The sequence below is a fragment of the Ruminococcus sp. RTP21484sp1_RTP21281st1_A8_RTP21281_210402 genome (assembly GCF_040914025.1).
In the GTDB taxonomy this organism is placed as follows: Bacteria; Bacillota; Clostridia; order Lachnospirales; family Lachnospiraceae; genus Blautia_A; species Blautia_A faecis.
This window is the reverse complement of the sequence record NZ_JBCPGE010000025.1, coordinates 4,850-62,520: the sequence shown is the minus strand read 5'-3', so window position 1 is coordinate 62,520 and position 57,671 is coordinate 4,850. Positions and strand designations below refer to the sequence as shown.

The window sequence follows — 57,671 nt, the reverse complement described above, 5'->3', positions numbered from 1 at the left end:
CGGAGCTGCTGTTACTTTGCCATCTTCTACAGTGTAGCCAGCTGCCTCAAGGTAGCCAAGAGCTGCCTGTGTAGCTGCTGCAAATTTCTCATCATCAGACATGTCATCTGTGTAAAGCGGATTTCCGTCAACATCTACAGAGTAAGCTGCCTTATAATCTGCATCAGATTTCTGAGGAGCTGCCCAGGATGTATTGGAGATCGGGTAGTTGATTACGGAAGCAGCATCGCCATAGTAGGAATCGATTGCTACGTCACGATATACAGCAAATACAGTTGCAATTGCTTTTCTTAAATCCTTGGATGCATCAGAGCTTCCATCATCACCAACTTTTACAGTGTTAGCGTTGATACCGATGTATCCATATCCAAGGTTGTCTGTTGCGTTAACCATGATCTTGTCGCCATCAAGCTCGCCGTTGCTGTTGATGCTCTTGATCTGGTCAAATGCAGATTTGCTTCCGGATGGATCGGAAAGGTCGATTGTACCCTGCTCAACACCGGCAATCTTATCTGCGTCGGAAGTCTCTCTCCACTGAAGGTACTTGATCTTAGGAGCACCTTTGTAGTAGTTCTCGTTTGCTTCCAGATATACGGTCTTGTTCTCATATTTCACAAATTTGTAAGGACCTGCACCAAGTGGCTGGTTTGCTTTGTCACGTACTGCGGAAAGGTCGCCTCTTGTGAAACCGAACTGATTGTTGTCATAGTCATAAAGAGAAGCATCACCATAGTAATGCATTGGCTCAACGATTACGCCAAGATTGTAGATTGTAGTAGCAGAGAATCCGTCTGTTGTGATCTCAACTTCGTAATCGCCAAGTTTCTTGATTCCTTCGATGTTAGCAACTTCCTCGCCCTCACCTGCAGCAGTTTTCTGCTCTACCAGGTATTCCTGTGCAATTGTTGTAGCATCTTCATTGAAATATTCCTCATCGCCGTATGCAGTTGCAAGAGCTACATAATCTGTACCATACTGGTCAGCGATCTCATTAATGATTGTATCCTGGTCTTTGCCGTCTACGCTGTAGCCGTCTTCGGTAGCGTAGAGCATTGCGAAGAATTCGTCACCGCTTGCAACACCGTAAGCGTCTGCGTAATCTTCCCATGCAGTCTGTGCCCAGTCATACTCAGAGGTAAGAAGCGGAACGATCAGGTCAGATTTCACCTTCTCTGCTACTTCGTCTGGCATGTCAGCTAATACATTTGCAACATCCTCATCTGTGATAGAGTCTGCTGCTGTGGAATTCAGACGGTAGTTCTTCATACCTTTGATGTTGGTGGAATACAGAGTTGCATTTCCATCATAATCAGTATCTGAATATACATATAATGTGAAAATAAGGTCATCTGCGGTAAGCGGCTCACCATCAGAGAATTTTACATCATCGCGAAGTTTGATGTCATAAACAGTCTCATCCTCGCCCTGTGTAACTGTAATATCAGAAAGTCCTGTGTAAGTATACTCTGTTCCGTTATACTCAGTAGTCTCTCCCTCAATACCATTGTAGATAACAGCACCTGCGCGGTCGTTATCAAACAGATATGCTCCTACGATATCGGAGATCTGCTGATCCGGAACTGCTTCTGCGAACATTCCACAGAATTTCTCGGAGAAGTTGGTCTGTCCAACAACCAGCGGTGTATCGGAAGAACCTCCCTCAGTCTCTTCTGCTGCATCAGCTGTGTCTTCTGCAGCGTCTGCATCCTCAGCAAAAACAGGAACACTCACTGTTGTTGCTGTCATGACGCCTGATAATAACAGGGCCATTAACTTCTTCTTGCTCATATCATATCCTCCTTTTTGAGATATTTTATTGTAACTATTCACAGGGTATGTTTCGAACATACTCCTGAGGCCAGCTACTACAGACAACCTGAAAATTTGTTGTCTTATACCTCTCTATTTTACCATGTTTTATTACATGTGCAATAGCTATATGGCGAAATATGTCTGGAATTTTGTCCATAATTGTCAAAAACTGAAAGATTTTTACTCAAAATTTGTAAATTTCGCTTTAATCTGCCAGTTTTGCGCAGTACTAACACTTCCCAGTGCTAAAATCATCACAGCGGCTGCCTCGAATAATAGTTCCCTTGTAAAAATAAGATTTTCGAAATCTTTTAACAAAAAAATCAGGTTTGCCACGCTTGTAAAAAGTCCCAGTACCGTGATGGCAATGCTGCACCTTACCGGACGCCGCACCCCTTTTTCATACTGTGCACAGGTCATATGCCCTATATGCTTTTCCGGGATTACCACCTGTGAGTGAGCTTTTCCCTCCTGCTGTCTGCAAAAAAGAAATAAGGAAGTACCTCCCATGATTCCATAGGAAACAGGGAATACTACCACCATATAGGGAAGTAATATCCAGAAGATCCTGCTTCCTTCATTGTTCAGCATCAGGCTGGCAAAATAGATCACAAGGGCGGCTGCCATAAGAACTGTATTGTTAAGGGCATGTCTTTTCAGCTCCTTCACTGACAGGCTGCTGCCATACCATTTTCCGGTATATTCAAATTTTTCCCCTCTCTGGCGGTAATCATTCCCATATTTTTTCACAATTCTTCCTCAACTTTCCTGTGAGTTCCCAATCTATTACCTGAAAGTGCTTTTCCTTCTCACAGTCTTTGCCTGATGACTCAACCCAGCTTCTTATCCAACTCATCCACAATCTTCTGAATGCAGCCATCTGTAAATGGAACTGTAAGTCCCACCTGTTTCAGCATGGACGGATAGAAATCACTTGCAGAAAGCCGGCAAAGCTTCATATAATCAGCCCACGCAGCGTCATGATCTTTCTCCATGCGGATCTTAAACTGGAATGCACAAAGCTGTGCAAGTACATAATCAATATAGTAGAAAGGCATCTCAAAAATGTGGTGCTGTCTCTGCCAGTAGCCGCCTTCTTCCATAAACCTGCAGCCAGTGGAATCCATATATGGGCGGTACTCCTGCTCCAGCCTGTTCCATGCATCACGTCGCTCCTTAGGTGTAAGCTCCGGATTGCCGTATACAATGTGCTGGAATTCATCCACCATTGTTCCATAAGGAATAAAGTCGATGGCATCCTCAAGATGCATCTTGCGGTAATCATCGCCTCTTTCCCCGAAGAAAAGCTCGATCCATGGTTCCGCAAAGAATTCCATGGACATGGAATGGATTTCTGCTGTCTCCATGGTCAGATACCTGGAGTGATCGGCGATCGGATCCTTGCAGGATACATAACTCTGAAATGCATGTCCACACTCATGTGTGATTACATCCACGTCACCACTGGTTCCGTTAAAGTTTGCAAAAATAAACGGTACACCATAATCCGGAAGCTCCGTCATGTAACCACCGGTAGCCTTATTCTTACGTCCGAATACATCAAAAAGCTCATTCTCCATCATCATGTTGAAGAAATCCCTTGTCTCATCAGACATCTCCGTGTACATTTTGCGGCCGCTCTCAAGAATCTCCTCAGGAGTACCGATCGGCGCCGGATCTCCCTGTGGGAAATAAACACCCATATCATAATAACGAAGTGCATCTACCCCAAGGCGTGCCTGACGGTTCTTGTGCATTCTGGAAGCTAACGGTACAAATACAGTCTTAATCTGCTCGCGAAGCTTCTGTACATCTTCCTTGGTATAAGAATTACGGTTCATGCGGAAGTAGCCCATATCAATGTAATTCTCAAAGCCCAGCATCTGTGCCTGTCTGGTACGGTTCTTCACCATCAGATCGTAGATTTCATCAAGCTCAGCCTGGTTCTCCTCAAAGAAGCCTGAAAAAGCATCCCATGCTTTCTTACGGGTATTCCGATCCTGGGAGCGCATATACTTGCGCATAAGGGAAAGGTTCAGTTCTTCTCCTTCCCACATGATCTTGGCAGAAGCGATCAGCTTGCTGTAACGGGAAGCAAGGGCATTCTCCTCCTGCATCAGCGGAATCAGACTGTCATCGAAAGATTTCATCTCCAGTTCCATGGACTTAAATGCAACCGGTCCGATTTTCTCTTCCATATACTGACGATATGGGGTGGCAAAAAGTACTTTCTTGTACTCATTTGTCACTGCGTTCAGTTCCGGGAGCTTCTCATCATAATAGCTCTTCTCGCCGTCATAAAACTCATTTGTCACATCTCCATCCCTGCGGATATGGGCGATGGTGTAAAGAGTTCTCACGTGATCCATCAGCTTGTTAAATTCCTGATGAATCTCGAACTGCTCTTCTCCGCTCTTCGCAGAAGATGCGCGCTGGATAATCTCTTGTGCCTGTGCGATCACAGCCGGAAAATCCACACGAGTGTAAGGCATTTCTGAAAATTTCATCTCGTTCCTCCTTTATAGACACAAATGGGCGGACAAACTTCCTAAAGCTTATCTTCAGAATGCTGTCCGTCCATTGTCGCGTATTATTTACTATATCATAATCACATCTAAATTAAAAGGCTTAAATTTATAAAAAATGTTAATAAAAGAACATTATGACGTTGAAAGTGTGTTTTGCCAAATCTTCAGATTTTATTCAGCTACGCCTTCTTCTCCTTCTTCTACGATTTCCAGATCATCAAGCGTGTCATCTTCTTTGGATTCCTCTTCATCATACTCTTCTGGTGTATATGGAGTTTCTGTCACGTTTGCCTTTTCCAGAAGAAGCTCTGTTACCTTGCTCTCATAAAGGGCATTTACAAGCGTTTCCCGTGTATAAAGAGTCTCAAAATCAGCAGGACTCTCGCCATAGTAGTCAGCATACTCATTCACATAATTCACGTATTCATCTTCTGTTACCTCAATATTATTGGCTTCGGCATATGCACTGATGAAGAGGCGGCGGTTTACAAGATTTTTGGCTTCTTCTGCAATATCATCCTCTGTAACCCCGAACATATCCAGTACATCATTTACATCTCCGTCTTCCTCTACAAACATGGAATAACCGGAGAGTGCCTCTTCCCTGCATGCCTCAAACAGGTCGTCCGGATATTCTCCCGTAAACTCTGTACGTGCCAGGCAGGCAGAAATCAGATCTTCTGTCTCATCATAAGTACTCTGTTCCTCATAGGACTGCTCCAGATATTCTTTTACAGAAGCCTCATATTCTTCCTTCGTGTCATACCCGGTATAATTCTTCACATAATCCTCATCATATTCCGGAGTATTGGAAGCTGTAACATCTGTTATCTCCACTGAAAAGTCAACGGTTTTTCCCTGCCAGTCTTCCTGCCAGGTATCATCTCCGTACGTGATGCTGAAATCCAGTTTATCTCCAGTGGAAACACCTGTCAGCTTCTGGTCAAATTCTGCACCAAATTCTTCCTGTCCCAAGGTGATAAAAGTCTCTTCCGGCTCAGCAGCTTCCTCACCCTCCACAGTGGCAGTAAGATTCATATATACAATATTTCCGTCCTCGGAAGGTGCATTGGTAGACTGCTCATCGCTGGCATCTGCCAGCTCTTCCTGGATCTCATCCTGTACCATATCGTCTGTGATCTCATAGGTATACCTGGTAACCTCTACACCATCATAATCTCCAAGAGTCACATAATCAGAAGCATTCTGAACCAGATATTCAGAAGGAGTAATGGGATCAAGAGCTGCTTCTTCCTCTGCATCATCTGCATCGATCACTTCATTATTCTCTACATCCTGTGAAAATTCAGGATCCAGTTCTTCTCCATCTTCATCCGGATCAGCAGCTGTCAGATCATCCTCTGCTGTGCTCTCCTGGGTAGTATTGTCCGTGTTTTTCTGCTGAGAAGCATTATCTCCACAGCCTGCAAGTACTGTCATAGCTGCCAGCGCAGCAAGAACATATCTTTTTTTCATATTTTTATTCCTTTCTGATAACTGTATAGCTAAGAGCCAGCTATCCTTTCTATATGTTTCACATGTTATTTAAAAATAATATAACATTTTCGAAATATTTTGTAAACTTTCTTTTCCTATGGACACTTATTTTTCACAAATCGTATTGCCGTCTGAAGAATAAAAAATCCTCTGCATGCTGCACCATACAGCATAAGCAGAGGATTCTGAAATTTCAATATTCTATCAAACCAATCCCTGTTATCTTTCCTCTCGGAAGTAGGAAAGTCCCAGACTTTCCGGAGGCTGATTTTCTTTTTTCTTTCGGAAGCTTACTACAACCAGAACGATAATGGTAACCACATAAGGAACCATCTGGATCAGGTCTGTGACATAGCTTGCAACCTTGATTCCAAGAATACTTGGAAGGAACTGATACAGCCAGTAGAGCATACCGAAAAGATACGCGCCCCAGATACAGTTCAGAGGTTTCCATGTGGTAAATATAACCAGTGCAACTGCCAGCCAGCCAAGAGCCTCGATCTGTCCCGTTGTCGCCCAGATGCCCTGATTATAATCCAGAACGTAATATAATCCGCCGATTCCGGAAAGACCGGCACCAATACAGGTTGCCAGATATTTATATTTGGTTACATTGATTCCGGCTGCGTCTGCAGTTCCCGGATTTTCACCTACAGCCCGAAGATTCAAACCTACTCTTGTTTTGTTCAGCACGTAATGCAGCACAACAGCAATGATGATTGCCGCATATACCAGAAAACCATAGGCAAAAACAGTTTTACTTACAATTCCCAGCTTACTGGACAGGAGTGGAATCTTCTTTGAAAAAGAAGCGTATGCCAGCGGTGCTGCAGTGTAGCTTGCACCATTTAAAATAAATACACCAAAGAAATTAGCAACGCCCATACCGAATGTGGTAAGTGCAAGACCGGTTACATTCTGGTTTGCACGAAGGGTAATGGTAAGGAAGCTGAAAATCAGCCCTCCCAGCATGGAGGCTGCAATTGCTGCCACAAGCGCCAGGATCACACATATCCAACCCTTTGGATCTGCTGAATTTTTCTCGTAAAAATAGGAGCTGGCGAAGCCAGCAAAGCCGCCAAGATACATAATTCCCGGAACACCAAGATTCAGGTTTCCGGATTTCTCAGTGGTAATCTCACCCATGGAACCAAACATGATAATTGTTCCAAATGGAATTGCCCTGATGATCCACGCAATCAGATTACTCATTTAGTGCACCTCCTTTTTGGAACCACGGAAAATCATTTTATAGTTGATGAAGAATTCACTTCCAAGGATAAAGAACAGAATCACGCCTTCAATAATACTTGCTGCATAATCGTTCAGGCTGTATGCAGAAGCAATCTCTGCTGCACCTTTGGAAAGGAAGATCAGCAGGAAGGAGATCAGAGCCATATAAAACGTATTAAACTTTGCAAGCCATGCTACAATAATGGCGGTAAATCCGTTTCCACCTGCAGATGTGGTGGAAATGGTCTGGTCTCTTCCTGCTACGATCAGGAAACCAACCAGACCGCAGATAGCACCGGAAATGATCATGGTACGGATGGTTACCCATTTAACATTAATTCCGGCATATCTTGCTGTGTTCTCAGATTCTCCTACTACGGTAATCTCATAGCCCTGTTTAGAATATTTCAGATAGAAGAACATTACAAACATGAGAATCATTACAATGAGAATGTTAATATTATATCTCTGTCCCATAAACTGCGGGAACCATCCAACCTGTGTAGACATGTTCAGCTTACCAAGGCTGGAAGCCTTTCCTCGAAGGATATTGGTCATGCATGCAACAATACTGGTTGCCACATAATTCATCATAAGGGTAAAAAGTGTCTCATTTGTATTCCAGTACGCCTTGAATACTGCCGGAATAAAGCCCCAGAGACCTCCGGCAATCACGCTGGTAAGGAACATCACCAGAAAAAGCACCGGGGTAGGAAGGCTGGCACCACATTTTACCATAACCATAGCTGTGGCAAGGCCTCCCATCAGCACCTGTCCCTCTGCGCCAATGTTCCAGAAGCGCATTTTAAACGCAGGAGCAAGGGCAATACCAATGCAGAGAAGGGTTACCAGATCTCGCATTGCCCAGGAAAAACGGATGCTTGTCATAAAAGTACCATTTAACATAACACCATATACAGATAATGGATTCAGGCCTGTTACACTATAAATAAAAATCGCGTCTACTACAAGCGCCAGAATAATGGCAGCCGCACGAACCCATACCTTGTACCCGAAGCTACTTCTGTCACGCTTAATAATTCGGATCAAGGGTTCTTTAGTTTTTGTGTCACTCATTTATTTTCCCTCCTTCCGAAGATTTGTCATAAGAAGTCCAACTTCTTCTTTCGTAGTCGTTCTGGCATCCAGAATACCATTCTCTTTACCGCCGCAAAGTACCAGAATACGGTCACACAGATCAATGAGAACGTCCAGATCCTCACCTACATAGACTACGGCAACCCCCTCTTTCTTCTCTTCATCCAGAAGATTATAGATGGTATAAGAGGTATTGATATCAAGGCCTCGCACTGCATAGGCAGTCATCAGTACAGTAGGTGCTTCTGCAATCTCACGGCCTACCAGAACCTTCTGTACATTTCCTCCGGAAAGGCGGGATACCGGAGTATTCAGGCTTGGAGTCACAACTTCAAGCTCTTCCTTAACCTTCTCTGCCATTTTCTTCGGGGTACGCATATCTGTAAGCGGGGATGCACCCTTTCCATAGCTTTTCAGAAGCATATTTCCGGTCATACCCATAGAACCTACAAGGCCCATTCCCAGACGGTCTTCCGGCACAAATGCAAGGTGAACACCTGCATCACGGATTTTCTTCGGTGTTTTTCCAACCAACTGAAGGGGCTGATTTTCTTTTCCTCTTTCGTAAAACTCAATACTGCTGCCCTGGCCTGTAATCTGAAGTCCTGCAATGGCTTCCAGAAGCTCTTTCTGTCCATTTCCGGAAATTCCGGCAATTCCCAGGATTTCACCTCCATAAACGTCAAAGCTTACATCATCCAGCACCTTAATGTCCTCCCGGTTATAGACGGTCAGATGGGAAACAGAAAGTCGTTTCACCGGATTTACAGGTGCGGAACGGGCAATATTCAGTTCCACCTTCTTGCCTACCATCATCTCTGTGAGAGAATTTTCAGTGGCCTCGCAGGTATCTACGGTACCTATGTACTCTCCTTTTCTCAGAATGGCAACGCGGTCGGAAATCTCCAGAACCTCGTGAAGCTTATGGGTAATAATGATAACGGATTTATTATCTGCCTTCATATTTCGGATAACCTCAAACAGACGGGCTGTCTCCTGAGGTGTCAGTACTGCTGTCGGCTCATCCAGGATCAGAATGTTTGCACCTCTGTAAAGAACCTTTACAATTTCCAGAGTCTGTTTCTGGGATACGCTCATCTCGTAAACCTTCTGATTCAGGTCCAGATCAAAGTGGTACCTGTCACAGATAGCCTGTGCTTTTTTACGAACCTCTTTCAGATCAAATTTCTGTTTTTTATCAAGACCAAGCGCAATATTCTCAGTGGCACTGAATACGTCGATCAGTTTAAAGTGCTGGTGAATCATACCGATTCCCAGATCGTAGGCATCTTTTGGAGAGCGGATTTCCACTTTCCTACCGTCTATCATGATCTCGCCGGAATCTGGAAAATAAATACCGGAGATCATATTCATAAGAGTGGTCTTGCCACTTCCATTTTCTCCCAGAAGGGAGAGAATCTCACCTTTTTTTACGTCAAGGTTGACATTTTTGTTGGCAACAACTTTTCCAAATGTTTTGGTAACATTTTTTAATTGAATGGCATATTCCAAAGTGTTGTGCCTCCCTTCCCGTTTTATAATCAAGGCAAAACAAGCTCTTCTGGTTTTGCCTATCTTTGAAGCGTTCGCCAAAATCCCACATCCGCGTGGATTTTAACTTTCCCGCTTACGAAACAAAAGGGAAGCCTTTTTACAGCTCCCCTTTTGGATTTCATGTAATTCGATAACTGTTCAGGTTTCTTCCCAGCTACCTGCTCCGCGATGCACAGAAATCATGCTTCGCAGGATTTCGCATTACTGCTTATTCAACAGCGTCTGCGTCCTCTGTGATTCCATCAATACGAAGTGTAAAGTATGGAGCGCTTCTGAATGTGGACTCTGCAAAGTGTCCATCCTCGATAGCCTCAACAGTCTCGCCCTGATATACAACAGTTGCAGGATCAGTTGTGTAATCCATGAAGGAAAGGTCAACCGGTGCAGAAGTAACTTCCTCGCCGCCTACAGTAAATGTAGAGGTATCAAACACCTGAAGAGAACCGTCTTTCAGTTTACCCTCGATGTCAGCAACGTAATCTGCAGTTCCTTCTGCACAGGACTCACCAAGTTCTGTGATTCCTACTGCATCGTCATTATATCCTGCGGACCAGTCCTGCTCAAGGTCACCACCGCCCATTACGGTTGCAATTGCATGTTTGTAGTATACTGCCCAGTTATTGGTAGCAGAGGTAAGTGCTGCTGTAGGAGCAGTCTCAAGCATATCAATATTGTAGCCTACAGAGTAGCAGATCTTGCCATCATCGTGAAGCTTCTGTGTAGCTGCAGGAGCACCTGTAGAGTCTGCATGCTGTCCAATGATCACACAGCCGTTTGCAATAAGTGCCTCAGCTGCTGCACCCTCTTTGTCAATATCAAACCAGGAGTTTGTGTACTTAACTTCCATTACAACGTTCGGAACAACGCTCTTAATACCAAGGTAGAATGCGGTATAACCGGAAACAACCTCAGCATAGCTGAATGCTCCAACATAACCAACCTTTACATTGCCGTCTGCATCAAAGCTGTCTGGCTGTGTCTCTGTAGTAAGAGTACCATCCTCAAGAATCTCTTTCAGCTTCAGACCAGCTACAACACCGGATACATAGCGGGATTCATAGATGTTGGTGAATGCATTCTTGAAATTCTCGCATCCGCTGATTGCTGCAAAATCACCTGTCATGGAAACGAATGTTACATCCGGGTATTCCTGAGCAGCCTGTACCAGATAAGTCTGATGTCCATAGCTGTTACCGATTACCAGGGAGCATCCCTGTCCAACAAGGTCGATTGCTGCATCGTAGCAGCTGGAGTCTTCCGGAACTTTGTATTTCCAGATGATCTGGCTGTCGTCAAGGCCCAGCTCTTTAGCTGCTTCCTTAACACCGGCGATATGAGCTGCAGAATATCCTTCTGTCTCATCACCTACAAGAATAACTCCCATCTTGAAGTTCGGATCAGCTTCAACGCTGTCCTCGTCAGCGGCATAAACAACAGAAGCGAAGGCGGTCATTGTAAGCACCATCACTGCTGCAAGAAGAAGGCTGACTACTTTTTTACACATTTTTTTCATTTTACTTCCTCCTTGATATTTTTATTTGCCTGAGACTTTCCCCCTCTATGTAAGAAAAATCTTAAACGTTACAGTTATTTTATTTTTTTTCTAATTAAATGTCAACCATTTATATATAATTCAAAAAATATTTTTGAACAAATGATAATTTTTTTGTAAAAATATTTTTACGCGTTCTTCATAATCTTACTTTATCATTTTTCTTATTAGCCACGCGGAAAGCTCTTGGCGTTACCCCATATCTTTCCTTGAATACACGGTGAAAATAACTGTTGTTCTCATATCCCACTGCTGCAATGATATCGCTGATGGGAAGGTCTGTATCACACATCAGTTCCACAGCTTTACTAAGACGTTTCCGCTGAAGCAGCTCCTTAAAATTAAAGCATGTTGTTTTTTTTATCATTTTGCTTAATACATGCATGGGAAGGTGAAGCATGTCGCATAGCTCAGTCAAGGTGGCCGTACGGTATTTCTGCTCAATATAATCCAGAGTCGTCATGGATATCATGTTCTCGTACTGATTTGGAAGGCGCATTTCCACATACTGTACAGAGTCCATAAGATAAAGAAAAATAAGTCCCATGGTAGTCTGATTGATTTTATTCTGGTTGCCCCTTCCTGTTACAAGGGAATAAATAATATTTTCCAGAAGATTCTGGATCTGCAGCACCTCAGATACCTTAAAATGAAGATATTCTCCCTGCTGGTTATCCCGGCGCAGTACATTCACCAGAAAATCTGCCAGAACATTATTATTTCCTGCCATTGAATATGCCACATCAAAAAACTCCGGCAATACCATAAAATTTATGGCAATGTCACTCCTGCCAGCTGCAAGAATCTCATGATGGGTAAACTGATTCAGAAAAAGCAGTTCCCCTTTTCGCACAATAACCTGTTTGCCATCTATAATATTCGTAAGAGTTCCCTCGCATACGTAGAGTACTTCCACATAATTATGGCGGTGAAGGGGAAAATGAACAAACCTGGTATGGGTGCGGATTGCGATCAGCTTTCCTTCCTCCAGCATCTTATTGCTGTCAATGGTAAAATCGCTTCCAGACGTGTAAAGATCCCTGTCCACTTCTGCTTCTCCGTTCAGGATCCTTCTCTCTTCTTCTGTAATTTCACGAAGCTGCTCCAAGAGTTCTCTCTGCACTGCACATACCTCCTGCTGCATGATTTCTGTTTTTCTAATTATATACACAAAAAGAAGTTAGTGTCAAAACCTCTTTTCACACTAACTTCTTCCGCTATTTTTAATCTCTATTTTTTCTTTTTCAGGACCCTTGTTGCCAGCGGCTGCATAATCTCATCCGCCGCGCCGTAGATCACTTCATATTCTGCTGGAACCGGAACTGCCTTGGTTTCTCTTGCATAGTTCTGGATAAACAGATATTCATTTTCCTGATTTTCACGTAAGGTGACAGAAACCTCTGCCGGTACGAATCCCAGCGGTGCCTGAATGCCAGCTTCCTTTGATGCCTTTCCGTAGAAATCACTGTAGAAAGCCTGTTCCATATCTGCGCCAACGTAATATACGTGACCTTTTCCATATGCTTTATGTGTCACTACAGGAGCTCCCGCATAGAAGTCATCGCCATAGCGCATAAGCACTTCTGCATCAGAAACCTTTACCAGCTCACAAAGGTTCTTGCAAGTGTAGGTGCCGCTGATTCCCAGATGATTGCCCGGTTCTGAAATTCCATGGTTCTCTTCCCAGTCATAAAGAGCATCGATCTCCGTAGTACGAAGACCGGCTGCCTCCATAAGCCCGTATGGTGTTCCTCCAAGGAAGCACTTGTCTGTACCATCCACAAGGCCGGTCCAGTAAGTGATCACCAGGGTTCCGCCATTTTCTGCATATGCTCTTAATTTTTCTTCGTAACCATCTTTGAACATATAAGCCATTGGCGCTGCCACGATCTTATAGCTGGAAAGCTCATGCTCCATAGAGATCACATCCACATTCAGTCCCTGTTCCCGCAGGGCGCGGTACTGCTTCTGTACCGCTTCTGTGTAGAACATGTTCTCATTCCGCGGTCCCTGTGCATCCTGGATTGCCCAATTATTTTCTCTGTCATAAAGGACTGCTGCCGGAGACTTCATCTGGCTGCCGCAGACTTCCTTCAGTGCCTCCAGAGCCTCTCCAACCTCTGTCACTTCTTTAAACACGCGGGTATCCTCTCCGCCATAGTGGTCGATCACTGCGCCGTGGAATTTTTCAGAAGCCCCCTGGCTCTGATGCAGCTGGAAGTATAAAACGCTGTCGGAGCCGTGAGCTACTGCCTGAAGAGAGGCAGCCAGCATCATTCCCGGCTTTTTCAGCTTATTGATGGGCTTCCAGTTTGTGGCAGATGGGCAGGACTCCATGAGAAGAAATGGCTGATTCTTAATGCTCCTCATCAGATCATGCTGCATACCTGCATCAATGGCAGTGAAAAATTCCTCTTTCTTATGCCAGCTTGGATAGTTGTCCCAGGATACCACATCCAGAACATCGCGGAACTTCTTGTAATCAAGACCGTTGTAATCATACATCAGATTGGCTGTTACCGGCAGTTCAGAACCACCTTCACGGATTGCAGCAACCTCTCCTTTGATGAAATCAATGGTGCGGTCTGTAACGAACCGATTCCAGTCAAGCTTCAAGGCATGAAGCTCGTTCTCCCCCTTTGGGGAAGGGGCTTCAATCTGATCGAAGCTATTGTAAATATGGCTCCAGAATGTGGTGCACCAGCTGGAATTCAGCTTCTCAATGGTTCCATATTTTTCTTTCAGCCATTCCCGGAATTTCTGCTGGCAAAGAGGGCAATAGCATTCTCCGCCAAACTCATTGGAAATGTGCCACAGAATCACACCAGGATGACTGCCCAGTCTCTGGGAAAGCAGCTTGTCCATATCGTGAACTTTCTGACGATATACCGGAGATGTATAGCAATGATTATGTCTGCCTCCGAAAAATCTTCTGGTGCGGTCCGGATCCATGCGAAGGACCTCCGGATACTTATCGGCCATCCACTTTGGCCTTGCGCCTGACGGTGTTGCCAGGATCGTGGAAATTCCCTCTTTATATAAGTTGTCAATAATCTCTTCCAGCCAGCCCAAATTGTATTTTCCTTCTTCCGGTTCCAGTACTGCCCAGGAAAAGATTCCTACAGATACTGTATTAATATGGGCTTTTTTGAAATATTCAATGTCTTTTTTCAGAATGTCCGGGCGGTCAAGCCACTGCTCCGGATTGTAATCACCACCATGCAGCATACGGCCATATTCTATTTTTTTTGCCATCTCAATCTCCTTTTTGTTGCCATGATAAGAGTATTTTTGTTACTGGCCACGGAGTGAGCAGTAACGTATTTTTTCTCAGATTCCCTTAAATACAAATGAAAACTCCATAGGCTTACTTGTATCCAGCAGATATTCTTCCTGGGTTCTTGCTCCCCAGCTGTCGTCTCCGGCAATTCCCATCTGGCCTTTTGCCACGCGCACTACTGTATAATGAATCTGGGGCAGCTCATATGGATGCATTGCATTTTCCATCTCATGAGGTGTGTATGGCAGGGCAGAGAACATCATCGGGCCATTTTCTTTATCCATCTCAAAAAGCATTCCTCTGCCTTTCCGGTCTGTGATCTTCGCCCATCTGACCTCTTCCTTGGCACCGCATTCCTGTGGAACCATATATCTTGCCACATTATCTTTTACCATATTGTCGTAGATTCCGAGCTTTGCACCTTTCTTACGGTCTGCATAGGTCTCAGATTCTCCAAGTCCATACCAGGATACATGGTCATAATCTGCATTAAACTTGAAAATCACACCAAATTCCGGCATATCGCCAAGCTCCTTCACCGGATCATAGGAAAGTGTGGTACGAACTCTTCCATCTCCGAAAACTTCATAAGCAAGTGTACACTCAGCTGCCGGAATAGTGGGAAGAAAATAGGTATAGGATACCTTTACGGAATGCTCTTTTTCCTCTACCTTTGGTGCATTTCCAGGTCCATATGCCGCTCCGCGGTAATCCTTATGGTTTACATACATGCTGGCAAGCTTCCACTGTCCGTAGCGCATTGCCATCAGATTTCCACAGTCATTGTCTGTTGGTGCACGCCAGAAATTAGGCTTCGGAATTGCCTCGATCATTTCTTTTCCTGCGTATTTATAGGAAGCAAGACCACCGTTCAATACGGAGAAAAGCACCTCAAATTCCGCTCCGCGCACGCCAATATTATGGGTACTGTGAATTACCTCCAGATGCTCTGTGCAAGGTTTCACAGCTGCTTCCACCTGGTAAACATACTGTCCAAAGGCAACCTCATGACCTGCTTTCGCCCATGGCATATCCTCTTTCAAATGGAAAGAAACAGTTACCGTGTACTCGCCGGCTTTTTCCTCCTTCTTAAATGGAAGAGCATATTCCACCTGGCTCAAAGGAGCCACTGCTGTATCCAGTACTTCTGTACGAATTACGTTTCCATCCTTCTGAAGGGTTACTCTGCATTCAAATGTGTCCGTATTTACAAACAGATTTTTGTTGATCACATTCACGGAATCAGCACTTACCTGTGCGGTAATATTCTGATAATTAAATTTCACTTCCTGCATCTTCGGAGACGCATCACGATTTCCGCCATATGCAATACCATTTCCACTGAAATTATAATCAGTAGGACGCTCGCCAAAATCTCCACCATATGCCTGGAACTCTTTTCCATAACGGTCTTTTTTGTAAATAGACTGATCGATATAATCCCAGATAAAGCCACCCTGATATTTCGGCTCTGTATCTGTCAGATCTGTATATTTATGCATGGCACCGCAGGAATTTCCCATGGCATGGGTATACTCACAACAGATAAAGGGCTTGGAAGCATCTTTTGCAAGAAACTCTTTAATTGCTTCCACAGATGGATACATCTGGCTTTCCATATCGCTGGTAGCGTTATATCTGCGGTCATGGCAGACACCTTCATAATGTACCAGACGGGTAGGATCTGCATTTCTAAAGAGCTGGGACATTTCAAAAATATCCTTACCACCGAAGGACTCATTTCCACAGGACCAGATCAGGATTGCCGGATGGTTCTTATCTCTCTGATACATGGAATTGGCGCGGTCTAACATCATAGACTGCCATTCCGGCTTATCATGGGGAACCACATAAGTATAGTCCTTCGTAAATTCCGCTGTATCCCAGGAGCCGTGACTTTCCAGGTTGGTCTCATCGATCATGTAAATTCCAAACTCATCACAAAGCTGGTAGATCAGAGAAGCATCCGGATAATGACAGGTGCGGATGGCATTGATGTTATTCTGCTTCATGATGGTCAGATCCTTGCGTAGCTCTGCTTCGGATACACATCTTCCTGTTATGGAACTGAATTCATGACGGTTCACACCTTTAAATACAATTCGTTTTCTATTTAAAGTCATAATTCCGTCTTTCATTTCAAATCGGCGGAAACCGACTTTCTGAGGGATCACTTCTTGAAGAATACCATTCTCATCGAAAACCTCCATGATCAAATCGTAGAGTTGAGGATCTTCTGCACTCCAGAGAATCGGATTCTCCACTGTCCAGCTAAATGTATCAGCAATACCTTTCTGAACGGTTCTGCCAGCAGCTTCAGTGGCTGCATCTTTTCCGTTCCGGTCACTTCCTGTACTTGCTGCATTTTCGCCTAAGCTCTTATTTTCCTCCAATATGGTCTGTCCATTTTTTGACAGAGCAATATGCACATTTCCCTTTCCCCAGGTGCTGGTCTTGACTTCAAACCGGGCTTTGTTAAGGCTCTCATCCGGGATTGCGCGGATCTGGAGATCATACACATGCACACCCGGTACTGTATAAAGATAAACCTCCCGGTAAATTCCGGAGAAGCGATAGAAATCCTGATCCTCGCACCAGCTGCTGGCTGTCCACTTGAACACCTGAGCTGCCAGCTTATTTTCCCCTTCTTTCACATAATCGGTGAGTTCAAATTCTGACGGGGTAAAAGAATCTTCACTATATCCTACAAACTGGCCATTCAGCCAGAGAGCGATTCCACTTTCTGCACCCTGGAAGGAAATAAAAAGACGTTTTCCTTTCATCTGTTCCGGCACTGTGAAATATTTCACATAGCTTGCCACAGGATTGAAATGCTCCGGAATCTTCCCTGGGTGAATATCCTCGTGTCCTTCCCATGGATACTGCACATTGGCATACTGAGGTGCATCGTAGCCCTCCATCTGGATATGGGCCGGCACACGGATGTCATCCCAGTCTTTGCAGGAATAATCTTCTCTCTCGAAGCCTTTTATGGTATTTCCGTAATTGCGGGCATAATGGAATTTCCAGATTCCATTTAAGCTGTGGCGGTAAGAAGTCTCACCTGTGGAAGCCTCTTCCACGTTTGCATAAGTGATATGATCGGAGTGCGCCTCCATTCTTCCGTCTTTAAAATACTCGGGATTCTTAACTAATGAATAATCAAATTCCTTCATATATAATCCTTTCTCGATACTGTTCACTGGTAACAACAGTAACCCTCTCTCTAAACGTTGCGGGCAATATTTTCCAGATGCCCTGTACTGGTTTTATTATAGTAATATAAACTTTCTATTTCCATGGAATTTTTACAGAACAATATATAAAAATCGTCCATAGATTGCGTATCCATGTTCAGAAAAAAGGGCGCCGCAAATAAATCGCAGCACCCTTAGATTTTCAAACTTATTTCACCGCACCGGTGATACCTTCTGCAAACTGCTTCTGCAGAACGAAGAATACAACCATGGTCGGAATGGAACAGAATAATACGCCGCACATCAGCATACCGTAATCGGTTACATAGCCTGTGATCAGGTTGGCGATCAGCATTGGCATTGTGATGGCTTTGTTATCTGTCATAATTACCTTCGGCCACAGGTATGCATTCCAGGCATTCATAAAGGTAATAACAGCGGCTGCCGCGTAGGTGGATTTCATGGTTGGAATAAACATCTGGAAAAAGATTCTCACTTCGCTTAAGCCGTCAATTCGTGCTGCTTCGATAATATCTACTGGAAAAGCTCTTGCATTCTGTCGGAACATCATGATCATAAATGGTGTGGAAATGATCGGAAGGATAAATCCGATGGATGTATTCAGAAGCTTCGCTTTTGAGAACATCTTAAACAACGGAACCATAGTAGCAACCTGAGGAACCATCATGGCAAGAAGGAGAATAGAAAACAATCTGTCTTTTCCTTTGTCATGATATACTTCGAATCCGTATCCGGCGATGGAACAGATCAGAAGGCAGATCACTGTAGTCAGGATTGCATAGAAGAAAGAGTTTCCAAGTGCTCTCCAAAGTGGCTGCTGGGATGTCAGGTTCTTAAAGTTCTCCATGAAATAGCTTCCCGGAATAATACGTCCGCGTGATACATCCGTGGAGGTATTTGTAGCTGCTGAAATCATCCAGTACAGCGGGAAAACGGAGAAAAATGATACAATGATCAGAAAAATGTATGTAGGAATCAATCTTCTCTGGATTGCAGATTTGTTTTTCTTAGTCACGAGTATCACCTACTTTCAAGTTGATAAATGCCAGAACTGCTACCATAATAAAGATAATAAAGGACATTGCTGCTGCATATCCGAAGTTCGGCACGTTGACAAAACAGGTATTGTAAACATAATGTGACATTGTGATGGTTGAGTTTGCAGGACCACCCTTTGTCAGGTTCATGGACTCATCAAACAGCTGTAAGGTACCGTTGATGGACATGATGAAGGTCATGATAATAGTCGGCTTCAGAAGCGGTACTGTGATCTTCCAGAAGGTTTTCCATCCGTTTGCACCATCGATCTTCGCTGCCTCATAAACAGAATATTCGATGTTCTGAAGTCCTGCCAGATAGAATACCATATTGTATCCGGTCCATCTCCAGATCAGGGCGATGATAATAACAATCTTCGCACTGGTGGAGTTTCCAAGGAAATTATATCCTGTGGAGAGAATTCCCAGTTTCATCAGAACACTGTTGACCAGACCGTCTGTTGCAAACATGGAACGGAAGATCAAGGAATAGGAAACCAGGGAAGTTGCACATGGAAGAAATACACATGTACGGAAAAAGCCTTTGAACTTCAGGTCTTTGTTGTTCAGAAGCTGTGCAAGCAGAATCGCAAGAATCAGCATGATCGGAACCTGAATGATCAGATACAGGAATGTGTTGCCAATGGACTGCTGGAACACTTTATCTGCAAGGATACGTTTGTAGTTACTGAAGATTGGATCTGCAAAACGCATATTTGCGCCGGCACCTGTCTGCAGGGAAATGATAAATGCCCGAATCATTGGATAAAAGCTCATGATGGCGATCATGATAGAAGCTGGTGCCAGGAATATCCATCCGGCAGCTTTCTGCTTCGTAGCCAGTGTCATACCTTTTTTCTTGGAATTCACAGGAACTCCTCCTTTCAAGCCTATATATACTGCAACTTTTCCATCTAACAGCTGTACCAGTGAGCAAAATATTTTTATGTAACTTCCTTTTGCTCAGCCGTACAACTGTTAGATAGGCGCCTGTATGGAGTAACAGGCATTTTCTTTGAACAGAAAACGGAGGACTACTTAGCAGTCCCCCGCCTCCTAATAATTAATTCCTATTTAATTTCAATTACTTGTCCCGGAAAGGATTACTCAGTCATCTTGAATGCCAGTGTATCCTGTGCTTCCTGAAGAGCGTCTTCCTTAGCTGTTCCGTTTACGATATTAACAACAGCTGTGTTTACGCACTCTCTTGCCTCATAGTGATATGGAGTCTTTGTGAACTCCGGAATATGAGAAGAGTACTCTACGATTGTTGAGAAAATCGGCTGTCCGCCAAAGAACTCGTTTGGCTCGTTGTAAACATCAGACTCACCAGCTGGCAGATAGCAGGAAATAGCACCTGTCTCAGAAAGGATTGCATCATAGAAGTCTGTGCTGGAGCCAAATGTGCTTGCAAGGAAGTCCTCAGCAAGCTCTACATTCTTGCAGTTAGAGGTAATATACCAGGAAGATCCACCGTTGTTTGCATAGTTTGTAGCTGTGTCAACACCGTCAACCTTAGGCATTGTGGTGATTCCCCATAAGCCTTTCTGATCTTCTGTGGACATCAGAGTAGCTGTGATCCAGTTACCATTTACAATACCAGCAGCCTCACCGCTTGTGATGGTTGCAATGTACTCATCCCAGTTGTTTACAAGTTTCACAACGTCGTTCTGAACCAGCTCTGTGTAAAGGTCGATACATTTCTCAGCTGTCTCATTGCCAACGATATAAGCTTCGCCGTCTTCGTTAACGAAGTTCGCACCACAGGACTGGATCATCATCATAAGGGTATCGCCGCCTGTTGCTTCGCTTGTAAGAAGGTATTTGCCGGTCTTCTCGTGAATATCTTTACCAATCTCTTCGAATTTGGACCATGTGATATCTGTAAGGTCATCCAGTGTATATCCTGCTTCTTCAAGGATATCGGTACGGTAGCAGGCGATAACAGCACCGTTATCAAACGGAACACCGTAATGTGTATCATCTACCATAGAATAGGACTGTTTCAGAGCTCCGAAATCATCCCAGTTAACATTCATATCTTTCAGGTCTGTGAAAGCATCTGGATAAGCTTTCAGGAATTTCTGATAGCTGTTATCCTGCATGAGAACGATATCCGGAAGTGTGCTGTAGTCACCAGCGTTAGCTGCTGTAGTAAGCTTGGTCTGGCAGTCATCAGAAGATGTCTCGATGATATCTACTGAAAAGCCTTCATGATCAGCTGCATACTGATCAGCTGCGATCTGCATGGACTTGATATTGAAGTTCTGGTCCCATGCCCATACGGTTAATGTGTTGTCGTTGTCCTCTGCAGATACAACTGTTGCTCCTGCTGCCATGGAAGCTACCATTGCACCTGTAAGTAATACGGTAAGTACTTTTTTCTTCATAGAAATATCCTCCCTTAAAATTGTTTCTCTGTATTTCTTATGAATGTATTATACCATCCGCATATAGGGTGATGTATGCAATACCGCTCATATAATGTGCATTTTCGACCATTATGCTTATTTTTTTCTTTTTCATGTTTCATTCATTTTTTCACAATTTTTCGTCATGTTTACGAAGCATGTGGTTTTTTTTCACTAATGTACACATGTATTATTTGATTTTCTGTACTTTTTCACAAATTTTATATGTATATTTTGTGAACTATTCACATTCTTTTATTTTATTTCTATGCAAAAAAGACTTTCTGAGGATACCTGGTTTTCAGGGTATGGAGCATCTCTTCCGTAAGGTCCAGAAGTAATTTGATCTTACGTCCGTCTTCCTTAATGATCATTGTGTAATAGGGAGTATCTTCTTCATAGGAAGTATAATCATACTTCTTTAAGTGCTCTGTTCCACCGTTCTTTTTGTATTTTGCCACTGAGCCATGCCAGTGAGGGTCTACCACCTCCAGCTGCCGGAGGTCCAGCTCATGGGCTGTCTTACGGTACTTGTTTCCATAAATCACATCTATGGTAAGCTGTTCATTTTCCATTATGTATTCATAATCCCGCTGGCAAAAGGTCCCGTAAATAAAATAAAGACCTGCCAGGCAAAAACCAGCCAGCATAAAGGCCTGGGATATGGTAATTCCCATAACAACAAACACTACGGCAAAAAATACCATGGTCTTTTTTAATACTCCGGAAAGCCTCTTTTTCTTTCTGGTCACCTGTTCTACTATTTTGTAATCGTACATTCTACCATCCCTTCTCTGAATGAATATCAAATTTCAAGAGCTGCTGTTCATAATTTTCCGGGCGTTTCCGCCACTCTGCCGGCGACATTCCCATCAGCTGGCGGAAGTTCCGGTTAAATGTGGAATTGGTTGTAAAGCCACATTTGTAGGCAATATCTGCGATAGACTCATCCGTCTTTTTCAGGATCTCACAGGCAGTCTGAATCCTTACTTTGTTAATATATTCCAGAGGGCTCATGTGCATATAGGAGGTAAACACCCTGCGAAAATGAGTCTCACTGATATGGCAGGCTTTTGCCAGATCACCAATTCGGATATCTTCCATATAACATTGTGAAATATAGTCCACAGCCCTGGAAATCATGTTAGTGATTTTTCCTTTTTCCTCAATATTTTCTTCTGCAGAGGAACGGTTCATTCTTGCCACTTCCGCAAGCAGTGCCAATAATACCCCATTTGCTTCTTCCAGGTAAAACTCATCACTGGCACGCATAATTTCCAGTATCTTGATTATTTTGTTGGAAAGGCTTTTATATTCTGATTCTTTCAGGCAAAGTGCTTTTGAATAAATACGCTGGATCATTTTTTCTGCCCTGAGGGGCGTTCCTGCTGCCACCTGCAGAAAGCCTTCCACATCGATAAACAGATATTCCCATTTGCTGATATTTCCCACATCGCTGGTGGTCGTATGGGGAAAGTTTGGTGGAATAATGGTAAATTCCCGCCCTGCAAAACGTATAGGCGCTTCTCCTAACACCAGCTCTCCTTCGCCACTGTAGCAGAAACCGATCTCCAGATAGTTGTGAAAGTGAAGGTAATCCACATCCCTTCCATAATTCTGCACCCACTTTTCACCAAGAAGTGCCAGAATGGGGATTCCATCCTGCATCTGGTAATAGCGGAATTCCATTTTCATTTTTCGTTTTTTCGCCATGTAGTCTCCTATAACAAAATTAAAAATATAGTTTTTTTATCATACCACACTTTCCTTGTAAAAAGGGAATTTTTCTGCTATTCTCTTTTTAGATAAACGCAAAAAAGGAGGATACTTATGTCCCAAACCCAGATTTTATTATATAATTTTAAAGATGAGGATCGTCTTCGCCAGATCCGTAGATATTTGAACCGGCACAGAATCTCTGTCCGCATGGTACAGCAGCCAGAGTACCTGGAAAGTCTCGGATTTCTCTTCGAGATTCCTGGTTTTTCTAAGAATCCGGTATTTAACCTTGGAAAAAATTTTCAGGAAGAAATGATGGTGCTGAAGGATTTTTCCAGTGAGCAGCTGGATGAATTTCTGGCTTTCTTTAAGGAAAATGGCCTGCTGCCAGTGAACTTAAAAGCTATGCTTACACCGGTTACGGTTCACTGGGATTCTTTGAAGCTGCATGATGAGCTTATGAAAGAACATACGGAGATGCATTCACACAAATAAGCCAAATCAAGATCTGCTTCCTTGTCTGGATGAAGGCGCCGCAGCGGGCTACGGCAACCGAATTCGGGCAAAATGTACCGCAAAGTGTGCGTGCAGATTGCGGGAATAATTTTTCAGACACACTTTAGAGCGTATCTGAAAATCCAGGACGCGAAAGGCCCTGCACTCGGCAGGGCCTTTTCTTTATTAACATCTAATCTTAAACGGTCTGATTAGTACAGTTTAGCCATCTCTTCGATGTTGTCTGGGTTGAACTCAAGCGGAGCGCCAAGAACTACTTCTGTACCACCGTCATCAGCTGCTGTGATTGTGTAGTCACCAAGGTCACCAGCTGTGAAGGTTTCATCAGCAGCACCTGTGATCTCGTCGTTGATCAGAGCGATTGTTGTCAGAGCGGAAAGTTTTCCAAGGCCCTGCATATCCCACAGATAGAAGTATGGGCAGGAATGCTCATCATCAGCACCTGTGTACTCAAGCATCTCAGATGGAAGTCCAAGACCTGTCAGTTTGCAAGCAGATCCGTTGTCCTGAAGGTATTTAGCAGCTGCAGCGATACCAACTGTTGTAGGTGCGCAGATAACTTTCAGATCCGGATATTTCTCAAGAAGAGCTGCTGTCTGGTCTGTGGATTTCTGTGGCTCGTCATCGCCATATGCAACTTCTACAAGCTCAAGCTTGGAATATTTGTCATCCTCTTCCATAATCTTCTTCATAGCATCGATCCATGCGTTCTGGTTTGCAGCCTGAGAAGTAGCGGAAAGAATTGCGAACTGTCCCTCTCCACCTGCGATATCAAGGCAAGCATCAAGAAGAGCCTGTCCTACAGCAACAGTACCAGCCTGGTTGATGAAGATCTGACGGCTGTCTGGGTTTGTAGCAGAGTCGAAGCAGGAGATCTTGATTCCTTCATCCATAGCTTCCTGTAATTTTGCCTGAAGTGCGTTAACATCATTTGCAGAGATGCAAATTGCATCGTAGTCCTGAGAGATCAGGTTGTCAAGAACTTTGATCTGAGCATCTGCTGTAGCTGCCTCTGGGTAAACAGTATCAACTGTAGCTCCCTCTGCTTCAGCTGTCTCTACGAAGGATTTTGCAGCGATTTCGAAGAATGCGTTACCAGCTGATTTACCAACCAGTGCGATTTTCTTTCCGTCAGCGGAACCAGCCATAGCCGGAACTGCGGATCCAAGGATCATTGCTCCACAAAGAAGTGCGCTTACGATTTTTTTGTTCATGTTTTTTTCCTCCCATGGAATAATATAGTTTTTGTATTTGTAACTGCCCCGCCTTCTGCGAAGCAGTTTACAAGCTTTATAAGGTTATATATGAGTTCGTTAAGGATTTTTTATTTTGCTGTTTTTGCTTTTTTCTGAATCTCTTTGATGATGTTCGGAAGTGCAACTGCGCCGATCAGAAGCACACCGATGATCAGCAGGATAACCTGCGGATGAATGTTTCTCTGTCCAAGTCCAACACGAAGGCAGACGATGATAAATGCGGAAATCAGACCGCCTGCGATATTACCTTTACCACCTGTGGAGGAGATTCCTCCGAATACTGCCATTGCAATGGCATCCATCTCAAATCCGTTACCAGTTGTGGTATTTGCACCGAATGAGGAAGACATCAGGAACAGTGCACACAGTCCGGAGATGGTTCCCATCAGAGTGTAGATCACGAAACGGATCTTCTGTACATGGATTCCGGAGTAGTAAGCTGCAAGACGGTTGGTACCGATTGCATATACTCTGCGTCCGAAGGTACATTTTCCAAGGATAACTGCTGCGATGATTCCAAGGATCAGAACCAGGAAAAGAATGTAAGGAACACGTCCTACTTTTCCGCCAAGTGCAGCAAAGCCTTCTGTGTTTGTTACGGAAATACTTCCGCCGCTTCCAAGAACGATCTCTGCAATACCTCTGAAAATGATCTGGGTTGCAAGTGTTACGATCATTGGCGGCAGTTCTTCAAATCTGGTAAGGACAAATGCGTTTACAGCACCGCAAAGGGATCCGACCAGAAGTGTGGCAAGGATTACCACGATGAATGGAGCTCCTGTGTTTGCCACAATACAAGCCATTGTTGCGGAGAGACACACGATAGATCCAACGGAAATATCGATCTCGCCAAGTACCAGAATGTATGCCATCGGCAGCATCAAGAAGATTTCTGCCAGATAAACAGGCATCTGACGGAGCAGACTCTTCAGATTATAGAACTCGGAAAAGTTTGCACAGAAAATATTTACTGCAATAAACAGGAGTACCAGAATGCCTTCCCAGCTGAAGATCATCTGTTTCACAGGGCTTTTCGGCACGTTGTTAATACTTCTTCCAGATTTTCCAGCCATGATTACATCTCCCTTCCCTTTAATGCATTTTTGTCAGCTGTACGCTGTAAAACAATGTTTACAACAACTACTACAAGAATGATAACACCCTTGATGGTATTCAGCCACAGCTGATCGAAGAATGGGATCAGCGGAAGTGCTTTTGCGATGGTTGCAAGGATCAGGGATCCAAGAAGAGCACCAAGTACTGTACCACGTCCACCACTCATGCTTACACCACCGATAACGCAGGCTGCGATAACGTCCATCTCACCGCCCTGCTGCATATCAGGCATTGCAGAAGCGTAAATAGAAACCTGAAGGGCTCCGCCAAGACCTGCAAGAAGACCCATAATGGTATAAACAAGAAGTTTAATATTTTTTACATTGATACCGGAAACCTCAGCTGCACTTGGGTTACTTCCTACTGCATAGATTCTTCTTCCGATGGTAGTCCATTTCATGAATACGAAGAAGATCACATAGCAAAGGATGATCACCCAGATTACAAGGCTCATTCCCAGGAATTTTGTTGTTGCAAAATCTTTAAATTTACCAAGGGCTGCTGCACTTGCCCACTCACCGTTGTGGGAAACCAGATATCCCATAGCACGGTAAATGTACATGAAGCCCATTGTTGCGATGATCGGAGGAACATCTGCTCTGGAGATCACAAGACCTACCAGGAAACCACATGCGATTCCGATTGCCAGTGCGATCACAAATGCCAGGAAAGTACTGGAAATGTGCTCGTATTTCAGAAGCATACCGATTGACATACCAGTCAGTGCCAGAGTAGACATGATGGAAATATCAATTCCGCCTACCAGCATAACACACAGCATACCAAGTGACATTACCATTGTTACCGCATTGTTTTTCAGCATATCCGTCAGAGACTTGAATGTAAGGAATGACGGGCTGATGATTGTGATTACTACGAAAAGCAGAACCAGGATCACTGCAAGCAGTGCTTCACGGGAACCTGTCAGCTTTTTCATGAAAGATTTCTTTTCCATTATTTAGCTGCCCCCTTTCCTGTTGTACCTTTCTCCATAGCCAGCTCAAGGATCATCTCCTGGGTTGCCTCTCCTCTTCCAAGCTCTCCTGTCTTACGTCCGTTGCACATTACAACGATTCTGTCAGACATTCCAAGGATTTCCGGCATTTCTGAGGAAATCAGGATAATTGCATAACCTTTCTTTGCAAGATCACCCATAATCGCATAAATCTCAGCTTTGGCACCAACGTCAACACCTTTTGTAGGCTCATCCATGATGACCACCTTCATCTCCTGGCTAAGCGCCTTGGCAACTACAACCTTCTGCTGGTTACCACCGGACAGAGAGCTTGCAGGCTGGAAAATATCAACGGCTTTGGTATCAACCTCTTCCAGAAGTCTCTTGGAAAGATCTCTTTCTGTCTTCTCGTCATTGAAGCCTTTTTTTGCATATTTGCTGATAGTTGGAAGTGTTACATTTCTTCCAAGTCCCCAGCTCATGATCAGACCTTCCTTCTGACGATCCTCCGGAAGAAGGATAATTCCTTCCTTCATTGCGTCAGACGGCTGTTTGATATGTACTTCTTTTCCTTCCAGATAAACCTTTCCTTCATCTGGAGTTGTGATTCCACAGACGCTCTCTACAACCTCTGTACGACCTGCACCAACCAGACCTGTAAGACCTACGATCTCGCCAGCGTGTACATTGAAGGAAACATCTTTGAAATATCCGGTGCGGGATAAGTGCTCGATACGAAGCATCTCATCACCGATCTTAACCTCCGGTTTCGGGAACAGATCCTTGATCTCACGGCCAACCATGGCTTTGATCAGGTCTGCATTGGTGATTCCATCTACATCGTAGGTACCAATGTACTGAGAGTCACGGAATACGGTAACTCTGCTTGCCAGACGGTACATATCCTCAAAGCGATGGGAAATGAAGATAATAGAAACTCCTTTTTCCTTTAACTGATCTACGATTCTGTAAAGTTCCTCGGATTCTCTCTTTGTAAGAGAAGCGGTAGGCTCATCCAGGATCACGATCTTTGCATTTGTAGACAATGCCTTTGCGATCTCAACCATCTGCTGCTGGGCCACACTTAAGGTTCCCATTTCTGCTGTGGAATCGAAATCTGCATTCAGCTGCTTCAGAAGCTTATTTGCCTCCTCATTCATAGCTTTCCACTGGATTATGTGATTCTTCTTGATCTCATGTCCCATAAAAATATTTTCAGCTACTGTTAAATGTGGATAGGATGTGGGGTGCTGATAAACAGCTGCAATTCCTGCTTCCTGTGCATCCTTCGGACCTTTGAAATCCACTTTTTCTCCAAACAGGTACATTTCGCCTTCTTCTGCTTTATGTACACCGGTAATTACTTTAATGAAGGTAGATTTACCTGCACCGTTTTCGCCCATCAGTGCGTGAACTTCGCCAGGCTTTAACTGGAACTGTACATTGTTCAGTGCTTTAACGCCGGGGAAAATTTTCGTAATGCCTTTTAATTCAAGAACATATTCAGACACGGCTTTTTCTCCTCCCTTTCTTGATCTGTTATTATTCTACCACCTGTGCACTTTGTTTGAAAATGGGAAAATATTTTGAAACAGGGTAAAATATTTTCCACTTAATGGGTAAAATTTTCCACTGATCTTAAAAATATTCCACAAAGCAAGGTACTTTTAGTCTCGTATTTTGGATATAATTGTGGTATGATGGGTGTGGCATTTTTTATTAATACGTTTTTATAACCTTACAGATAACTGTTCATTTCTTTCGCAGTTACTGTCATTTCACTAATCAAGAGCTCCGGTGATTTCCGGAGGGATATAACGGAGATTCATTATGAAATTACTGATCGTAGACGATGAAGAGCTCACCCGTACCGGTGTGATTTCTTCCATTGACTGGCAATCCATCGGAATCCAGGAAGTGCTTCAGGCAGATGATGGAATAAACGGAATTGAAATGGCCAGGGTACACAGACCGGACATTGTACTATGCGATGTGCGTATGCCCCGTCTGGATGGAATCGCAATGCTGGAACAGCTGGAAGAAATTCTTCCTGATATTGTTCCTGTTTTTATGAGCGGATATTCGGATAAAGAATATCTAAAGGCTGCCATCAAGCTAAAAGCCGTCAATTATATAGAAAAGCCTCTGAACCCTGTGGAAATCCGGGATGCCATCGTGGAAGCCCGTGATCTTTGCCTGGAAAAAAAACGCACCCGGCAAAATGCGTCCATCCATTCCATGGAAAGCGCTTCCCGCCTGGCTCTTCTTCTCACCCAGCCTTTCGCCCATGCAAAGGAAAGTATTGACCAGCTCATAGATGAGCTGTCTCTGTCCATCAGCAATACCACTCCCTTTACTGCAATTGTGCTTAAGACCGATACCGAGGAGGAGTTTCCTCTTTCAGAAGCAAACGCCATATTTCTGTCCGTCCGGGAATTTTTAAAAACCTTCCATATAGATTGTATTTTTGCAGAAAAGCGTGTACAGTATATGGTTTACTTTTTGTTTGGTTCCTCTCCTGGAGCTGCCGTTCGAAAAAGCATTGAAGAATTTTTCTGTAGTCTGTATTCCCGCTGCACCAGATTCTGCATCGCAGCCGGAGACACTGTTACAGGCATTTCCAAAGCTTATCAGTCCTATACTTCTGCAGTTATTTCCCTGCAGAGCAGCTTCTTTTTCCCCACAGGTACCTTTCTGTCTCCTTTTTATCAGGCACCTGTTTCTGAAACAGCAGCAGAGCTTTCTGCCAGTCCGGAGAATGAATTTTTCACTCTTCTCACTGAAAAAAATAAGGAAAAAGCAAAAGCTTTCCTTGACAATCTGTTCCTGTATTATAACCAGAATCAGAATGTTCTGCCTAACCAGGCCAAGGATCTCTATTACAAATTATTCCGTGCTTTGGATAATGCTGCGCGTCAGCTGAAGCTAACTTTGTCCGATACCCAGGAAAATTTAATAGACACATTGGAGAAGATTTTTTCCTATAATGAGATGCACCAGAAGCTGGTGAAAAAGACAGAATTTTTTTTCCAGACAGCAGTCAGCACAGAAGAAGAAAATTCTACTATTTTTCTAATCAAAGATTACATCGGACAGAAATATATGAACGAGACCTTATCTGTGAAGGATATCAGTGATCATGTATTTTTATCAACCTCGTATGTGTGTACCTTCTTCAAAAATGAGACCGGTCAGACTTTAAATCAGTACCTCACAGAATACAGAATGGAAAAGGCCAAGCAGCTGCTGTCTGACCCCAGGTATAAAATTACGGATATTTCCTCGCGGGTGGGGTACAGTGACGGGAATTATTTCGGTAAAAGTTTTAAGAAGTATACAGGTTTTTCTCCTTCTGAATATCGAGAGAAGATGAGTTAGTTTCATGCGCCGCACAAAAAAACTTTTATGTATCCCAAAATATCTGCATAGTTTTAAGGAGTGTGAAATAATTTGCATAAGCTTAAGCAATGGTACCAGGATCTGAACCTGCAGTCCAAGTTTACCCTGGTACTTCTTTTGATCGTGTCAATTCCTGCGATCGCCATTATCTTCTTTTTTTATGGAAGAGCCTACGACATGGTAGTTTCCTATACGATCCGCCAGGAACAGGACCGGTCTGCAGAAACGGCGCCGTTGATAGAAGAATCCATTCAGAAAGTCCTGGATGTAAGTGAAGAAATTTCTTCCCTTGATTTTTACCAGACACTTTTTAAAAATGCCATAACTGAATCCTTCACGGATCTGGCAGATTCCCTGAATGCAGCGTCTTTTTCCCGAAAGATAGATCAGCTGATTGCTGATACGCCCGTTACCAATGTCAAGATTTATATGGAGATGCCAAAAGGCTCTCCTTCAGACATAAATGCACTTTTAGATAAGGAAGACCTGAAAGATACTTTTCTATCTCTCGATCAGATCCGTGGAACCTACTGGTATGGTATTTTCCGCGGAAGCCGCGTTTCCCAGCTTTTTTGTCCCTCCTTCTATCTTGGTACAAAGGAACAAAAGGCATATGGAGATCAGGCATATATCACCCATGCTTCTGTAATCTATAACAACGGAACTTATGATGCTTATATGGCGGTCTATTATTCCGGTCATGATTTTCAGCAGATCCTGTCTGAAAATCTTACTCTGGACGGCAGTGTTTCTTATATTATGAATGAGCGTAACAACCTGGTCTCTGCTTCCAGTGATTCTCTCGCCGGAATTTACTGGCTGGATTACGACAAGATCATGGAGTCCTACATGTCCTCCAACAGTTTCGTGGAGCAGGATATTCTGGGGAAAACCGTTTACGTTGGTTTCTACCGGATCAAACAGCCAGGCTGGTTTATGGTGACAGTACTTCCCTCCCAACCCCTGATCAATCAGAGTAATATCCTGGTTCTGCAGTTTTTGTCCATTTATATTGCGGTACTGGCGCTTGCCTTTTTGCTCGCAAGTACCTTGTCCAAATCCATTACAGGGCGAATTTCCTCAGTTATTAGTCAGATGCGAACAGTCCGTCACGGTCCTCCGGTCCCTATGGACAGCCCAAGTGCGCACGATGAAATTGGTGATCTTATTGATACTTACAACTATATGACACGCAAAATGAACCAGCTTATGGAAAAACAGGCCCAGGCTGCTGAGGATCTGCGAATTGCCGAGTTTAATTCCCTGCAGGCTCAGATCAATCCCCATTTTCTTTATAATACCATGGATATGATCAACTGGATGGCCCAGCAGGGACGTACCTCTGAGGTCTGTAACGCAGTGCAAAGTCTTTCCAGATTCTACAAGCTGACACTTAGTCGCAAAAAGGGAATCAGTACTATCGCCAAGGAAGAAGAACATGTTTCCATCTATGTGCACCTGCAGAATATGCGCTATCATGACAGCATTTCCTTCATTTCCGATATTCCGGATGAACTGATGGAATACCAGATTCCAAAGCTGACCCTGCAGCCTGTTATAGAAAATTCCATACTTCACGGAATTCTGGAAAAACCTTCCAAGTCTGGAACTATTGTACTTACCGGATGGATGGAGGATGGGGATATTGTACTTCTGATTTCTGATGACGGAGTTGGAATCGCGCCGGATAAACTGCCCATGATTCTTTCCGGGGAGGGAACCAGTATTTCAGGTGGAACCAATATTGCGATCTATAATACTCACAGACGGCTTCAAGTGCTTTATGGCGCAGATTATGGATTGACTTATTCCAGCGATGTAGGAAAAGGAACCGAAGTACAAATCCGAATTCCGGCGAAGAAGGATGCGGAAAACAAATAGCAGTTTAATCTTATCATCTACAGCAAAAGAGAGAGTCTGACGACTCTCTCTTTTGCTGAATATGAATATGTGTACAAACCATATAGATGGTCTTATTCTTGCTATTATTTGCACAACTTTGAAAATTATCTTGTTACGATATCAACCGGTACATTGAAGATCTTTGCAACCTTCAGAATGGTATCAATATGTCTGCCTGTTGCAGCTGCCATATGATGTGTCGGGCCAGCTTCGCTCCAGCGGTTTACAAACTCTCTTGCACCACATGTAAAACGGGTTCTCATGTTCGTATCGCCAAAGGAAAGGATTGGTCCTTCCTCGTTGATTCCCTCAGCAACAACGAATTTGAAGCGTCCGTCGCCATCCTGTGTGATTGCAAGATAAGTAACCGGACCGGTGTATGGATAGAACTGTGTCAGATATCCACCGCCTGTTTTGCCATGGAACACTGGTACGATCTTCATGGTAGGTTTCTTATCAGAAATATCAGCATCACCACTTCCGGAATGACCGATAATGCAGATGTCATCATTGAAATCAATGGAATACATCTCGGAAAGCTGGCCTGTGCCGGAAATTGTCTTCAGAATACTCATTGCCATGGCAACCTTCATATCACCCTCAACAGCACATGCAGTACCCTGTTTGATCAGCATAGAGAATGCCGGAATCAGCATACTGTCAAGGACACCAGCCTTGCCCTGTGCAAATCCGTCATAATGGGAAGCGATCATTCCAAGATGCTCATCCTTTACCCATTTCTCAAATGCTACAACATATTTTGCCATATCCCATACTTTCTCAATTGTTCCGCCGCCCTCAATATCAAAGGTGTCCAGAATATCCTGAGCTTTTGCACGAATTGCATCCTCATCTGTGATATCATCCGCAATTGCCCACATTTTTTCCCAGTCAAACTGTTTGGTATAAAGGAACATTCTGTTGTACAGGTTGGTCTCATCAATGTAAAGATCCATCATACCTGGGTAAGGTCTTCCAATCTGGGCAATATTTGTGTCACGGAATCTTCTTCTTACCTGAGCAGCTTTACACCAGTCTTCAATCTCAGCCTGAACGCCTGGATCTCCGCCTTCGACAACACCAGTGATAACAGCATGTCTCTTTCCAGCTCTCTCAAGGTCAGCAACGGCTTCTCCAACAGCACCGCATGCATATCCTTCGCCGAGCCATGTAGCAATGTCTGTGTGATCGTAATCCAGAGCTTTCAGCTTCTGAACATTTACCAGAACAACCGGAACATTCAGGTCACGGATTGCAGGAAGCATGTTGTAGGATGTAGCGTAGGTTAACATCTGAAGGAAAACGAGATCAACGTCTGCTGCACGGAATTTATCCCCTGCAACCATAGACTGTTCTTTTGTTGTTACCATTCCTCCATCGATGATCTCTACGGTATCCGGAATTGTTTTCTTAAATGCCTCGTACTGAGCCTCAAACTCTGGTACCAGTGAAGGGAACTGAGGCAGATATGCGCCTAAAGCAATAGAAAATACACCAACTTTTGCTTTTGTGTTTACTAACATAGTAGTACCTCCTGTTTAATTTGATATATTATACAAATGATCGTATATCCCGGCTGTTTTAACTTTTCATTAAGCCTGATATACTTTAATTCCAAAAGACTCATGAATGGTAGTACGAGCCTCTTCGATTGATTTAAACTCTTCTGCTTTTAACATCTGAGCAGTAATATTACCGATTGCAGTTGCCTCTCCAGGACCTGCATGAACCTCTTTTCCTGTTGCTCTCGCAGTCAGCTCATTAAGATAGCCTGCGTTGGAACCTCCGCCAACTACATGGATACGGCTGAAGGTTCTTCCTGTCATCTCTTCCAGTTCCTTTGCTGTCTTTGCATAGCACTCAGCAAGACTGGTATAAATAACAGTAGCAATTTCTCCTAAAGTTTCCGGAACCTTCTGTCCGGTTCTTCTGCAGTAATCTTTAACCTCTTCGATCATGCTTTCCGGAGAAAGGAAGCACTCATCATTTGCATCTACTCTGGATGGGAAATCTTTCGCTTCCTCTGCCATCTGACAGATTTCTGCAAATCCATATTTATCATCATATTCATGACGAACAGACTGGATCATCCAAAGTCCCATGATATTCTTCAGATAACGGAATCTTCCTGCATAGCCGCCCTCATTCGTAAAGTTCATCTCGCAACTCTTCTTGGAGCAGTCAGCTTTTTCTCTTTCAATTCCCATCAATGACCATGTTCCGGAGCTGATATAAATAAAATCGTCGTCGTTTGCAGGAACTGCAAGAACTGCGGATCCGGTATCATGTGTAGCCGGTGCTACAACTTCCACATCAAACCCAACTTCTGCTTTTACCTCTTCTGTAAAGTGTCCAACACTGGTACCAGGCATGATCAATTTCTGGAACATTTTTCTTGGATATCCAAGTTTATCAATCAGTTCGTAATCCCAGTCCTTTGTCTCTGCATTTACCAGCTGACCTGTTGTTGCCTCTGTATACTCACAAGTTTTCTTGCCTGTAAGAAGATAATGGAAATAATCCGGCACATGAAGCATAGTTTCAGCCTGTTCCAGATATTCCGGATGTTTTGTCTTCACAGCCATCAGCTGATATACAGTGTTAAAAATTGCTTTCTGAATACCGGTACGTGCATAAAGATCCTCAAGAGAAATTGTCTTATATACTTCCTCATCCATACCTTCATTTCTGTGATCACGATATCCAACTGTATTTCCAAGGACCTTATCGTCCTTATCCATCAGTACAAAGTCAACGCCCCAGGTATCAACACCCATGCTTACCGGAATCTTGCCGATCTCTTTACATTTCTTAAGACCATTCTTAATTTCCTGGAAAAGTCTGTCAAACTCCCAGCAAAGCTCGCCGTCTTTCTTTACCATTCCATTCTCAAAACGATGAACTTCCTCAAGCTCCATTTTTCCATTCTCAAGATGTCCAAGGATCAGACGTCCGCTGGAAGCACCGATATCTACTGCTAAATAATACTTTGTCATTTTATGAAACCTCCTCAATTGTAAAATTACGCTGTATGGATCAAGGTTCCTGTCTTATTGTCCTACACAAACGTCTCATCAAACATTTTCCATAAACAATAACGGTACTGTTCACTCCGTTCACAGTAACGCGCTTCGCGATGCACAGAAATCATGCATTCGCATGATTTCGCGCCGCAATTCTCGGGTTTTCTGTGAACTTTGTTCACAAAAAACGCCTCGCGGAACGTTACCAGTGAACAGTAACACAATAACGTACCAATCCTGATATTCCTCATACAGCGGCTTTTCTAATTGATGATATCATAGTACTATAATATTCATCAATAAATAAGAACCTTGTTTGTCTAAAAAAGTGTCCTTATTTGCAAACAGAATGTTCTGTCCACTATATTCACAAAAATCCTCTCACATAAAGTATCTGGAAGATAGTGACAATATTTTCCGTGCTGCAATAATTCCTCTTTCACCCAGAAAACCCCCGGGGCAATGCCCCAGGGGTCTGTTTCATTCACAGTTTATAAACCTGCAAACATTGGACGTTGTATCGTCTCTTTACTTTTTAATTAGTCATAAAGGTTTGGAGCGATGTCTTCAGCGTCGATGTTTGTAGAATCATACCAGTAACCAGCTGTAGGAACATCCTCAAGTTCAGCTCCGTTAGCAGCTGCTGTCAGAGCGTAGATTGCATAATATCCCATCATCAGAGGAGACTGTGTAACTGCACCAAGGAATGTGCCATCTGTTACAGCTGCTTTAATGATAGAACCAGCGTCGAAACCAACACCGATAACATCACCGTTAGCTGCGTCAGAACCAAGAACGTTCAGGTTAGCGTTAGCTGCAAGAACACCCTCTGCTGCAACCTGGTTGGAACCGAAGATTGCGATACAGTTTTCCTGGGAAAGGATAGCCTGAGCCTCTGTGGAGCAAAGCTCTACAGTTGTCTGTGCCGGAACTGCAACCTGGATAACAACGTCTGCGTCAGCTTCTTCAGCGTCAGCACCTTCTGCTGCGTTTACATAGAACTCATTACCTTTAACTGCTACTGTTTTTCCATCAGCTTTAATCAGCTCGATCATCTTATTGATGAATCCTGTACCACGCTGCTGGATGTTAAGAGCTGTAGCATCCTGGTTAACCTCACCGATGATAACCTGTCCGTCAGCGTTAGCGATAACGTCTTTGATTGCCGGATACATGTTCTCAGCTGCTACAGAACCAGCCTGATTGTTGTCTGTGCAGACTTCGCAAACTACAGATCCTTCCGGAGCATCAGCGATACCTGTATCAAATGTAACAACCGGGATTCCTTTGTCAACACATGTCTGAAGAGCTTCCTGAACAGAAGATGTATCACAAGCTGCAAGTCCTAATCCAACAGGATTAGCTGCGATAGCTGTATTGATCATGTTAACCTGGTCAGCGATATCGGACTCACTGTTTGGTCCCTGTGCTGTATAGGTAACCCCTAATTCTTCAGCAGCTTTGTCCATACCTTTCATAGCTGCTTCCCAGTATGTAGACTGGAAGGATTTAACCATCATTGGGAACTCATAAGCTTCGTTAGCTGTAAGTCCTTCAAACTGATCTTCCGGAGCTGCCATAACAGTTGTTGCTGCTAAACCAGATACCATTGCTGCACAGAGTACTAATGCCATAACTTTCTTTGCTTTCATTTACTACTTCCTCCTTGAAATAAAAAATTATATAGTTTTTTATGATGATACGTCGCTACACTCTCCGACGCTTCACATCCGTTATGAAATTGTTGCTGTTTACCAGCTGTTCTGCTTATAAACAGAATTTTGCTTTTCTTCAGGCTGACTGTCTGTAAGCCAGCCTGTATGTTTCAGTTATTAGTGTGCACTTTTTTTCTCTTTCAAGATATCGATCAATACTGCAACGATCAATACAACACCTGTGATGATCTGCTGCCAGTTTGCCTGCAGACCGACATATGGAAGACCTGTCTTTAACAGCATGATTACGAAAATACCTACCAGAGTTCCTACTACAGATCCATAACCACCGGAAGCTGCAACACCACCAACGAATACACCGCCGATTGCGTCCATCTCAAGTCCGGCACCAGTACCAGGCTGTACAGTAGGAGTTACTGCTGCGTATGCGATAGCTGCAAGTCCGGTAAACAGACCGCAAACTACGTATACCATTACATGGTAAAACTTAACATTGATTCCGGAAAGAGCTGCTGCTTCTTTGTTGGAACCGATTGCGATGGTGTAACGTCCGAATTTTGTATGATTCAGAACGAACTCCATCAGGATTACCAGAAGGATCATCCAAAGGAAACCGAGCGGGTAACGGGAAGCGCTTCTTCCCTGTCCGATTGTCAGTTTAAAGATGGAATGGAACCATCCGCCTGGCTGATTCAGTGTTGGCCATGGTGTAGCACTGCAAAGAGAACCAGCACCACGGGTAATCATACAGGTACAAAGAGTAGCAAGGAATGGCGGCAGGTTCATGATACCAATAAGAACACCGTTCAATGCGCCGATTGCAATTCCAAGCACTACACAGAGCAGCATTGCTACTACTACTGGAACATTGTTGCTTCTTACAAGTGTTCCGCCGATCAATGCGTAACATACCATACCAGTTCCGATTGACAGGTCTACACCGCCTGTGATAAGCGGGAATGTAACACCGATTGCCATCAGAAGGTCATAATATGAGAAATCCAGCATACTCAGGATTGTGGTGTACTGTCTGAACTCCTTACTCATAAAGGAGAAAACAGCAGACAGTGCAATGATAACCAGCAAAACAATAAATCTCTGATCACTTAAAATACTTTTTTTCTTCTTAGTCATGACGTCCTCCTTAATCGATATTCCGTGTCGCCTTATTCATGATGTGTTCCTGTGTAGCTTCAGAAATATCAATATTTCCTGTCACCTTACCTTCACACATAACGATGATTCGGTCACTCATTCGGAGAATCTCGGTCATTTCAGAGGAAATCATAATAATAGATTTTCCTTCTGCTGCAAGCTTGCTCATTAACTTGTAGATCTCGTTCTTCGCACCAACGTCGATACCTCTTGTAGGCTCATCGAAAATCAGGATCTCACTGTCACGAGTAAGCCATTTTGCAATAACTACCTTCTGCTGGTTACCACCGGAAAGATTCACTACCAGCTGGTCTGTAGAAGGAGTCTTGGTTGCAAGCTCTTTTACATATCTCTCTGTAACTTTTTTCTCTTTGGCTTTGTTGATGAATAAACCGTTGCAATATTCTTCCATGGTAGCCAGGGTTGTGTTCTCTGTTACAGATTTCTGAACAACAACTCCATATCTTCTTCTGTCCTCAGACAGATAACCGATACCATATTTAACAGCATCCTGTGGGCTGTTGATGGTTACTTCATGGAGCTGTCCATCTTTACCCATAATGGAAATCTTACCGCTCTGTTTCGGATCTGCCCCAAACAGTGCTCTGGCTGTCTCGGTACGTCCTGCTCCCATCAAACCTGAGAAGCCAAGGATTTCACCTTTACGAAGCTCGAAGCTTACATCCTGAACCATCTTGCCTGCGTTCAGATGCTCTACCTTCAAAACAACCGGGGCATCTGGCGCAACCATGCTATGATCCTTCGGATCTTCGTAAATAACACGACCAACCATCATGTTGATAATATCTTCTTTTGTACTGTCTGCTGTGATCAGGGTTCCAACATAGCCACCATCTCGCATGACAGTTACACGGTCTGTGATGACCTTGATCTCATCCATACGGTGTGAGATGTATACAATACCAAGATTCTTCTTACGAAGGTCTTTGATGATTTCAAATAAATCCGCAATCTCCTTCTCAGTAAGAGCTGCTGACGGCTCATCAAAAATGATCACCTCAGCTTTGTGGGAAATAGCCTTTGCAATCTCACACATCTGCTGCTTACCAACAGTAAGATTACTCATTTTTTCTCTCGGATCGATCTCAATATTCAGATCCTGAAATAATTTCCTGGAATCTTCGATCATCTTCTTATCATCTACACGGATTCCCTTCTTCGGTTCACGTCCGATAAAGATATTCTGTGCAACAGTCAGATCTCCGATCATATTTAATTCCTGATGTACGATTACCACTCCGGCATCCTGAGCTTCACGGGTATTGTGAAATTCTGTCTCTTTGCCTTTATATGTAATTGTTCCGGAATCCTTCTGGTAAATACCGGTAAGCACCTTCATCAGTGTGGACTTTCCGGCTCCGTTCTCTCCCATAAGTGCATGTACTTCACCGCGTTTCACTTCGAAATTAACATGATCCAGGGCATGAACTCCAGGAAAGGACTTATCAATATCCTTCATAGTTAAAATAACTTCACCCATTGTCGAATCCTCCCTTATGATCAGTTCTTTCTGCGTCTTGCAGAAACGTCAGCGTAAACTGCTACAATAACAATGATACCTGTAATAATCATCTGCTGTCCTTTGCCAAGACCAAATGCCATGATTCCCTGCTGAAGAAGAGAGATGATAAATACACCGATTACAGTACCGCCGATGGAAGCAAGTCCACCAACCATGGATGTACCACCCATTACACAGCCTGCAATTGCCTCGTTGTTATACTGATCGCCATATCCTGGCTGAACGGTTGTATAAGTAGCTACAAAGAACAGTGCTCCGATTCCTACCAGGAATCCACAGATCACATATGCAAGCATTCTCCATTTTCTGGTATTGACACCAGAAAGACGAACTGCCTCGCTGTTAGATCCAAGACAAAGGATATAACGTCCTGGCTTTGTATTGTAAAGAACAATACCGCAAACCACTGCCATTCCAAGGAAGATCACAAGACCAACCGGGAATCCATTATAAGATGCGATATTACGGAACCATCCGTTTACCGGATCAGAACTCTGCGGCCAGCTGACTGACTGTGTCTTGGTAAATACAGAAGCAATACCTTTTGCAATGTTCATGGAAGCCATGGATACGATAAATGGCGGAACTGACATATAAGAAACCAGCCATCCATTAAATATACCAAATGCAAGACCAATGAGCACACACAGAACCATGGCAGCTGCACAAGGAACTCCATAAGAAGTCATGCAGTAACCGGAAACCAGTGCACAGCAGAACATAACCGGTCCGATGGAGAAATCAATTCCTCCCGTAGCAATTACAAATGTTACTCCAAGTGATAAAAAGCCCAGGAAGTATACATAGTTCAAAGTAGATTTGATACTGTCGCCAACAGGGAATTTACTTCCGAGTACTACCTTGAAAACTACGAACATAAGAACAAGAATACAGACAAGCATGATTCTGTTCAGGCCGAGCTTTTTCACAATTGGATTTTGTTTTAACTTTTCCAACTTTTCACCCTCCTTGATTTTTTGTTATTGTCCAGGTTTACCTCACTCTTCCTGAGCAATAACTTTTTGCACTCTCTGCGTTTTCTATATAATACCTTGAATTCTGCACAATTGTAATAGAATATTTTCCAGAAAAAGGTTAAATATTTACGGTATGGTCATAAATTTTTAACCTTTTATGTGAAATATGCACTAACACTTTACCGTGTAAAATCAAAAAACCTCAAATTCAATCCTTTTCATACATAAGAAACGCAAAAGGATCGAACCTGAGGTCTCATTTTATCTGACAGAGTATATTAAAAAGATCTGGTACAGCATAAATCGGGTAACTCTTCCGCAAAACGTGCAGCTGTGAAGATACAGAACAGCTACAAAGTCTGTTTTATGGTATTAAATGGGAAGATCAGCTTTTCGATTTCGCTGGAATACATATTCTCCGGAGTTACAAGCTGGCAGCCGGAATTTACATTCTCATCGTAAGGTTTGCCCTGCAGCATACGCACAGTCTCCGTTACACCCAGATAGCCCATCTTAAACGCTTTCTGCACAACAATTCCCTTGAAGACACCCTTTTCCATAAGCTGAACTGCTTCCTGGGAGCTGTCTACCCCCACTACCTGGATTTGGTCTTCCATATCATGTTTCTGTACCGCCCGTGCTGCGCCTACAGAGGAATATTCATTCATTCCTGCAATCATTTCAAGATTCGGATATTTCTCCATCAGTTCTTCTGTAAGCTGTGAAGCTTTATCAAACTGGGAATTACAATATACTACGTCTACAACATTCTTATTATAATCCCCCAGACCTTCCCGAAAGCCCTGTTCTCTTTCGATTGCAGTGGAAACACCTTTTACATGGCTTACAATTGCAATCTGAGAATCCTTATTTAAAAAAGTTCTGGCATATTCCCCCAGCTGCTTTCCTGCTTCCAGGTTATCTGTGGCAACTGTCATATCCTGAATATTGCTTTCTGTATAGGAATCTATAAATGTGATCTTGATTCCCTTATCTTTTGCCTTCTGCAATAATTCATCGGAAGCATCAAAGCTGGAAGGGGAAAATAATATTGCATCCGGATTTTTCTCAATGGCCTCTTCCAGAAGTTTATTCTGTACCTCCACATCCTGTTCTCTCTCCGGTGCCAGCACTTCCAGTTCTGCACCGCATTCCTGCGCCGCCATTCTTGTCCCTGAAATCAGGGAGGTCCAGAAGTCATTGGTTCCATCCTCTGTTTTCGGTATGTAAATTAATGACCACTTTTTGTTATTATTTTTTTGACGAATATAAAGCATTCCTCCGGAAACCAGACACACCGCCAGCGCTATGCATACAAGCATAAGCCATTGTTTACGCTTTTTCATGATGTTCCTCCTGCTCGATCGGAATTACCACTGTAACAGTCGTACCTTTTCCTTTTTCACTTTTATAGCTCAGACCATATTCCTTTCCATAGTACATACTGAGACGTCTTTGAACGTTGTATACACCGACACCATTAGAACGATAATTGACTTTATGCTTCTCAAAAATCCGGTTCAAGGTCTCCTCATCCATTCCCACACCGTCATCTGCTATTTCGATAACTGCATTTCCATCTTTCTGGTATCCGTTAACAGTAAGCATCCCTTTTGATTCCTTATATTTAAGACCATGATAAATTGCATTTTCCACAATTGGCTGAAGTACAAGTTTCACTATATGCACACTGTTAATAGATGGATCCACATTGATCTCAAATTCCAGTTTATCCTTATAGCGCATTTTCTGAATGGTGAGATAACTCTTTACATACTGGATTTCCTGGCCGATGAGGACCGTTTCATCTTCGTTGCTGATACTTTGCCGCAAAAGCCGTGCCAAAGAAGCGGTCATCAGTACTACATCTTCATATTTCTTTCCTTCTGCCATCCAGATAATGGAATCCAGCGTATTATAAAGAAAGTGGGGATTGATCTGGGACTGAAGAGCTTTCAGTTCGCTCTTTCGCTTCAGTTCCTGTTCGTGGACATTCTGTGCCATCAGATCTTCAATCTTATGGGTCATCACATTGAATGATGTGGTAAGACTTCCAATTTCATTCTGGGAAGGTATAACCAGATCATCTGCTGCCTTGAAATCTCCTTCCTGAACCCTTTCCATAGAATCACGAAGCTTCTGAATCGGAAGAGTTATGCTTCTGGCAATAAAGCTGGAAATAAGCATGGCGATCACAACCAGCACAATGGCCGTCATTACATATATGTTATTGGCCTCTTTGCTGCTCTTTAAAAGCTCTGCCATATTCATGCAGCCAACAATCGTCCAGCCAGTTATTTCAGAGCGGGCAAGTGTATAGATTTTTTCGTCATCTCCCTCTCCTGTTACTACCGTATCTGTGTCGGCATTCATAACAATATCAATGTTCTCCGTCTGAAGCTCATTATACAGCTGCTGCTGGCTTGGATGATAAACGATGTTTCCATTCTGATCCAGAATAAATACATATCCCTTATCCCCAATGCTGTTCTGGTCGCAGAGCTCACTGATGGCGCTGTAATTCAAGTCAATAAATACAACACCGTCACTGTTTCCCGTGCCATAAAAATTATGGACTTCGCGGCTTAATGTAATCACCCACGGACGCTGGTCCTTAATCACATGCTGGACATGGGAAGAACTGAGACAATACTGATTATAATTATCTACTGCATTGGTGTACCACTCCTGAGTGGAAAGATCCAGATCCGGATTGGTGGCCTGATATCCGCTGTTTATAAGCATAACCCCATCTTTTTGCACGATTCCAATGTTGCAGATGTCATCACGTCCTTTCAATATCGTACTGAATTGTTCCTGGAGACGCTTCCTGTGCCCTTCTTTTACAGCCTCATCCTCACCGATACGCTGGTACAAAAGCTGATACGCATCCTGGCTTTTTGCAATAACTGAGGCAATATTATCCATATATGTAATATACGAATCAACATTCTGATTCAGCTGATGTATAATGGTCTGGGTATAAATGGCAGAGTTCTCATAAACTGTAGAATTCGTATATCTTACTGATACTGCAGTCGCTGCAAGCACCGCACAGAGAACCAGAACAGAAACAGCCGCAAATATAGTGCTTTGAATACTTTTGAAGCCTTTAAGAAATTTTCGTTCTCTTTTGTTTTTATTCATAGGCTGCTCTCCCTTGCGTTTTCTCATTCATTTAACTTATTATTTTTCATATCTTTCATCACTGATTTCTGTAGAAATAATCCACCTGCTGGCAGCAAATCTTTTTATAGCTGCAATTATTCACTTCCGGATTCAATCATTTCCAGCTCCCACTCTGTCTGAAAATTTCCCTTAAGATTCTCTGAAATATGAATCTTCCCATCATCTGTCACCAGGATCACATTGAATTCTTCCCTGTGCTGCCGCCAGAATTGACAAGCCTTCTCATAGCCCATAATATAAAGAGCCGTGGACATTCCATCCGCAAGTGTACCGTCCTTTGATACGATTGTCACAGACAGCAGATCTCCATCTGCCGGATATCCTGTCCTGGGATTGATGATATGAATATAGGTCTCCCCATTTTCTTCAAAATACCGCTCATAACCGCCAGAAGTAACTACGGCCTGATTTTCCACAGATAAAACACCAATATAATCCTGCTGTCCGCCTTTTGGATCACGTATTCCCACTTTCCAGCTGCTGCCGTCTGGCTTCGTCCCTATCGCCTGAATGTTTCCTCCAAGAGAAACCAATGCGGAAGAAACGCCATATTCCTGAAAAAGCTCTGCCAGCTTCTGACCTGTATATCCTTTTGCAATTCCTCCAAAATCAATCTGCTGATCTGCTCCAAGCGTTACAAACTTTGCTTTTTCTTTGCTGTCCCTGCCCTTTTCATCAGAGTCCCGGGTCTGTATTTCTACTTTATTTCCATCCACCAGTGCCAGTTTTTTTTGTACTTCTGCAGCTGTAGGCACATGATAATTACCTGTGGGAAATCCCCATAGCTTCATCACCGGATAAATCGTATCGTCAAAAAGTCCGTCTGTCTCCTGATAAATCTCTTTTCCCCGGAGGATCAGTTCTGCCAGATCATCTGTTGCCTGCAGATTTCCCTGTTCGTTTAAGGCATATACTTCACTTTTACTGTTTTCTGCTGATAACATCGCATCCAGTTTCTGTACTTCTTCTATAGCTGCATCTACAGCTTTTTCGCTATTTTTACCATATGCGGTAAACTCCATATAGGTGTCCATCGCAAACAGCTGCTTCTGGCATTTCTGATTCTGAACAAAATACCTGCTGCCTTCTGTAAGAATCAAAATTCCAATACATATGCCGGCTGCCGTCAGTACTTTTCTTTTCATATGGATCTTTTTTCCCTTGCATACTCGGTAGGAGTCTTACCTGTCATTTTCTTAAAAGAAATTCCAAAATAATGGGGATCTGAAAAGCCCACCTTCTCCGCAATCTCATAGTTCTTAAGTGCAGTCTGTTCCAGGAGTTCCTTTGCCTTTTCCATACGGGTCTTACTGAGGAATTCCAGGAAAGTGCCTCCTGTGGCTTCCTTAAAAATAGTACTGAAATAGCTTGTACCAATATTCAGATAGGAGCAGATATCATTCAATCCTAATTCCGGCTCATTGTAATGCTGGCGAATATATTCCATAGCAAGTACCGCCTGCTTCTGCCCGCTGGAGCTGTTCAGGGAAGAGCACCTTTCGAATACCTCGTGAACATAGTCCTCTGCCATTTTAAAAGCTTCCTTAAAAGTTTTCTGTTCGGTTACCCGTCCCATGAGAATTTCTCTTTTGTGGAACAGATCTTCATTCTCAGAAGAAAGAGCTTCCCAGCAGCTTCCTGCATGGCGCAGAATCATCTGAAGGCAGACACAGGCCTGACTTTTATCCACTCTGGCCTTTTTGATCTCAGATTTCATAACAGAAAGAGCCTGATTCATCTCAGCTTCATTGCCTTTCTTGATTCCATCTACCATATCGCTTAATGGCTGCTGCAAAGAAATACTTCTCTCCGGATTCAGTGTTTCTGTATCAATGAGCAGATTTCCGCCCAGTAAATAGCGCAGTTCAATAGCCTTCTCAGCCTGGTTATGAGACTGGATCGTATCTCCGGGATTCCTTACCCAGCCCCCAATTCCTGCTGAAGCTTCAATGCCGATCACTTCTTTTACTTTTTTCTGGATTTCCTGACAGATTTCCTGTATTTCTCTGGAAAACTCCCTGCTGCGGTTTCCCATAAAGAGGATACACACCCGGTTATTTCCTTCCTGATAGGCAATTCCTGCATTACGATCTGTCACGATCTCATCTGCAACATTAAATAAAACAAAAGCCATTAATGCGCTCTCCTGGCGTTTTTCCATATCAATCTGATGAATATCGGAAAACAGATCCATGTCAAATAACGCAACCCGATAAGATGCTGCCTCCAGATTAATTCCCATTCCAGACAATTCCTCCAGGCTCTCCTGCACATCCCGCGTACAGCTTACCAGAGATTCAATCGCTTTCGAACGAATCACCAGAGCATTTTTGTGATAATCCTGAGATGTCTTTGTGAGGGATTCTATTTTCTTCTTTTCTTTTCTCTGCAGATCTACTTTTTCTTTCATTTTGCCAATAACTTCTCTGAGCTCCATAGCAGTTACCGGCTTCAGCATGTATTCGCTTACATTATACTGAATTGCTTTCTTTGCATATTCAAATTCCCCGAAGCCACTGAAGATCACAATTACGATCTCCGGGTAATTATCATGCAGAAAATGGCTCAGTTCCATTCCATCCATATACGGCATCAAAATATCTGTGAGAACAATATCTACCGGATGGCTCTTCACAAAATCTGCTGCCTGCTTTCCGTTTTCGCAGTCTCCTACAAGCTGGCAATCCATGGACTTCCAGTCAATATTCTCCTTTATGGCGTCACGTACCAGGATCTCATCATCTACAAGTAAAATTCGATACATAGTTTTCGCTTTCCCTTTCTATACACAGCATGTACCTCATCGGCTCCCCTGCGCCTGTTTGCACATGGTATTCTATTAATTTCAGCTAAATATTATATTATCACATACCATAAAATCATGCAAACTAAACAAACAATTCCAGAGTTTGTTTAAAAAACATTGGTTACTGTTCACTCCGTTCACAGTAACGCGCTTCGCGATGCACAGAAATCATGCATTCGCATGATTTCGCGCCGCAATTCTCGGGTTTTCTGTGAACTTTGTTCACAAAAAACGCCTCGCGGAACGTTACCAGTGAACAGTAACTGTTTGGTTACTGTTACTGTTTACTGGTAACAAAAAAGCTGCAAAGTTATAAGCATTATAAACCCTGCAGCTTTTCTGCTGTGTAAGATATTCAAAGAAGCTTTGAAATTATAACCATTATTTTACAATCACTCCATCCTCATCCCAGAGATCGTGCCAGTCCTTTGCACCTTCCCACAGGAATACATGGCCTTTGATCAGACGGTTATTCTTATCAAGGGAACGGATGGTTTCCATCTCTTCTTCTGTCAGAGGATCTTCCGTGACACATTTCAGATTCATGGTGTAATTCTTCTCTTTCAAAGAGAATGGAATTGGGGAAGCACCTCTCTGTACAGCCCATTTAATGCAGATAACTGCTGGATGTACACCATGTGCCGCTGCAATTGCTTTCAGCTCTGGCAGTTCAATATCCGCAATATCTTCTGGCATTTTATCACGTTCCGGACGTTCAGGAGAACCAATTGGGCAGAATCCTACCACTTCAATACCATGCGCTCTGCAATAATCAAACAGCTCCGGCTGCTGGAAGCATGGATGAAGCTCCATCTCGATCGCAGCTGGTTTAATTCTGCAAAGTGGAAGTACTGCCTCCAGTTTCGGGATTGTCATATTAGACATACCGATATGTTTCGTCAGACCCATATCTACCAGGCGCTCCATCTGGCGCCAGGTTTTCATAAAGCGCTCTACTGTAAACGGTTTGGAATCAGGATTTCTGGAATCCACATCACAATGTGGTGCATGATAGTTCGGGAATGGCCAGTGAACATAATACATATCCAGATAGTCAAGCTTCAGATCCTTTAAGGTCTTCGCACAGGCAATCAGTACATCTCCGTCACCATGCATATCGTTCCATACTTTGGAGGCAATAAAAAGTTCTTCTCTTTTTACAATACCTTCTGCAAATGCATCTGCGAAAATCTTTCCGATCATATCTTCATTTCCGTAACATGCAGCACAATCAAAAGAACGGTAACCTACGCGAAGTGCACCTGCAACAGAAGCAGAAACTGCGTCTGCATCTGCATGGTCACTTCCAAAAGTACCCATTCCAACAGCTGGCATCTTAGCGCCAGTATAAAGTGTTCTCTGCGGAACAATTGCCGGATCAATCATTGTCATTTTCTTATCCTCCTTAACATTTCTTTTGCACTATGGCTTTCAATTACAACGCAATTTACTTTCGCTTAATATCTTTTACTACATTTTCTTATAATTTAGTAACCTCAATCTGTGGAAGCAGTTTTTCCATATCTTCCATCACAAAAAATCCAGTCTCCTCGCGCATGGCTGCTGCCGCTGAAATAGCACTTGCCAGTTTCATTGTCTCAGGAAGTGAAAGTCTCCTGGATAAACCCAGTGCGAATCCTGCGATCATAGAATCTCCACACCCAACTGTGTTCACTGCATTTATTCTCGGAACCAGTGCACGGAAAATTCCTCCATTACCTACTGCAAGAGAACCGTCAGCTCCCAGGGAAACAGCTACGATTTCCACACCTTTTGCATGAATCTCTTTCGCCGCATCTATAATATCCTGAATATTATCACATTTCTTGCCTGTGAGCATACGGATTTCATCAATATTGGGCTTGATCATAGTAGGTGCTGCTTCAATTCCCATTTCAAGAAGTTTGCCACTGGTATCCAGAATAACCGGAATTCCTGCCTCTTTTACAATCTTTATAAGTCGCTGATAAGCAGTTCCATCAAGTCCTTTCGGAACACTTCCTGACATTGCAACTACTTTCGCTTCTTTTACAAGATTACAGAATTTTTCCTCAAATCCGGCAAAATCCTCTTCTGTAAGGGTAAACCCAGGTTCCAGAAATTCTGTCTGAACTTTATTAACTTCATCCCAGATATTAATACAGGATCTGCTTTCTGCAGCTACATGATAAAAAGCACTTTTAATACCAAACGGTTTCAATGCATTCTCAATATAAGCTCCTGCATAACCACCTACAAAACCTGTGGCAGTCACCTCTGCTCCGTAAATTGAAGCCGGCTTGGATACATTCAGACCTTTTCCACCAGGAACATAAGTACATTCCTTTACACGATTCACTTCTCCAGTCTTAAAGTTATTTACCACATACCGCTTATCAATGGCTGCATTTAATGTTACTGTCAGTATCATATGCTCAATCCTCATTCATCAGAAGAATCTTCCCCTTTACAAGACCAGGTGTCTTATAGAGCTGGAATGCTTCCTGAGCCTGACTCATTGGCATTTTGCGATAAATAAATCCCGGATCAAATTTCAGCTGACCGGTTGCAAAATAATGAGCTGTAAGATCCCACTCTTTGCCTGGGAACGGGGAACTATAGGACATCCAGGAGCCTGTAAGTTTAAATTCTTTACGATTCATATTCTCCCACTGCTTTGGTGTAAATGTAAGATCTGCATGAGGTGTTCCAATGAAGCATACGTGTGCCTTATTCGCAGCAAGTTCAAATGCCATATGCATAGTGGGAACCTGTCCGGCTGTTTCAAACACATATTCATAGCCCTTACCACCGGTAATTGCCATAGCCTCTTCCATATAATTCTCTTTGGTTGTATTGATAACTGCATCTGCGCCCATTCTCATGGCAAGATCCAGGCGTTCCTCACTAATATCAAATACGACAACCTTCTTGGAACCAAAGATCTTTGCCCACTGCATTGTGAATATGCCAATTGTTCCACATCCTAAAATTGCCACGCAGCGACCGCCCTGATAATCATTCTGAAGGAGTCCATGAAGAGCAACTGTGGATGGCTCGAACATTGCACCCTGTTCATAGGAAATAGACGGATCAAAAGGAATCGCATTCTGCTCTGGAATTACTACATAATCCGCATTACTTCCCTGCTGCCTGGAACCGATAAAACTGTAATGCTTACATAAGGAGAAGTTTCCATTCTGACAGTCATCACACTTCATGCACGGAAGAAGCGGAGCCCCGGAAACGCGGTCGCCAACTTTCACCTTGGTGACCCCTTCGCCAACTTCTACTACATCACCGGAAAACTCATGTCCAAGAACGATAGGATAAAAATGAACACCATGATTCAATACTCGCGGAACATCAGAGCCACAAATACCGGAAGCTTTTACTTTAATCTTTACCCATCCTGGTTTTGCCTGCGGTTCTTCGATTTCCTGGTACTGTACATCCTCGTTTGCAACTACAACTGCTGCTTTCATCTTGAAATACCTCCTTACTTCCGTACCATCATAGCTTTCAGAGATTCATATAAATCCCTGTATGTACGGTATGTCTTATTATAAACTTCTTTATTCTCAGGATTGGGCTCATGGCGTCTTGTCTCTTTCACTGTCATGGAAACCGCTTCCTCGTAATCTTTATAAAATCCAACTCCTACGCCAGCCAGGATTGCAGCACCTAATGTGGTTGCTGTATCGGAAGCAGGGACCACCACTGCCTTGCCTGTCACATCAGCCTTAATCTGAGTCCAGAGAAGGGAATTGGCTGAACCTCCCATAGCACGAAGAACTTCTGCTTTAGCACCTGCTGCTTCAGCCACCTCCAGATTATGTCGCAGGGAAAATGCTACGCCCTCCATACAGGCTCTTACCATGTGTCCCTTGGTCTTAGCAAAATCAAGGCCATAGAAAACACCTTTGGCGTATGGATTCCAGACAGGGGATCTCTCTCCGGACATATACGGAAGGAATACAACGCCTTCACTTCCGGCTGGTACTGCCTCGGCAATCTCATTCAGTTGTTCCAGAGAAGATTTCCCGGTATCCGCCTTACGGCTCCTCTCATAATCTGCAAACTCTCTCTCAAACCAGCGCATGACACCGCCGCCTCCGGTAGTTCCTCCCTGAAGGAGCCACTGCCCTGGCACTACGTGATATCCTAAGATCAGGCTTGGATCTGCTTTATATGTATCGGTGCAGATGCTCATGCCACCAGCCTGTCCACCCTGCTCCTGGGTCTCCCCCGGATGAATCACCCCCGCACCAAGTGTCCCACAGGCTGCATCCAGACCGCCGGCCACTACAGGAGTTCCGACAGCCAGTCCAGTCTGGGCTGCTGCCTCTTCCGTCACAGTTCCCACTACCTTATCGCACGCAACAATCTCCGGAAGAAAATCCACAGGAATTCCCAGTTTCTCACACATCACTTCATCCCAGGTACCAGTACGCATATCAAAGCAATGCAGACCATATCCCTGTGAAAGATCCTGTGTAATGGCACCAGTCAGTCTGTAAGCAATAAAGCTGTTTGACTGAAGGATCTTGTAAATCTTATTATATACTTCAGGCATATTCTCCTTATACCAGAGAATCTTCGCTGTGGTATAAGAAGGCTGAAGAGAATTACCGGCAACATTGAAAATATTCTCACTGCCGATTTCATTATTGAGTCTGTCGCAGATTTCCTGGGCTCTTGTATCCATCCAGATAGGTGTATCTGTCAGAACATTTCCCTCATGGTCAATGGCAATAGCCGACCAGCTCTGCCCATCAATTCCCACTCCAGCAATCTGCTCTCCTGAAATATTACCTGTCTTCAGGCATTCGCAAATAGCGCCGCAAACCGCATGCCACCATTCATCCGGCTTCTGCTGCGCCCATCCCTCATGAGGATAATAAACAGGGTAATCCCCATTGGCGGAAGCCATCACCTTTCCGTTCTTGTTAAATATGGCAACCTTGCACGCGCTGGTTCCAATATCAATTCCTAATAAATAGTCTTTGCTCATCCTTGTCTCCTTATGGATTTCCCCATAAAAATATCAGTCTGAAGTTTCCGTACAATATGGTCAGGAAGCTCCTCTCTTCCGTCAAGCCGTTCCAGCATGATCTGTGCTGTTTCCCTTGCAATTTTCTCTGTAGGCTGTGAAACAATGGTAAGTGCAGGTCTGCAGGCACGGGCAAAAGGCAGATTGTCAAATCCAACCAGGGAAATCTCCTCTGGCATGGATACCCCCATCTCGTTAAGCCCGATCACTGCCCCCATAGTCATCTCATAGTTTGTCACAAAAACAGCTGTCATATCAGGATTCTCTTTCACCAGCTCTTCTACTGCCTGAACGCCTCCCTGGATCGTGTAATCACCATGGCAGATCAGCTTTTCATCAACCGCAATTCCATGATCCTTAAGGGCTTTCATGTATCCTAACATACGCTGTCTGGCAGTGAATACCTCATCCGGGCCACCGATCAGACCGATTTTCTGATGCTGTTGTTCTACCAGCATGCTAACAGCCTTCTCAGCTGCATTTACATTATCCACCAACACACAGTCGCAGGATATTCCCTGGATCATACGGTCGATAAGCACAATGGGCTTACCAGTTTTCTGAAATTCATTCAGATGGGCTCCTGTCATATCTACCGGCATATTAATAATTCCATCCACACGTTTCCTGGTAAGGAAATCCACTGCTTCTTTTTCAAGCTTCTTATCTGTTCTGCAGTCACAGACAATCGCTGCATATCCATGGCTTCGGAGGATATCCTCCATTCCACTGATGATTTCGGCACAGAAAACATTGTTCAGTTCTGGAATCACAACCCCCACTGTTTTGGTAGCATTGGTCTTCAGACCGCGGGCAACTTCATTTACTTCGTAATGTAATTCTTCGATGGCTTCTTCGATCTTGATACGGTTCTTCTCTCTTACATTCCCCCCATTGAAATAAGAGGAAATCGTTGCCAGGCCAAGTCCTGTCCGTCTGGCAATATCTTTCATCGTCGCTGCCATAAATCAGCCTCTTACTCAGCCTTTCCGTCACAGCCGCAAACTTTCATACGAGCCATTACAAGCTCTTTCACAGCTGCAATTCCAGCCTTGCCATATGCCTTAGGATCAAATACCTTCTCATCCTCAAGTGTCTCTCTGACAGCCTTGGAGTATGCCGCACGAAGCTCGGTGGCAAAATTAACCTTACAGATTCCTCTCTTTACACAATCCATAACATCCTCATCGCTAAGACCGGAAGCGCCATGAAGAACCAGCGGAATATCTACAACTTCACGAATTTCACTTAAACGCTCCTTATCAAGAACAGGAGTTCCCACATAGAAGCCATGTGCTGTGCCAATTGCTACTGCAAGAGAAGTAACGCCTGTGCGCTCTACAAATTCTCTGGCTTCCTGTGGATCGGTATTGGTATCTGCAACTGCAACCAGATCGTCTTCCTTACCACCTACCTTACCAAGTTCTGCCTCGCATGGGATTCCCATAGAAGCTGCTACGTCAGCCACCTTCTTGCTCACCTCAATGTTTCCTTCATAATCCAGCTTAGAACCGTCAATCATCACGGAAGTATATCCAGCCTTCAGTGCCTTCATCGCAAGATCAAAGCTACTGCCATGGTCAAGGTGCAGGCAAACTGGAACGGAAGCCTTTGCAGCTTCTGCTGCAACGATTGCCTGATAGGTCTCAAGAGTGCCATATTTAATAGTAGATGGAGTAGTCTGGATCATAACAGGTGCTTTCAGCTCCTCAGCTGCCTGAATGATAGCTTTCACCATCTCCATATTCTCTGCATTAAATGCACCTACTGCGTAACCGCCCTGCTGAGCCTTCAGCAACATTTCCTTAGATGTAACAAGTGGCATATTCTCCTCCTTCTGCCTGCTTGTGCAGGCCATGAATCTTCTGTTTTTGAAAACCGAAACGTTTCCGTTTTAGTTCATATTAACTCTTTTCCAAATTTCTGTCAACAGTAAATATTTCATCTTTTTGCGTAAAATTTTACCTTGAAAAATCCAGCAAAGAAAGGTAACTTATAGAGTAGAATACTTTCGGAACCGGTATCAGTTTTTATAGATTACTGTGCCAGATTTCTGAGAAAGAACGAAGGGAGAATATATTATGTTAAAAGGAATTCCAGAAATACTTTCACCACAGCTTTTAAAAGTTTTATGCGAGATGGGACACAGCGACCGCATCGTTATCGCGGACGGCAACTTCCCAGTAGAATCAATGGGTAAAGATGCAATTGTTGTTCGTTGCGATGGACATGGAGTTCCAGAACTTCTGGACGCTATCCTTACTGTTATCCCTCTTGATTCTTATGTAGAGAAACCAGTTACCCTGATGGAAGTTATGCCTGGCGATCCGGTAAAAACCCCAATCTGGGATACATACAAAGAGATTGTTTCCAAACATGATGAACGTGGCGCCGAAGCAGTTGGAAATATCGAGCGTTTCGCATTTTATGAAGAGGCAAAGAAAGCATATTGTATTATCGCTACAGGTGAGAAAGCTGTTTACGCAAACGTTATGCTTCAGAAAGGTGTTGTTATCAACAAATAATTTTTTTCAGCTAAAAAGCTCCGTCGGATTCCCGGCGGAGCTTTTATTATTCATGTTTATTATGATTCACTATTTTTTCCTTTTTTCTTAAGGAGCCAGATTACCACTGCGATGCCAATGATAATAACTACAACCAGAATCCAGATAACAGAATTCATTCCCTTATCTGTGCTCTCCACATTTTCGCTGGATGCTTCCTGTTCTGCACTTTCTGAAGGAGCAACTGTTACTGTTGCCTCTTCTGTAGGCGCAATAGTCACACTTGGCTCCGGGGTGGGAGTACTTGTCTCTGTTGGTTCCGGAGTAGGAGTACTTGTCTCAGTCGGCTCCGGGGTAGGCGTGCTCGCCTCAGTTGGTTCCGGGGCAGGAGTGCTCGCTTCAGTCGGCTCAGGGGCAGGAGTACTTGTCTCAGTTGGCTCTGAAGCTGCAGTTGCTTTCTTAGTCGGTTCCGGAGCAGGAGTACTCGTCTCAGTTGGCTTCGGAGCAGGAGTACTTGTCTTCTCAGGCTTCGAGGTAGGAGTGCCTGTTGGCTCTGCCTCCGCATCACCGATATCTTTGCCTTCGGTACCTGCTTTTCCAACTTCAGAAGTATTCTCTCCAGCCTGAACAGATTGGGAACCGTCTTCCGCTTCTTTCTCAGTTTCAGGAACAAGTTCTACTGTACTCTCTTCCGTATTGGTGGCTTCTGCAATATTTACCCAGCCAGAAACATCACCAGCCTCTGTGTGTCCCCAGATACCATCTTTACCAGTATCTACTTCTGTATCAATATATAACTTCTCACCATTCGCTATATTACAGCCTCCGGAAACTGTGCCGTACTTTTTTCCAGGTCCTTTATACAGGCAAACGGAACCGTCTTCCTTAGCATTGACTGTAATACTGTAATTCGCATCCTTGCTTCCGTATAAAACAAGCTCTGATGCCACTGCCTCGGCAAGAGTAGCCGGCTTCAGATAATTCTCTTCCAGGAAACCAAACATGCCATGAAGCTGAGCATATACCCATACCTTTCCAGCTTCATCTGTGGTCTCTCCTTCTACATGGATCGCAGTTCCATTAGGAATCAGCTCATCATTCAGCTTCGGGCTGGAAGCATCTGCCTCTGAATACATGTCAACACCGCCATCAGGCGATTCTACAATCATATAGTAATCTGTTTTATAATCAACCTGCTGTGTCTTTCCTGCATCTGCAAAAACTCCCACAGTCATGCAAAAAGTAAGAAGCACAGCCAGCAACATTCCCAGCTTTTTCTTCATATATATCCTCTTTTCCCTCTTATATACATTTTCTGTTTTTCATTGTAACACACCAGGAAAAACTTGCAACCATTTTTCTCATATTTTCCCATTATTTTACAGCAACAGTTACTATTCACCGGTAATGTTCCGCGAGGTGTTTTTATAAACAATTTCACAGAAAAATCGGGAATCCGGGCGTGAAATCATGCGAATGTATGTCCGATAAAGAGCCCCAGACAATAAAAGAGCGAGACAAAAGTCCCGCTCTCTCAGCTTTCCTTCATTGTCCTGGGGGAGTGAAAGAAAGCAGTTAAATTATAAAAAGCTAATTATTTATAAAGAGGTCCATAGTTCTTGCAAGCTCTGAAATCTGCACCTTCTTTATCCATTCCAAATGCATTCCAAGCTGCCGGACGATAGATATCTTTCTCCGGAACGTTATGCATGGATACCGGGATACGAAGCATAGAGCACATTGTGATCAGGTCAGCTCCGATATGTCCGTAGGAGATAGCACCGTGGTTAGCTCCCCAGTTGTTCATTACATCATAAGCTGTCTTGAACGGTCCCTCTTTGCCATCGCATCTTGGAGCAAACCATGTACATGGCCATGTGTAGTCTGTACGTTTCCAAAGTTTGTCAGATACTTCTGCTGGAAGAGCAACTGTCCATCCTTCAGCAATCTGCAGAACCGGTCCAAGTCCTTTAACAAGGTTCAAACGGATCATTGTTGCAGGCATCTGAGCTTTTGTTTCATAACGGCTGGAGTATCCGCCTCCACGGAAGTATCCGTTGTCAGCCATACACCATTCAGTGTTTTCCATGATAGCTTTCTGGTCTTCTTCTGTGATATCCCACCACTGTTTCATAACAGCATTGCCGTTTTCATCTTTAGCTTCGCCGTTAGCGTCAAGGCAAGCAGCACCGGAGTTGATCAGGTGAAGGAATCCGCCAGCTTCTTTAGCTACGCCTTCAAGGTCATATCCTGTAGCTTTCTTAACAGCCTCTGGGCTCCAGTATGTACGAACATCAGCGAAGATCTGAGCTCTGTTTGTAAGAAGTTTCATGAACATCATTCCAAGTCCGTTGAGAACGTCATTCTCTGTAGCGAGGATGTATGGCTCACGAGCTCCGTTCCAGTCGAAGGATGTGTTCAGCATAGCTTCTGCAAAGTCACCGTTTGGATAGAAATCTGTCCACTGTCTCTGTCCCTGGAAACCAGCTGCCAGAGCGTTGTGTCCGATTGCTTCCTCGGAGAATGCAGGATCAAGGTTATCGCAGCCGTTCATCAGCTCTTTGATGATAACTGCCATTTTAACTACGAACTCAAACTGCTCTTCTTTCTTCTCTGGGGAGAACTGCAGTTCTTCAGGGTTCTTGTCCCAACCAATCTTACAGGTCTCTTTCGCCCATTTGAGAGCTTTCTCAAATTCTGCGTGATCGTAGATGCCTTCTGTCATACGACGGATGATTTCTACCTCATCAACGGATTCAACACGCATTCCAAGATAGGATTCGATGAAATCGGAATCAATGATAGATCCGCCGATACCCATTGTAACGGAACCGATCTGCAGATAGGATTTGCCTCTCATGGAAGCAGCTGCAACTGCTGCACGTCCGAATCTGAGTAATTTCTCTTCAACGTCTGCCGGGATAGATGTGTCATCAGCTTCCTGAACATCATGTCCATAGATACCGAATGCCGGAAGACCTTTCTGTGCATGTGTAGCAAGAACGGATGCAAGGTAAACTGCTCCTGGTCTTTCTGTTCCGTTGAAGCCCCATACAGCTTTGATTGTCTGAGGATCCATATCCATTGTCTCTGCGCCATAGCACCAGCACGGTGTAACAGTAAGTGTGATGTCTACGCCTTCTTTACGGAATTTGTCAGCACATGCAGCACTTTCACCTACACGTCCGATTGTTGTATCAGCGATAACAACTTTAACAGGCTCACCGTTGGAATATCTCAGGTTTTCTTCAAAAAGTTTCGCAGCGGATTTAGCCATATTCATTGTCTGCTCTTCAAGAGATCCTCTGACATCGAGTGCTCCTCTACGTCCGTCGATTGTTGGTCTGATACCGATAACCGGATAGCTGCCTACTAATCTGCTCTTTGCCATGATTCATTACCTCCATAATAAATATATTCTTTTTTAAGAGGTTTCACTAAAAAACCTCCCTGTTTCCTATAGTTCATAGTATACAATTGCCAAACCGTAATTACTTGTGATATAATGGCAAAAAATAGTACAATATTCACTTTTTTGATCATTTTGTAAAAAATCCATCAAATTAACTTAAGGAGGAATTTATTTTGCAGGATCTGGACCATAATGAAGACCGTTTAAGGGGAACATATGATTTTCCTTTTGAATTTCATCATATTGATCAGGCTCATCCGCGCTATGTAAT

At 43.6% G+C, this 57,671-nt stretch carries 43 protein-coding genes (1 of these 43 cut by a window edge); 4 read left to right on the top strand and 39 right to left on the bottom strand.

The window, feature by feature from the left end; all coding sequences use genetic code 11:
* The 16 genes from AB5170_RS12935 to AB5170_RS12860 form a co-directional block, all read right to left on the bottom strand.
* Positions 1–1,788 carry the 5' portion of an ABC transporter substrate-binding protein gene (locus tag AB5170_RS12935; RefSeq protein ID WP_195379229.1) on the bottom strand. The gene continues 513 nt to the left of window position 1, outside the view, so the window shows 1,788 of its 2,301 coding nt (coding positions 1–1,788); the start codon lies at positions 1,786–1,788; the stop codon falls past the left edge of the window.
* A 204-nt stretch (positions 1,789–1,992) separates the two neighbouring features.
* Positions 1,993–2,562: a hypothetical protein gene (locus AB5170_RS12930; protein ID WP_368361272.1), complete on the bottom strand. Its 570-nt coding sequence runs from the start codon at positions 2,560–2,562 to the stop codon at positions 1,993–1,995.
* An 80-nt stretch (positions 2,563–2,642) separates the two neighbouring features.
* Positions 2,643–4,319, bottom strand: coding sequence for a M3 family oligoendopeptidase (locus AB5170_RS12925; protein ID WP_173717076.1), 1,677 nt, complete (start codon positions 4,317–4,319; stop codon positions 2,643–2,645).
* 192 nt (positions 4,320–4,511) lie between these two features.
* Positions 4,512–5,816, bottom strand: a complete 1,305-nt coding sequence (locus AB5170_RS12920) for a hypothetical protein (protein ID WP_195379228.1) — start codon at positions 5,814–5,816, stop codon at positions 4,512–4,514.
* Positions 5,817–6,056: 240 nt separating this feature from the next.
* Positions 6,057–7,049 (bottom strand): ABC transporter permease, encoded by a 993-nt coding sequence (locus AB5170_RS12915; protein ID WP_195379227.1) that lies wholly within the window; start codon positions 7,047–7,049, stop codon positions 6,057–6,059.
* Positions 7,050–8,147, bottom strand: coding sequence for an ABC transporter permease (locus tag AB5170_RS12910; RefSeq protein ID WP_148461205.1), 1,098 nt, complete (start codon positions 8,145–8,147; stop codon positions 7,050–7,052).
* Positions 8,148–9,680, bottom strand: coding sequence for an ABC transporter ATP-binding protein (locus AB5170_RS12905; RefSeq protein ID WP_173770676.1), 1,533 nt, complete (start codon positions 9,678–9,680; stop codon positions 8,148–8,150). It abuts the gene before it with no gap.
* Positions 9,681–9,930: 250 nt separating this feature from the next.
* On the bottom strand, positions 9,931–11,235 hold the full coding sequence (locus tag AB5170_RS12900) for a BMP family ABC transporter substrate-binding protein (protein WP_368361273.1): 1,305 nt from the start codon (positions 11,233–11,235) through the stop codon (positions 9,931–9,933).
* Positions 11,236–11,413: 178 nt separating this feature from the next.
* Positions 11,414–12,397: an AraC family transcriptional regulator gene (locus AB5170_RS12895; protein ID WP_178733541.1), complete on the bottom strand. Its 984-nt coding sequence runs from the start codon at positions 12,395–12,397 to the stop codon at positions 11,414–11,416.
* A 107-nt stretch (positions 12,398–12,504) separates the two neighbouring features.
* Positions 12,505–14,529 (bottom strand): beta-galactosidase, encoded by a 2,025-nt coding sequence (locus AB5170_RS12890; protein ID WP_195391734.1) that lies wholly within the window; start codon positions 14,527–14,529, stop codon positions 12,505–12,507.
* A 75-nt stretch (positions 14,530–14,604) separates the two neighbouring features.
* Positions 14,605–17,730, bottom strand: a complete 3,126-nt coding sequence (locus AB5170_RS12885) for a glycoside hydrolase family 2 TIM barrel-domain containing protein (protein WP_195391733.1) — start codon at positions 17,728–17,730, stop codon at positions 14,605–14,607.
* 229 nt (positions 17,731–17,959) lie between these two features.
* Positions 17,960–18,787 (bottom strand): carbohydrate ABC transporter permease, encoded by an 828-nt coding sequence (locus tag AB5170_RS12880; protein WP_173717083.1) that lies wholly within the window; start codon positions 18,785–18,787, stop codon positions 17,960–17,962.
* Positions 18,780–19,679, bottom strand: a complete 900-nt coding sequence (locus tag AB5170_RS12875) for a carbohydrate ABC transporter permease (protein WP_148461199.1) — start codon at positions 19,677–19,679, stop codon at positions 18,780–18,782. Before AB5170_RS12875 ends, AB5170_RS12880 begins: the two co-directional genes overlap by 8 nt.
* Before the next feature lie 233 nt (positions 19,680–19,912).
* The gene (locus AB5170_RS12870; RefSeq protein ID WP_148461198.1) at positions 19,913–21,199 is read right to left on the bottom strand and encodes an ABC transporter substrate-binding protein; all 1,287 of its coding nucleotides are present in this window, start codon (positions 21,197–21,199) and stop codon (positions 19,913–19,915) included.
* Positions 21,200–21,486: 287 nt separating this feature from the next.
* On the bottom strand, positions 21,487–21,999 hold the full coding sequence (locus AB5170_RS12865) for a hypothetical protein (protein ID WP_368361274.1): 513 nt from the start codon (positions 21,997–21,999) through the stop codon (positions 21,487–21,489).
* A gap of 1 nt (position 22,000) precedes the next feature.
* Positions 22,001–22,933 carry an AraC family transcriptional regulator gene (locus AB5170_RS12860; RefSeq protein ID WP_195379223.1) on the bottom strand — a complete coding sequence of 311 codons (933 nt, stop codon included), beginning with the start codon at positions 22,931–22,933 and terminating at the stop codon, positions 22,001–22,003.
* Between the two features lie 117 nt (positions 22,934–23,050).
* Here AB5170_RS12860 and AB5170_RS12855 point away from each other — a divergent pair, with 117 nt between their 5' ends.
* Entirely contained in the window at positions 23,051–23,434 is a 384-nt protein-coding gene (locus AB5170_RS12855) for a DUF3783 domain-containing protein (RefSeq protein WP_195379222.1), read from the top strand.
* Here AB5170_RS12855 and AB5170_RS12850 read toward each other — a convergent pair.
* The 5 genes from AB5170_RS12850 to AB5170_RS12830 all read right to left on the bottom strand — a co-directional run bounded on the left by AB5170_RS12850 (position 23,397) and on the right by AB5170_RS12830 (position 28,293).
* Positions 23,397–23,555 carry a DUF6783 domain-containing protein gene (locus AB5170_RS12850; protein WP_368361275.1) on the bottom strand — a complete coding sequence of 53 codons (159 nt, stop codon included), beginning with the start codon at positions 23,553–23,555 and terminating at the stop codon, positions 23,397–23,399. The two genes, AB5170_RS12855 and AB5170_RS12850, sit on opposite strands and share 38 nt — an antisense overlap.
* A gap of 91 nt (positions 23,556–23,646) precedes the next feature.
* Positions 23,647–24,669: a substrate-binding domain-containing protein gene (locus AB5170_RS12845; protein ID WP_195379221.1), complete on the bottom strand. Its 1,023-nt coding sequence runs from the start codon at positions 24,667–24,669 to the stop codon at positions 23,647–23,649.
* A 110-nt stretch (positions 24,670–24,779) separates the two neighbouring features.
* On the bottom strand, positions 24,780–25,784 hold the full coding sequence (locus AB5170_RS12840; RefSeq protein WP_118577741.1) for an ABC transporter permease: 1,005 nt from the start codon (positions 25,782–25,784) through the stop codon (positions 24,780–24,782).
* A 2-nt stretch (positions 25,785–25,786) separates the two neighbouring features.
* Positions 25,787–26,782: an ABC transporter permease gene (locus AB5170_RS12835; RefSeq protein ID WP_148461193.1), complete on the bottom strand. Its 996-nt coding sequence runs from the start codon at positions 26,780–26,782 to the stop codon at positions 25,787–25,789.
* A complete protein-coding gene (locus AB5170_RS12830) occupies positions 26,782–28,293 on the bottom strand; it encodes a sugar ABC transporter ATP-binding protein (RefSeq protein ID WP_368356777.1) in 1,512 nt (503 codons plus the stop codon). Before AB5170_RS12830 ends, AB5170_RS12835 begins: the two co-directional genes overlap by 1 nt.
* Positions 28,294–28,612: 319 nt before the next feature.
* Between AB5170_RS12830 and AB5170_RS12825 the strand changes: the two genes are divergently transcribed.
* Together AB5170_RS12825 and AB5170_RS12820 are read left to right on the top strand one after the other, a co-directional pair.
* Entirely contained in the window at positions 28,613–30,160 is a 1,548-nt protein-coding gene (locus AB5170_RS12825) for a response regulator (RefSeq protein ID WP_368361276.1), read from the top strand.
* 72 nt (positions 30,161–30,232) lie between these two features.
* Positions 30,233–32,062, top strand: coding sequence for a sensor histidine kinase (locus AB5170_RS12820; RefSeq protein WP_368361277.1), 1,830 nt, complete (start codon positions 30,233–30,235; stop codon positions 32,060–32,062).
* Positions 32,063–32,187: 125 nt separating this feature from the next.
* On the opposite strand, the gene AB5170_RS12815 is transcribed toward AB5170_RS12820, so the two are convergent.
* The 16 genes from AB5170_RS12815 to AB5170_RS12740 all read right to left on the bottom strand — a co-directional run bounded on the left by AB5170_RS12815 (position 32,188) and on the right by AB5170_RS12740 (position 53,309).
* Positions 32,188–33,606 (bottom strand): arabinose isomerase, encoded by a 1,419-nt coding sequence (locus tag AB5170_RS12815; RefSeq protein ID WP_118577745.1) that lies wholly within the window; start codon positions 33,604–33,606, stop codon positions 32,188–32,190.
* 69 nt (positions 33,607–33,675) lie between these two features.
* Positions 33,676–35,079 carry a rhamnulokinase gene (gene rhaB / locus AB5170_RS12810; protein ID WP_118577746.1) on the bottom strand — a complete coding sequence of 468 codons (1,404 nt, stop codon included), beginning with the start codon at positions 35,077–35,079 and terminating at the stop codon, positions 33,676–33,678.
* Between the two features lie 566 nt (positions 35,080–35,645).
* Complete coding sequence (locus tag AB5170_RS12805) at positions 35,646–36,758, bottom strand: substrate-binding domain-containing protein (RefSeq protein WP_118577747.1); 1,113 nt, start codon at positions 36,756–36,758, stop codon at positions 35,646–35,648.
* A gap of 180 nt (positions 36,759–36,938) precedes the next feature.
* Positions 36,939–37,916, bottom strand: coding sequence for an ABC transporter permease (locus AB5170_RS12800; RefSeq protein ID WP_118577748.1), 978 nt, complete (start codon positions 37,914–37,916; stop codon positions 36,939–36,941).
* Between the two features lie 10 nt (positions 37,917–37,926).
* Entirely contained in the window at positions 37,927–39,438 is a 1,512-nt protein-coding gene (locus AB5170_RS12795) for a sugar ABC transporter ATP-binding protein (RefSeq protein ID WP_148461187.1), read from the bottom strand.
* A 20-nt stretch (positions 39,439–39,458) separates the two neighbouring features.
* Entirely contained in the window at positions 39,459–40,436 is a 978-nt protein-coding gene (locus tag AB5170_RS12790) for an ABC transporter permease (protein WP_118577750.1), read from the bottom strand.
* A 371-nt stretch (positions 40,437–40,807) separates the two neighbouring features.
* Positions 40,808–41,803: a substrate-binding domain-containing protein gene (locus tag AB5170_RS12785; RefSeq protein ID WP_195391730.1), complete on the bottom strand. Its 996-nt coding sequence runs from the start codon at positions 41,801–41,803 to the stop codon at positions 40,808–40,810.
* Positions 41,790–43,604 carry a sensor histidine kinase gene (locus tag AB5170_RS12780; RefSeq protein ID WP_173769553.1) on the bottom strand — a complete coding sequence of 605 codons (1,815 nt, stop codon included), beginning with the start codon at positions 43,602–43,604 and terminating at the stop codon, positions 41,790–41,792. Before AB5170_RS12780 ends, AB5170_RS12785 begins: the two co-directional genes overlap by 14 nt.
* Positions 43,605–43,720: 116 nt before the next feature.
* Entirely contained in the window at positions 43,721–44,791 is a 1,071-nt protein-coding gene (locus AB5170_RS12775; protein WP_195391729.1) for an FAD:protein FMN transferase, read from the bottom strand.
* Complete coding sequence (locus AB5170_RS12770) at positions 44,788–46,410, bottom strand: response regulator (RefSeq protein ID WP_173770688.1); 1,623 nt, start codon at positions 46,408–46,410, stop codon at positions 44,788–44,790. The genes AB5170_RS12775 and AB5170_RS12770 overlap by 4 nt, the downstream gene beginning before the upstream one ends.
* Positions 46,411–46,833: 423 nt before the next feature.
* Complete coding sequence (locus AB5170_RS12765; RefSeq protein ID WP_118577756.1) at positions 46,834–47,844, bottom strand: aldo/keto reductase; 1,011 nt, start codon at positions 47,842–47,844, stop codon at positions 46,834–46,836.
* Positions 47,845–47,932: 88 nt separating this feature from the next.
* The gene (pfkB, locus tag AB5170_RS12760) at positions 47,933–48,862 is read right to left on the bottom strand and encodes a 1-phosphofructokinase (RefSeq protein ID WP_173734872.1); all 930 of its coding nucleotides are present in this window, start codon (positions 48,860–48,862) and stop codon (positions 47,933–47,935) included.
* A gap of 4 nt (positions 48,863–48,866) precedes the next feature.
* On the bottom strand, positions 48,867–49,916 hold the full coding sequence (locus AB5170_RS12755; RefSeq protein WP_118577758.1) for a galactitol-1-phosphate 5-dehydrogenase: 1,050 nt from the start codon (positions 49,914–49,916) through the stop codon (positions 48,867–48,869).
* Positions 49,917–49,930: 14 nt separating this feature from the next.
* On the bottom strand, positions 49,931–51,445 hold the full coding sequence (gene xylB, locus AB5170_RS12750) for a xylulokinase (protein WP_173717932.1): 1,515 nt from the start codon (positions 51,443–51,445) through the stop codon (positions 49,931–49,933).
* Complete coding sequence (locus AB5170_RS12745; protein WP_368361280.1) at positions 51,442–52,449, bottom strand: LacI family DNA-binding transcriptional regulator; 1,008 nt, start codon at positions 52,447–52,449, stop codon at positions 51,442–51,444. Before AB5170_RS12745 ends, xylB begins: the two co-directional genes overlap by 4 nt.
* Before the next feature lie 11 nt (positions 52,450–52,460).
* Positions 52,461–53,309: a class II fructose-bisphosphate aldolase gene (locus AB5170_RS12740; protein ID WP_173717930.1), complete on the bottom strand. Its 849-nt coding sequence runs from the start codon at positions 53,307–53,309 to the stop codon at positions 52,461–52,463.
* Between the two features lie 256 nt (positions 53,310–53,565).
* Here AB5170_RS12740 and AB5170_RS12735 point away from each other — a divergent pair, with 256 nt between their 5' ends.
* The gene (locus tag AB5170_RS12735; RefSeq protein WP_118577760.1) at positions 53,566–54,009 is read left to right on the top strand and encodes an RbsD/FucU family protein; all 444 of its coding nucleotides are present in this window, start codon (positions 53,566–53,568) and stop codon (positions 54,007–54,009) included.
* Between the two features lie 59 nt (positions 54,010–54,068).
* On the opposite strand, the gene AB5170_RS12730 is transcribed toward AB5170_RS12735, so the two are convergent.
* Positions 54,069–55,271, bottom strand: a complete 1,203-nt coding sequence (locus tag AB5170_RS12730) for a hypothetical protein (protein WP_368361281.1) — start codon at positions 55,269–55,271, stop codon at positions 54,069–54,071.
* A 311-nt stretch (positions 55,272–55,582) separates the two neighbouring features.
* The gene (locus tag AB5170_RS12725) at positions 55,583–57,379 is read right to left on the bottom strand and encodes an L-fucose isomerase (protein ID WP_118577763.1); all 1,797 of its coding nucleotides are present in this window, start codon (positions 57,377–57,379) and stop codon (positions 55,583–55,585) included.
* Positions 57,380–57,671 lie beyond the last annotated feature (292 nt).

Bases quoted from the DNA above. Each gene is read 5' to 3' on its own strand.
- AB5170_RS12890 (WP_195391734.1), bottom strand. From the start codon at position 14,529: ATGGCAAAAAAAATAGAATATGGCCGTATGCTGCATGGTGGTGATTAC.
- AB5170_RS12770 (WP_173770688.1), bottom strand. From the start codon at position 46,410: ATGTATCGAATTTTACTTGTAGATGATGAGATCCTGGTACGTGACGCC.
- AB5170_RS12735 (WP_118577760.1), top strand. From the start codon at position 53,566: ATGTTAAAAGGAATTCCAGAAATACTTTCACCACAGCTTTTAAAAGTT.
- AB5170_RS12865 (WP_368361274.1), bottom strand. From the start codon at position 21,999: ATGTACGATTACAAAATAGTAGAACAGGTGACCAGAAAGAAAAAGAGG.
- xylB (WP_173717932.1), bottom strand. From the start codon at position 51,445: ATGAGCAAAGACTATTTATTAGGAATTGATATTGGAACCAGCGCGTGC.
- AB5170_RS12805 (WP_118577747.1), bottom strand. From the start codon at position 36,758: ATGAAAGCAAAGAAAGTTATGGCATTAGTACTCTGTGCAGCAATGGTA.
- AB5170_RS12725 (WP_118577763.1), bottom strand. From the start codon at position 57,379: ATGGCAAAGAGCAGATTAGTAGGCAGCTATCCGGTTATCGGTATCAGA.
- AB5170_RS12765 (WP_118577756.1), bottom strand. From the start codon at position 47,844: ATGACAATGATTGATCCGGCAATTGTTCCGCAGAGAACACTTTATACT.
- pfkB (WP_173734872.1), bottom strand. From the start codon at position 48,862: ATGATACTGACAGTAACATTAAATGCAGCCATTGATAAGCGGTATGTG.
- AB5170_RS12885 (WP_195391733.1), bottom strand. From the start codon at position 17,730: ATGAAGGAATTTGATTATTCATTAGTTAAGAATCCCGAGTATTTTAAA.
- AB5170_RS12785 (WP_195391730.1), bottom strand. From the start codon at position 41,803: ATGAAAAAGCGTAAACAATGGCTTATGCTTGTATGCATAGCGCTGGCG.
- AB5170_RS12745 (WP_368361280.1), bottom strand. From the start codon at position 52,449: ATGGCAGCGACGATGAAAGATATTGCCAGACGGACAGGACTTGGCCTG.
- AB5170_RS12780 (WP_173769553.1), bottom strand. From the start codon at position 43,604: ATGAATAAAAACAAAAGAGAACGAAAATTTCTTAAAGGCTTCAAAAGT.
- AB5170_RS12730 (WP_368361281.1), bottom strand. From the start codon at position 55,271: ATGAAGAAAAAGCTGGGAATGTTGCTGGCTGTGCTTCTTACTTTTTGC.
- AB5170_RS12740 (WP_173717930.1), bottom strand. From the start codon at position 53,309: ATGCCACTTGTTACATCTAAGGAAATGTTGCTGAAGGCTCAGCAGGGC.
- AB5170_RS12835 (WP_148461193.1), bottom strand. From the start codon at position 26,782: ATGGAAAAGAAATCTTTCATGAAAAAGCTGACAGGTTCCCGTGAAGCA.
- AB5170_RS12915 (WP_195379227.1), bottom strand. From the start codon at position 7,049: ATGAGTAATCTGATTGCGTGGATCATCAGGGCAATTCCATTTGGAACA.
- AB5170_RS12755 (WP_118577758.1), bottom strand. From the start codon at position 49,916: ATGAAAGCAGCAGTTGTAGTTGCAAACGAGGATGTACAGTACCAGGAA.
- AB5170_RS12870 (WP_148461198.1), bottom strand. From the start codon at position 21,199: ATGAAGAAAAAAGTACTTACCGTATTACTTACAGGTGCAATGGTAGCT.
- AB5170_RS12910 (WP_148461205.1), bottom strand. From the start codon at position 8,147: ATGAGTGACACAAAAACTAAAGAACCCTTGATCCGAATTATTAAGCGT.
- AB5170_RS12775 (WP_195391729.1), bottom strand. From the start codon at position 44,791: ATGAAAAGAAAAGTACTGACGGCAGCCGGCATATGTATTGGAATTTTG.
- AB5170_RS12815 (WP_118577745.1), bottom strand. From the start codon at position 33,606: ATGTTAGTAAACACAAAAGCAAAAGTTGGTGTATTTTCTATTGCTTTA.
- AB5170_RS12860 (WP_195379223.1), bottom strand. From the start codon at position 22,933: ATGGCGAAAAAACGAAAAATGAAAATGGAATTCCGCTATTACCAGATG.
- rhaB (WP_118577746.1), bottom strand. From the start codon at position 35,079: ATGACAAAGTATTATTTAGCAGTAGATATCGGTGCTTCCAGCGGACGT.
- AB5170_RS12855 (WP_195379222.1), top strand. From the start codon at position 23,051: ATGTCCCAAACCCAGATTTTATTATATAATTTTAAAGATGAGGATCGT.
- AB5170_RS12800 (WP_118577748.1), bottom strand. From the start codon at position 37,916: ATGACTAAGAAGAAAAAAAGTATTTTAAGTGATCAGAGATTTATTGTT.
- AB5170_RS12825 (WP_368361276.1), top strand. From the start codon at position 28,613: ATGAAATTACTGATCGTAGACGATGAAGAGCTCACCCGTACCGGTGTG.
- AB5170_RS12840 (WP_118577741.1), bottom strand. From the start codon at position 25,784: ATGGCTGGAAAATCTGGAAGAAGTATTAACAACGTGCCGAAAAGCCCT.
- AB5170_RS12920 (WP_195379228.1), bottom strand. From the start codon at position 5,816: ATGAAAAAAAGATATGTTCTTGCTGCGCTGGCAGCTATGACAGTACTT.
- AB5170_RS12795 (WP_148461187.1), bottom strand. From the start codon at position 39,438: ATGGGTGAAGTTATTTTAACTATGAAGGATATTGATAAGTCCTTTCCT.
- AB5170_RS12900 (WP_368361273.1), bottom strand. From the start codon at position 11,235: ATGAAAAAAATGTGTAAAAAAGTAGTCAGCCTTCTTCTTGCAGCAGTG.
- AB5170_RS12845 (WP_195379221.1), bottom strand. From the start codon at position 24,669: ATGAACAAAAAAATCGTAAGCGCACTTCTTTGTGGAGCAATGATCCTT.
- AB5170_RS12925 (WP_173717076.1), bottom strand. From the start codon at position 4,319: ATGAAATTTTCAGAAATGCCTTACACTCGTGTGGATTTTCCGGCTGTG.